Raw genomic sequence first — 56,817 nt, 5'->3', positions numbered from 1 at the left:
GGCCGAGACGCTGCCCCGCGTGCGGCCCGCCGCCGGAAAGTAGGAGGTCCCGTGTACGCCTGGATCTGGCGCCGTCTCCCCGGCGCGTGGCCCGCCAAGACCGCCGCCGCGGCCGGCATCGTGATCGCGGTCGCCGCCGTCCTCTGGTACGCGCTGTTCCCGCAACTCGAAGCCAAGATCCAGTTCGATCACGGCGTCGTCCAGACCCCGGCTCCGTCCGCCACGCCGGGCGGCTGACCCGCACCCCGGCGGCGAGTTCAGAGATTTCGGTTGAAATCCGTAACGTCCTAGGGCCGCGTGACGAAGACCATAACGAGGGCTTCCGCCATTGCCCCCGAGTGGCGGAAGCCCCGTTTCATGCCCGGCCCAGCCCCCTTGGCGCAGCCCCGCCATCGCGCGGGCCGACGGCAAGCGAAGGGCCCCGGTCTCCGCGCTGGAGACCGGGGCCCTGTCGCTCGCGCGGCCCCCGACGTTCACGGGCCGCTCACACGACTCAGCCCTGGCCGTCGCCCGGGAAGCCCGGGACGGTCGGCGTCGGCTGGGTCGGCGTCGGCGGCGGCTTCTCCGCCACGAAGATCGTCACCGTGTCGCCCGGCGCGACCGTCGTGTCCGGACCGGGCTGCTGGTCGTAGACGATGCCCGGCGCGACCTGCTTGTCCGGCGGCGGCGTGCCCTTCTGCACGTTGCACTTGAGCCCGAGGCCCTCCAGCTTGCCGCACGCCGCCCGCTGGCTGTTATTGAACAGATTCGGCACCTTTAGGTTCGTCGGCCCGTTCGAGAACACGACCGTGACCGTCGACCCCTTCGGCGCCTTCGTGCCGCCGGCCGGGTCGGTGCTGATCACGTTGAGCCGCGGGACGGTGTCGCTCGACTCCGCCCTCCGCTCGACCTCGAAGCCCTTCGCCTCCAGCAGCTTCTTGGCCGTCGAGTACGGCTGCCCGGCCACGTTCGGGACCTCGACCTGCGTCGGCGGCTTCTCCCCCTTGGAGATCACCAGCGTCACCGTGGAGCCCTTGGCCGCGTTCGTGCCCGGCTCCGGGTCGGAGCTGATCACGTTGCCCTTGCGGATGTCGTCGCTGAAGTCCGACTTCGGCTCGCCGACCTGGAAACCGAGCTTGGTGAGCTGCGCCGTCGCATCGGCCTGCGACACGTTGATGATGCTCTGCGGGATCGCGACCTGCGCGTTCTTCTCGCCCCCGCCGCCGCTCAGCATCCAGCCGATCAGCGCCGCGCCGCCGATGAACAGCACGGCGAGGCCCACCCACAGCGCCGCCTTCCTGCCGGCGCCGCCCTGCTCGGGGAGATCGTCGTCGTAGTGGGCGGGCGGCAGCCGGTAGTCGTCCGGCGGGCGGCGCACCTGCGTCGCGCCCGGCGGGTAGGCGCCCATCATCTGGGTGCCCTGCGGCGCACCGCCCATCAGCATCGTGGACGCCGCCGTCGACGCCACCGGCTGCCCCTGCAGGACGCGCTGGATCTCCTGCCGGAACTCCGTCGCGTTCTGGTAGCGGTGGTCGGCCTCCTTCGCCATCGCCTTCAGCACGATCGCGTCCGCCCACTGCGGGATCTGCGGGTCCACCTGCGACGGCGGCACCGGCTCCTCGCGGACGTGCTGGTAGGCGATCGCGACCGGGGAGTCGCCGGTGAACGGCGGCTTGCCGGTGAGCAGCTCGTACAGGACGCAACCGGTCGAGTAGATGTCGCTGCGGGCGTCCACCCGCTCGCCGCGCGCCTGCTCGGGGGACAGGTACTGCGCGGTGCCGATCACCTGGGCGGTCTGCGTCATCGTGGCCGCCGAGTCCGCCATCGCGCGGGCGATGCCGAAGTCCATGACCTTGACCTCGTGCTGCCGGGTCAGCATCACGTTGGCCGGCTTGATGTCGCGGTGCACGATCCCGCCGCGGTGGCTGTAGTCCAGCGCGCGCAGGATGCCGTCGGTGATCTCCAACGCCTTGTCGGGCAGCAGCGCGCGGTTCTCCCGCAGCAGGTCGCGCAGCGTGCTGCCGTCCACGTACTCCATCACGATGTACGGGATGGACGTGTCGCCGATCATGTCCTCGCCGGTGTCGTACACGGCGATGACCGAGGGGTGGTTCAACGACGCGGCCGACTGGGCCTCGCGCCGGAACCGCGCCTGGAACGTGGGGTCACGCGCCAGGTCCGACCGCAGCGTCTTGACCGCGACCACGCGATCCAGGCGCCGGTCTCGGGCACGGTAGACCTCGGCCATGCCGCCCCGCCCGATCACCGACTCGAGCTCGTAGCGGCCGCCGAGCAGCCGAGGTTGACTCATATGTGCACTTTCCCTCGTACGTCTACACCTTGTCCTCCGAACCTAGCCCCCCGCTCTGGATCGGCGAGGGCGCCGGGCTCGAAGTTGACGGAGTCGTGGTGCTCCCCGTCGGTGTGGGTGTTGGCTCTGGGACTGTGGGCGTCGCCCGGGGCGAATTCATGGATGGCTTGTGTGAAGGAGACGTTCCGGACGTCATCCGCGTTGACGGACGGATCCTATGCGTCCGGTGGCGTGGGGTGACAGCCGGCCGCCGCGGACTCCGGACCACCCGGCGCTTCGGCGGAGCGCTGGGACGGGCCGCGGGGTCGTCCGCGAAACCGCCGCCGACCGGGCTGGTGACCGGGGTGGCGGGCGGATCCCGCTCGTCCTCGCCGGATCCCGCGAAGGCGAACCCCTTCCACAGGGAGCCGACCACGATCACGCAGACGAGCACGAGCACGGCCGCGGCCGACGCGTACGCCACCATCGTGCGTCGTTGCACTGTCCCGTTGGTGAGGTTATCCGCCGCCGGGTCAGCGTCAAATCCCGACATAGGGGCCGATTGCGTAACGATGGGATCTCTGCCGGGGACACCCGCGGCCGCGTCGACGGCCCGGCGCATGGTCAGCGACGCGCGGACCGCCAGCGCCCGCGCCGCGACCGTCCCGGCGTCGCGCGGACGGGCCAGCGGATCCTTCGCCAGCATCTCCATGACCAGCTCGCGCGCGGCCGGCGGCACCCGCCCCGGCAGCTCCGCCGGCGCCACCCGGACGTGCTGGAGCGCCACCTCCACCGGCGTCGACCCGTCGAACGGCGGCGCGCCCGTCAGGCACTCGTAGGCCACCACGCCCAGCGAGTACAGGTCCGCCTTCGGCGACAGCTCCTTGCCCTGCGCCTGCTCCGGCGAGATGTAGTGCGCCGTCCCCATGACCATCCCGGTCTGGGTCTGCGACGCCGCCGCCAGCCGCCGGGCGATCCCGAAGTCGGTGATCTTCACGGTGCCGTTCGGGGACACCATCAGGTTCGCCGGCTTGATGTCCCGGTGCACGATCCCGGCCTCGTGCGCCACCGTCAGCGCCCGCCCCACCTGCACCACCAGGTCCAGGACGGCCTCCAGCGCCAGCCCGCCGTCGCGTGCCAGGATCTCGTCCAGCGGCTCGCCCGCCACCAGCTCCATCACCAGGTACGTCCGGCCGCTGTGCTCCCCGAAGTCGAACGCCCGCGCGATCCCCGGATGCCGCAGCTCCGCCGCGAACCGCGCCTCCGACTCGAACCGGTCGCGCGCCCGCATGTCCGAGCCGAACTCCAGCCGCAGCAGCTTCACCGCGACCGGCCGGCCCGACCACTCGTCCGACGCCCGCCAGACCTCGCCCATCCCGCCGGTGGCCAGCCGCTCCAGCAGCCGGTACCGATCGCCCAGGACGAGGCCCGTGCTCACTTCTGCAGGACCTTCGCCATGATCGCCCCGGCGATCGGGCCGGCGTTCCCGGCGCCGGAACCCTGCGCCTCGGTCATCACGGCGAACGCGTAGCGCGGGTTGTCCGTCGGGCTGAACCCGACGAACCAGTTGGCGTTCGGGTTGCCCGGGCCCTGCTCGGCGGTGCCGGTCTTGCCGGCGATCCGCATGCCCTGCAGGTTCTTCGCGGTGCCCTCGGTGACCACCGCGCGCATCATGTCCTCGAGCTGCCCGGCCTGGTCGCCGGTCATCACCTTCCCGAACTCCTTCGGGGACGCGCCGTACAGCTCGCTCTGGTCCTTCGCCCGCACCGTCTGCACCACGTACGGGTTCATGATCTTGCCCTCGTTGGCGACCGCGGCGGCGACCATCGCCATCTGCAGCGGCGTCGCGCGCACGTTCTCCTGGCCGATACCGGACCGCGCGGTCCCGTCCTTGCCGGTCGGGGTGGTCTTGCCGGTCGCGTCCGTGTAGGCCACCGGGACGTCGCTCTCCGCCGTGTAGAAGTCCGGCTCCAGCTCGATCCGCTTGCCGAACCCGAACTTCTCGGCCCCGTCGTGCAGGCCCTGGATGCCCATCTCCAGCGCCATCTTCGCGAACGTCGTGTTGCAGGACTCGGCGAACGCGCCGAGCAGCGGCGCCGAACCGCCGCAGTTGCCGCTGTCGTGCGAGTTCGGCAGCGGGCGCCCCGACTCCGGCAGGACCAGCTGGCCCGTGTCGACGGTCGAGGAGCTGTTGATGCCGAGGTTCTGCATCGCCAGCGCCGCCACCAGCGTCTTGAACGAAGAGCCGGGCGGGAACGTCTGGCTCAGCGCGTTGTCGACCAGCGGCTTGATCACGCCGTCGCCCTTGTCGAGCTGCTCCAGCCGCTTGCCGCCCTTCTCACCGGTCTGCGGCGCCACCTCGTTCGGGTCGAACGACGGCCACGACGCCGCCACCTTCACCGCGCCCGTCTTCACGTCGATCACCACGGCGCCGCCGCGGCGGCCCGGCTGCGTCCGCGCCTTCAGCTGCGCGTACGCCGCCCGCTGCGCGGCCGGGTCGAGCGTCAGCTCGATGTTCGCGCCGTCGGCCTTCTTGCCGATGAACACGTCGAACCAGTGCTGCTGCGTGATCCGCTTGTCCTTGCCGCCGAGCAGGGAGTTGTAGGCCCGCTCGACCTGCGTGGCGCTGCCGTTGAAGTACCCGGTGACCGGGGCGAAGACCGGCCCGTCCTTGTAGGAGCGGCCGTACTTCGGGTTGTCCTTCCCGGTCTCCTTGGACGTCACCAGCACCTCGCCGCCCGCGGAGATCTGGCCGCGCGGCGAGTTGAACACGTCCGCGTACTGGCGGCTGTTGTTCGCGTCGGTGCGCAGATCCTCCGCCTGGCTGCCCTGGACGTAGTTGACCTGCGCCATCAGCCCGAAGAACAGCAGCATCGCGAAGATCGCCACCCGCCGAACCGGCTTGTCCATGTTCATAGGGGGGAAGTCACCTCGTGCTCACGATCTGGGTCATGCCCTCGTCCTGGATCGCCTGCGGGGCCGGCTTGCGCGCGTCATGGCTCATCCGCACCAGAATCGCGATCAGGATCCAGTTGGCCATCAGCGACGAACCGCCCTGCGACAGGAACGGCGTCGTGAGACCGGTAAGCGGGATGAGCCGTGTGACGCCCCCGACGATCACGAAGACCTGGAGGGCCAGCACGAACGACACGCCGCCCGCGAACAGCTTCAGGAACGGGTCCCGCGCCGCCACGGCCGTCTTCATCCCGCGCTGCACGATCAACGCGTAGATCAGCAGGATCACCATCAGCCCGGTCAGCCCGAGCTCCTCGCCCAGCGAGTCGAAGATGAAGTCGCTGAACGACAGCGGCGTCCGCCACGGCTCGCCCTGGCCGAGCCCGGTGCCGAGGACGCCGCCCTGGCCGAGCGCGAACAGCCCCTTCATCAGCTGCGCGCTGTCGGAGTACTCGCCGCCCAGGTTCGCGCAGGCGGTGAAGCCCGGCGAGATGACGCCCGGCTTGTCGAACCTCTTGTAGATCTCGGTGTTGGGGTTGACCGGGACGACCTTGCCGCTCTCCAGCAGGCAGCCGCCGTCGAAGTACGGCTTCGGGTTCTGCCAGATGTCGATCCGCTGGTTCACGTGGCCCATGAACGGCAGCAGCGTCGCGATGAACACGCCCACCGCGAGCAGCCCGACACCGATGACCACCCAGGAGATCCGCTGCGTCGCGATGTACAGCATCGACACGAACAGGCCGAAGAACAGCAGCGCGGTACCGAGATCCTTCTGCATGAACAGCACGCCCAGGCAGAAGAACCAGATCACCATGATCGGGCCGAGGTCGCGTCCGCGCGGCAGGCTGACCGGGCCCACCTTCTTGCCGATCAGCGACATCGCCTGCCGCTTGTTCACCAGGTAGCCGGCGAAGAACACGACCAGCAGCAGCTTCGCGAACTCGCCCGGCTGCACCGAGAACGGCCCGAGGTGAATCCACACCCGGGCGCCGTTGATCTCCGCGCCGATGCCCGGGACGATCGGCAGCAGCAGGAGGATCACGGCGGTGAGGCCGATCAGGTACGTGTAGCGCTGCGCCGTCTTCGGGGTGAACGACAGCGGCGCGTCGGTCTTGTCGGTGTCGCGCATGATGACGACGGCGCCGACGAACAGGACGATGCCGACGAACGTCCACATCAGCTGGCTGGGCGCGTCCGCCGCGTCCTCCAGCAGCTTCTTGCCCGCCGCGGCGGACGCCTTGCGGTCGGCGCTGGTGTCCAGGTCGAGCCGGTAGATCATCGTCAGCCCGATGCCGTTCAGCGCGACGGCCAGCGGCAGCAGCAGCGGGTCGGCGTACGGGGTGAACTTCGCCTGCGCGAAGTAGGCGATGAACGCCAGCACCGCGAGACCGCCGCCGTACACGAACAACCCGGCGGGGATGCTGCGGTCGCGGGCCAGCCCGACCTCCGCGAACGCCGACAGCGTCAGCACCATCGCGAAGATCAGCAGCGCCAGCGAGGCGCCGTTGCGCTGCTGGTAGGGCAGCCGCGCCCTGATCTGCTCCCCGAGCGAGTGCACTACGAGCTCCCACCGTTGGAGGGACAGTCCTTGGGCTTGCCCGGCTCGTTGTTCACGCACTGGTCGCGGCGCTTCGCCAGCGCCAGCAGCTCCTGGTCGGCCTTGGCCTTGCCGATCATCGCCGGGGTGCCCTTCGTGATCCTCGTGGCGTCCGACCGGGGCAGCTCGCTGAGCTGGATGTCACTGGTCACGGCCGTGGCCTGCTTGCAGTTCTGCTGCCCCCTGCCCCGTACGACGGCGACCTTGCCGCCCTCCTGGACGAGGGAGTACTTACAGACCGCGTCGGTCAGCTTCTTCCAGTCCTTCGGGCCGTCCACGACGTAGGTGGACTGGACCCGCTGCCGGACGTCCTCGGGAAGGTCGCTGAGCAGGATCTGCGGCTGGGGCTGCTTGTCGGCCTTGCGGGAGAGGTCGAGGCCCACCACGCTCTGCGGCGTCCCCCGGAACAGGACGGCGCTGTCGCCCTCCGCACCGATGTAGTAGCCGTTCCGGACGTTCTGCACGAGCACGAACCCGCCCGCCACCACGCCCACGACGACCACCCCGGCGACGACGACCAGCCACGTCCAGCGGCGGGCCCCGCCGCGCCGCGGCTTCATCGGCGCCTGCTGCATCGGCGCCGGCGGCCCGCCCATCGGATCGGCCATCGGCGCCGGAGGCGGCGGACGCTCGTCCACCGCCACGGGCGGCTGCGGCCGCGTGTCGCGCAGCTGCGCCGCGCGGCCCGCCGGAGTGTCCGCCACCGTCGTGTTCGCGCCCGGACCGCCGCCCGGCGGATCCGGCGGCGCGGCGTTCGCCGCGGCGCCCACCGCGTGGCCCGGCCCGCCCGTCGGCGGCCGCCGCTCCAGATCCACCACGTCGGCGACCACGCAGGTGATGTTGTCGGGCCCGCCGCCCCGGTTCGCCAGGTCGATCAGCTGCCGGACGGCCTGGTCCGGCTCGTCCACGTCGGTCAGCACCTGGAAGATCGTCTCCGCCGTGACGACGCCCGACAGGCCGTCCGAGCACAGCAGGTACCGGTCGCCGACCATCGCCTCGCGCAGCGACAGGTCGGGGTCGACCTCGCCGCGGCCGTCCAGCGCCCGCAGCAGCAGCGAGCGCTGCGGGTGCGACGCAGCCTCGTCCGGGCTGATGCGCCCCTCGTCCACCAGCGACTGGACGAGCGTGTGGTCGTGCGTGATCTGGAACAGGCTGCCGTCGCGCAGCAGATAGGCGCGGGAGTCCCCGATGTGCACCAGCGCGACCTGGTTGCCCGCCCACAGCATCGCCGTCAGCGTCGTCCCCATGCCCTGCAGGGCCGGATCCGACTCGACGATGCGGCTCAGGTTGTCATTGGCCGTCTTGACGGTGTGCTCCAGCGCGGCGAGCAGTTCCGTCGCGGGCAGGTCCTTGTCGAGGGCGCGCAGCGCCTCGATCGCCGCGGCGCTCGCGATCTCGCCGCCGACGTGCCCGCCCATCCCGTCGGCCACCGCGAGCAGATGCGCGCCCGCGTACGCCGAGTCCTCGTTGCCCTCGCGCAGCATGCCGACGTCGGAGCGCGCGGCGTAGCGGATTCCCAGAGTCATTTGCGCAGCTCGATCACGGTCTTGCCGATACGGACCGGTACGCCCGGCGGGACCGGCATCGGCCGGCTCACCTTCGTGCGTCCGAGATACGTCCCATTGGTCGAGCCGAGATCTTCCACGATCCACTGACCGTCCTGCGCGAAAAGTCGGGCATGCCGGCTCGAAGCGTAGTCGTCGGTCACGACCAGAGTGGCGTCATTCGCCCGGCCGATGGTGATGGGCACACCGGTGAGGTCGATGACGGTGCCGGCCCGTTCGCCCTGCACCACCACCAGCTTCGTCGGGGCGCCGTGCTGGGCGCTGCGCTGCTGCCGCTGCGGCTTCGGCTGCCTCGCCGGTTTGGGGGGCCGGGACGGGGACGGGCGCGCCGCCTTCGCGGCCGCCTTCGAGCCGAACAGGTCGGCCCGGATCACGCCGACGGCCGCGATGACGAACAGCCACAGCACCGCGAGGAACGCCAGCTTGATCAGCGTGAGGGTGAATGGGGACATCGGAGTCGGGGTTACTCCCTATCGCGGCGGAACACAAGGGTTGTCCGGCCCATCGTGACCCGGGAGCCGTCCACCAGCGTGACCCGCCGGATCGGCTGCCCGTTCACGAACGAGCCGTTGGTCGACCCTAGATCCACGAGAGCGATTTCGGGACCTTCTACGCGGATCTCGGCATGGTGCCGAGACACGCCCGGATCGACGAGACGGAGGTCGCAGTCGGTGCCGCGACCCAGCAGAGTCACAGGTGTGTTGATCTCATAGGTGCGCTGAGTCGTGTCCGAACCCTCCACCGCCGTCGTCACCAGCAGCCGCGGATGCCCCCCGAAGACACCGCCCCGGCCGCCCTGCGGAACGTCGCTCACCGGCCGGCGGATCTCCCCGCCCTCCACCGTCGAGCCCCGGATCACCCCCGACCGGATCCGGAACATGCCCGTGGCGAGATCCCCCGCGTTCTCGAACCGCACCCGCACCGGCCCCACGAAGGAGTACCCCTGCTCCTTCGCGTACTCGCGCGCGAGGTTCGCCAGCTCCTGGCTCAGGCTGTCGGCGTACACCTGCAGCCGCTGCCCGTCCTGCTGAGAGATCTCCACGACGAAGTCGTTGGGCACGAGCGTCCGGCCCTGCGCCACGATCGCCGCCCTATCGTCCATCTCGCGCTGCACAGCACTGGCCACCTCGACCGGCTGCAGCTCGGACTTGAACGCACGGGCGAAGGCCCCTTCGACCATGCCCTCAAGCCGTCGCTCGAAGCGCTGAATGACGCCCACGGGCACCTCCCTTCCCCACTGGTAGACGATCGTATCGGTGCGAAGGTTCGCGCGGCGTATCTGGATACCTAACCACTGCCCCCTACGTGCTAGCCTTTTCAGGCACCCGGAAACGGGACGGCGCCCATGGGCGGGTGGCGGAACGGCAGACGCGCACGGTTCAGGTCCGTGTGTCCGAAAGGATGTGAGGGTTCAAATCCCTCCTCGCCCACACACACAGGGGTGGTGACGTAAGTCTTCGCCCCATAGTGACGGAAAGAGCCCCCGCGCGACAGCGCGAGGGCTCTTCCGCTTCTCAGGACGTGTCGGCGCGGCTCGGTCGTCAGAGTTCCCTGAGCAGGGTCTCCGCAAAGCCGCGGATGGCGGACTCGTCACGCTTGTAGTACTGCCAGGCGCCGACCTTCTTCCGGGTGACCAGCCCGGCCTGGTGCAGGACCTTCAGGTGCGCCGAGACGGTCGGCTGCGACATGCCGGCCCGCTCCTGGATGACCGACACGCACACGCCCTCGACGTCGAAGTCGCCGACCGCCTGGTGCCCGAAGTTCGCGGCGGGGTCCTTGAGCCAGCGCAGGATGTCCAGTCGCGCCTGGTTGGAGAGCGCGCGCAGCACGTCCACGTCCACTCCCCGCGTTGCAACGCCCATGGGAACCAGCGTAACCGCAGCGACCATGGCGACCGCGGCGCCAAGCGCGGCGCCGGCGCCCCGACCGGGGGAGCGTATAGTCATATTTGAATTTAGCTATATGCCGATGTACGGTGGCCCTCGGCCGGCGGGCCGCCGTGCAGGTCCTGCGCGGCGCCGCCGCCCGCTGACGAACACTGGACACCACCGAAAGGGAAACGGCAGTGAAGATCGGCATCCTTGGCACCGGACGGATGGGCGTGCGGCTCGCGGCGATGTACGCCCGGGCCGGGCACGAGGTCGTGCTCGGCTCCCGCGACACCGAGCGCTCCCACCGGATCGCGACCGGCCTCGCCCTGCCCGGCCTCGTCTCCGGCGACTACGACCGGGCCCTCGACGCGCCCGTCGTCCTGCCCGCCATCTTCCTGCGCGACGGCCTGCTGGACCAGCTCCAGCCGTTGCGCACGGTGCTCGCCGGCAAGATCCTCATCGACATCACCAACCCGTTCAACGCCGACTACAGCGACTTCATCACCCCCTGGGACACCAGCGGCGCCGAGCGGATCGCCGAGACCCTCCCCGGCACCCGCGTGGTGGGCGCGTTCAAGAACGTGTGGTGGGAGGTCTTCGACGCGCCGGACTTCGACGGCGTCCGCAGCGACGTCTACGTGGTCTCCGACGACGAGGACGCCAAGCGCCAGGTCATCGAACTCGGTGCGGGGACCCCGTTCCGCCACGTCGACGCGGGCCGGCTCGCCAATGCCCGCACCGTCGAAAGGATGACGCTCCTGAGCGGCGAGCTCGGGACCCGGCTCGGCTTCTTCCCCCGGATGAACTACACGCTTCTGGGGACGCGGTGGAAGCCCGGTCAGGCCGACGAGGTCGTCGGCGCTCTGATCGCCCGGCCCGGGAGCGCCGCCGGATGAGCGCCGCCGACGCCCTGCGTGCCGCCGGGCTGCGCCTCCCAGAGCCGCCCCGGCCGCTCGGCGGCTACGTCCCCGCCGTGGCGGCGTCCGGCCTGCTGTTCCTCAGCGGCATGCTCCCCCTGCGCGAGGGGAGCCCGGTGGTGACCGGACGCCTCGGGGCGGAACTCGACCCGGCCACCGGCCGGAACGCCGCGCGGGTGGCGGCCCTCAACGCTCTCGCCGTGGTGCACGCGGAGACCGGCCTGGACCAGGTGGCACGGGTGGTGCGGCTGGCGGTCCACATCGCCTGCGATCCCGGTTTCCGCGACCACGCGACCGTGGCCGACGGCGCCTCGGAGGTGTTCGACACCGCCTTCGCCCCGCATCGCCACAGCCGGCTCGTCTTCGGATCGGTCGCGCTCCCGGCCGGGATGCCGCTGGAACTCGACGTCGTGCTGGACGTGGGCGACGCACCGTCCTGATCCCCGCACGTTGGCCGGCGTGCGTCGTCGTCGCGGCCGACGCGGGGTTCCGGGGCGGGGCGGGTTCAGGCGTGGGGCGGGTTCAGGCGTGGGGTGGGAAGGTCGCCTGGACGGTCAGCCCGCCGTTCTGGCGCGGGGACGCGTTGAGCGTTCCGCCGTGGGCGAGGACGATCGCCTGGACGATGGACAGGCCGAGTCCGTGGTGGCCGTCGCCGCGGGCGGAGCGGTCCAGCCGCTGGAACGGTTCCAGGAGACGGGACACCTGCTCGGGCGGGACGGGCGGTCCGGTGTTGCTCACGGTGATCACGGCCTGCCCGTCCCGCACGCCGGTCGCCACGTCGACGCTGCCGCCGGGCACGTTGTAGCGCACGGCGTTGTCGACAAGGTTGGCCACCAGGCGCTCGACCAGGGCGGGGTCGCCCGTCGTCTCGGCGGGCGCGATGCACGGGTACAGGCGCGGGCCGCCGGAGGGCTCCGGCCGGTCCGCCAGCACGCGTGCGGTGAGCGCGGCGAGGTCCACGGGGACGCGGCCGTCCAGCCCCCGCTCGCTGGTGGCGAGGGTGAGCAGGGACTCCAGCAGCCGCGCCTGCTGGTCGCTGATCGTCAGGACGCGCTCGAAGGTCGACTGGAACGTGCCGACGGTGGCCCGGCGGTCGGTGAGCGTCTCCTCCAGCAGCGCGCGTTCGAGGGTGAGCGGGGTGCGAAGTTCGTGGGCGGCGTTGGCGACGAAGCGCTTCTGCGCCTCGAGCGCGGTCTCCAGGCGTCCGAGCAGGCCGTCCACGGTGTCGGCGAGGTCCTTGAGCTCGTCGCGGGGGCCGGGCAGGGCCAGCCGCTCGTGGACGTTGCGCGCCGAGATGTGCCGGACGGTCGTGGTCATCGTCCGCAGCGGCCGCAGCACCCGTCCCGCGACGAACCAGCCGAGCGCCAGGGACACCACCAGCATGATCGCCATCGCTATCCCGGCCTGGGTGAGGAACCCGTGCGTCAGCGCGTGCTGCTGCTCCTCCCGCCACGCGCCCACCGGGATCTCCGTTCCGGCGGGCAGGCCGAACCGCTCCGCACAGTCGCCCTCCCGCATGTCGACGCACGGCACCCGCACCTTGAAGACGGCGTTCCTCCGGAGCAGCAGGAACGTGATCGCCAGCAGGGCCGTGCCGGAGACGGCGAACAGCGCCCCGTACAGCAGCGTGAGGCGCATCCGGACGGTCCTCGGCACCCGGGCCATGAGCGGCCTCATATCCGGTAGCCGCTCTGCGGGACGGTCTCGATCACCGGCGGGGGTCCGAGCTTGGCGCGCAGCCGGTTGATCGTCGCCTTGACCGTGGTGGTGAACGGGTCCGCCGCCTCGTCCCAGACGCGTTCGAGCAGTTCCTCGGCGGAGACGACGCGTCCGTCCGCGGCGAGCAGGTACTCCAGCACGGCCATCTCCTTCGGGCTCAGCGCCAGGCGCAGCCCGGCGCGGGTGGCGACGCGCCGGGCCGGGTCGAGGCGCAGGTCGCCGTGCTCCAGGATCGGCGGCAGCGCCGGCCGCGCCCGCCGGCCGAGGGCGCGGATCCGCGCGACCAGTTCGGCGTACGCGAACGGCTTCGGCAGGTAGTCGTCGGCGCCCAGGCTGAGCCCCTCGACCCGGTCGGCGATCGTGCCGGACGCGGTGAGCATCAGGACGCGGGCGCGGCGGTCCGGGTCGGCCACCAGGGCGCGGCAGACGTCGTCGCCGTGCACTCCGGGGAGGTCGCGGTCCAGCACGACGACGTCGTAGTCGGTCAGCGCGGTGCGGTCGAGCGCGGCGCGGCCGTCGAGGGCCACGTCGACCGCCATGCCCTCGCGGTGCAGGACCCTCGCCACGGAGGCCGCCAGCTCCGCGTGGTCTTCGGCCACCAGGACTCTCATCGCCGGTCAGCCTCCCCGACTCGCGGTCACAGCCGGGTCACAGCCTCGCGCACCGTCATGTGACCGCCCCTTCTCTAGAAATGGCCCCTGAAGCGATACCCGTCGGAAAGGGAAACGATGAACAGGGCCTCAGTGTTGCTGGCGGCCTCGGCCGCGGCACTCGCCGTGACGGTCGCCGGATGCGGGAGCTCCGGCGGCTCCGAGACCGGCTCGTCCGGCTCCGGGTCGCCGGGGGCGGGCGCGTCCGGTGCGAAGGCGAGCGCCACGGCGGACCAGGGGATCAGGCACGCGGAGTGCATGCGCGAGAACGGCCTCCCCAGCTACCCGGACCCCGGCCAGAACCCGGGCGCGAACCTCCCGGACCGCGACTCCCCGGCGTTCAAGAAGGCGCAGCGGGCGTGCCAGTCGCTGGAGCCGCCCCAGAACCGGCCCGGCACGCCGGAGAACGCCGAGCTCCAGGCGAAGATGCTGAAGTGGACGCAGTGCATGCGCGAGAACGGCGTCCCGAACTTCCCCGACCCGCAGAACGGGCGCATCCTGCTGAAGAAGGGCAGCATCGACAACAAGACGCCCCAGTTCCGGAGGGCCGTGGAGGCCTGCCGCCCCCTTGAGGCCGGCGGCGCCAAGGGCACCGGCGGCTGAGGGCGGGACTCGATGAGCATCGAAGCGACCGAATCGGGTCCGGAGACGCGGAAGGCGCCCGCCCGCGCGCCGCGGCGGCGCGGCCGCCGGAGGGTGATCGGCGGCGCTGTCGTGGTCGCGGCGGCGGTCGCGGCCGGCGCCGCGTTCGCCGCGACGGGCTCGTCCGGCGGCGACGGCGAGGCCGGGACGGCGGCCGGCGGCGGGACGTCGCTCGTGGCGGTCCAGCGCGGCCCGCTCTCCTCGCAGGTCAGCCAGAGCGGGACGCTCTCCTACGCGAGCGGCGCCGGCGGGACGCCGTACCCGGTGGTCAACCAGGCGAGGGGGACGTACACGCGGGTTCCGGTGGCGGGCGCCCAGGTCGACTGCGGCGAGACGCTGTACAAGGTCGACCAGAAGCCGGTGATCCTGGTCTGCGGGAGCACGCCCGCCTACCGCGACCTGGCCGTGGGCGACGACGGCAAGGACGTCCGGGCGCTGAACAGGACCCTGGTGGACGGGGGCTACGCCGCCGGGTCCGGGCTCGACGCCGATTCCGGCCACTTCGGCTGGGCGACGGCGGCGGCACTGGAGAAGCTCCAGGACGAGCGCGGCGCCGACGTGACCGGCAGGCTGGACCTCGGCCGGGCGGTTGTCCTGCCCGGCCCGCTGCGGATCACGAAGGTGACGGCGGGGAACGGCACGGGCGCTGTGCCGGGACGTCCGATCATGGAGGCGTCGTCGGACCGACGCGAGGTGGTCGTGCGACTCGACCCGTCCCAGCAGTCGGAGGTCGAGAAGGGCGACAGCGCGCGGATCACGCTGCCGGACAACCGGACCACGCCCGGCGTGGTCAGCCGGATCGGCTCGGTCGCGGCGTCCTCCGGCAAGGACGACGAGGCGCCCGCGACGCTCCCGGTCCACATCACGCTCAAGCATCCGAAGGACGCCGGGACCCTCGACCAGGCGCCGGTCCAGGTGGAGATCACCACGGACGGCGTCAAGGACGCGCTCAGCGTTCCGGTGACCGCGCTCATCGGGCGCGCCGGCGGCGGATACGAGGTCGAGGTCGCGGCGGGCGACGGCGGCCGGACCCGGTTCGTCCCGGTCACGCTGGGATTGTTCGACCATGCCAACGGACGCGTGCAGGTCTCCGGCGGCCTGACGGCCGGCGACCGAGTGGTGGTGCCGTCGACATGAGCGGGACGAACGTCATGAACGTCATCGAACTGGAGCGCGTCACCAAGACGTACGGCTCGGAGCCTCCCGTGCACGCGCTGCGCGGGGTGAGTTTCACCGTGCGCAGCGGGGAGCTGGTCGCGATCGTCGGCCCGTCCGGATCGGGCAAGTCGACGCTGCTGCACATCCTCGGCACGCTCGACCGGCCCACCGAGGGCACCGTGCGGATCGACGGGGAGGACGTCTCGGCGCTCACCGACCGCCGGCTCGCCGCCGTGCGGGCCCGCAGCATCGGGTTCGTCTTCCAGCAGTTCCACCTGTCGGAGCACACGACCGTCCTGGAGAACGTCGCCGACGGCCTGCTGTACGGCGGCGCGGGTCGGGCCGAGCGGCGCGAGCGGGCCGCCGAGGCGCTCGCCCGGGTCGGGCTGGAGGACCGGGCGGGCTTTCGTCCGGGCAAGCTCTCCGGCGGGCAGCGCCAGCGCGTCGCGATCGCCCGCGCCCTGGTCGGACGCCCGGCGATCGTCCTCGCCGACGAGCCGACCGGAAACCTCGACAGCAGTACGGGCGCGGCGATCATCGAGCTGCTGCACGAGCTCAACGCCGCCGGCGCGACCATCCTCATGATCACGCATGACGGCGGGCTGGCCGCCCGGATGCCCCGTCAGCTGCACGTCCTGGACGGGCGGATCGTCGCCGACAGCGCGGTTCGATCGATGGAGGGCGTATGAGGCTGTCCGACCAGATGCGCGTGGCCGGCACCGGGATCCGGGTGCGCCGGCTTCGGGCCGCGCTGTCCGCGCTCGGCATAGCGATCGGCACCGCGGCGATCGTGGCCGTGCTGGGCCTGTCCGCGTCCTCCCAGGCCGGGCTGCTGGCGCAGATCGACCGGCTCGGCACGAACCTGCTGACCGCCAACACCGGCACGTCGGTCACCGGCGGGACCGCGCGGCTCCCGGTCGCCGCGCCGCAGCGGATCTCGCACCTGCCCGGCGTCGAGCGGACGGCGCACGCGGGCGCCATCGACGGCGCGAACGTGTACCGCAGCCCGCTGATCCCGGCGATCAACACCAACGCGCTGAAGGTGGAGGCCGCGAGCCTCAACCTCCCCGAGGTCGTCGGGACGGGCGTCGCGCAGGGGCGCTGGCTGAACCCGGCGACCGAGCGCCGGCCGGTCACGGTGCTCGGCGCGCTCGCGGCGCAGCGCCTCGGGATCGACCGCGTCTATCCGGGGCAGCGGATCTGGCTGAAGAACCAGTGGTTCTACGTCGCGGGCATCCTGGAGCCGGCGACGCTGTCGACGGACATCGACACCAGCGCCCTGATCGGCTACCCGGCCGCCGAGCGCTACCTCGGCTACACGGCCGTCGACCAGGGCAAGGCCGTCCCCGGAGCTCCGACGACGGTGTACGTGCGGGCCCGGACCGGCGAGGTCAACGCCGTGCAGGGCGTGCTCGCGCAGACCGCGAACCCCGAGGCGCCCGGGGACGTCGACGTCAGCCAGCCGTCGGACGCGCTGACCGCGCGGGCCGCCGCCGAGGGCGCGTTCGACAGCCTGTTCCTCGGGCTCGGCATCGTGGCGCTGATCGTGGGCGCGGTCGGGGTCGCCAACATCATGATCATCTCGGTGCTGGAGCGGCGCTCGGAGATCGGGCTGCGCCGGGCGCTCGGCGCGACGCGCGGGCAGATCCGCACCCAGTTCCTGTCCGAGGCGGTCATGCTGGCGCTGCTCGGCGGGGTCGCCGGGGTCGCGGCCGGGGCGCTGACCACCGCGGTCTACGCGAGCGCGAAGGGCTGGGCGGTCGTCATCCCGGCGCAGGCGTGGGCGGGCGGGATCGGCGCCGCGATCGTCATCGGGGCGATCGCCGGGCTCCTGCCCGCCCTGCGGGCCGCCCGCCTCTCTCCCACCGAGGCGCTGCGCACGCTGTGAGCGCCCGGCGGCCCGCCGGCGGGCCGTCCGGGCGGGCGGTCGACCGGGCGGGCGGTCAGCCGACCGGCCGCGCGTCCCCCGCGTGCTCGGCCGGACGGGGCCAAGGACGTCCGCTCAGGCGTTCTATGTCGGTGTTGAACCGCCTCAGGTAGGCGGCGAAGGCGGCGATGTCCTCGTCCGGCCAGTCGGCCATGACCCTGTCGAGGCCGCTGGTGAGGAACTCGCGCTCCTCGTCGAGGAGGCGGGAGCCCTCGCCGGTGATGCGGAACTTGCGGGCGATGCCACCGGCGGGGTCGGGGATGCGTTCCAGGAGCCCGGCGCGCATCGCCGCGGCGGTCTGCCGGTTGAGGGTGGACGCGTCGAGCCCGAATGCGTCGCTCAACTCCCCGATGGACATCGGCCCCTGGAGGCGGATGCGGCTGAGCAGGACGTAGGCGCTGCGTTCCAACTGCCCGGTCCGGTGGCGCATGACCTCGTGCCGGCTGAGCAGCATCTGCTCGTACTCGACCTCGTGCGTGGGCCTGACCATGGCCGATGCGTCTCCTCCCGCCCGAACCGCCCGTCCTCGCGGGGCCGTCCCGCCTCCATCCTCGCAGAGACGTCTCCGCCGCCGCGGAAAGGTATGCATCACACATACCATGTGCCCTTTACATATTACGTGTATCGTGCATGATTGGTTCCGGCCGCCGGCCGGATATGACGAGAAGCCGAGGAGTCGCGTCATGGACGCTCCCGAACCCGCCGCCCGTTCGGGCGGCGTGGTCACCACGCTGGCGCTCGCCGGCGTCACGGCGGCGGTCATGCAGACGCTGGTCACCCCGCTCATCGCGGAACTGCCCAAGATCCTGCACACCTCGCCGTCCAACAGCGCGTGGGTCATCACGGTCACGCTGCTGGTGGGCGCCGTCTGCGTGCCCGTCTTCGGCCGCCTCGGCGACCTGGTGGGCAAGCGCCCGATGCTGCTGGTCTGCGCGGCCCCGCTGATCGCGGGCTCGGTGGTGTGCGCGCTGTCGTCCTCGGTCGTCCCCATGATCATCGGACGCGGGCTGCAGGGCATGGGCATGGGCATGGTGCCGCTCGGCATCGCCCTGCTGCGCGACGTCGTGCCGGCGGAGAAGCTCAGCTCCTCCATCGCGGTGGTCAGCGCGTCCATGGGGATCGGCGGCGGCCTCGGGCTGCCGATCGCCGCGGCCGTCGCCGAGTACACGAGTTGGCGCGTGCTCTTCTGGGGCTCGACCGCGATGGCCGTGATCATCGCGGTGCTGATCTGGCGGCTGATCCCGCGGGTGCCGGCCGGCGCCAAGGGCGAGCGCTTCGACGTGCCCGGCGCGGTCGGGCTGGGCATCGGCCTGATCTGCCTGCTGCTGGCGGTGTCGAAGGGCGCCGACTGGGGCTGGTCCTCGGCCACCACGATCGGCCTGTTCGCCGCCGCGGTCGTCGCGCTCCTGGTCTGGGGCGCCTGGGAGATCCGCACCAAGCAGCCGATCGTCGACCTGCGCACCACGGCCCGTCCCCGGGTGCTGCTGACCAACCTCGCGTCGATCTTCGTCGGGGTCGGCATGTACGCCTCGATGCTGATCGTCCCGCAGCTCCTGCAGTACCCCAGGGCGACCGGCTACGGCCTGGGCCAGTCGATGCTGGCCGCGGGCCTGTGGATGGCGCCCGCCGGCATCGTGATGATGCTCGTCTCCCCGCTCGGCGGGAAGATCACCAACATCCGCGGCCCCAAGTTCACCCTCGTCATCGGCATCCTCGTGGTGGCCGCCGGCTACGGCGCGTCCCTCGGCCTGATGGGCGCGGCCTGGGGCCTCATGGTCGGCCTGATGATCATCAACTGCGGGGTCGGGCTCGCCTACGGCGCGATGCCCGCGCTGATCCTCAGCTCGGTGCCGCTCAGCGAGACCGCCGCCGCCAACGGCTTCAACACCCTCATGCGCTCGCTCGGCACCTCGATCGGCGCGGCGGTCATCGGTGTCGTCCTGGCCGAGATGACGATCGACCTCGGCGGGCACGAGCTGGCGTCCGAGAACGGCTTCCGGGTCGGCCTGCTCATCGGCTGCGGCGTCGCGCTGCTGGCCGCGGCCATCGCCGCCGCCATTCCCGCCGGACGCCGCGCCGCGCACTCCCGGCACGGCGCGCACGCCAAGACCGCCGCCGTGTCCGAACAGGTCGCCAGCGACATCTGATCGGCGGCGTGCTGGGCCCTGTCGTCCGCACGCACCCATCCGCCCGCCGCGACGTCCACGAGGTCGCGGCGGGCCTTCCCTTGCCGGACGCGGTTGACGGCGGAGCCCCATCGCCGGTCGGACGGAACATGTCGGACGCGTCAGGGCGTCCAGCGGTGCTTGTCGTGCGGCACCGTCAGGTCGGCGCCGCGCGGCGGCGGGTAGGGCCGGGTGCCGCGCAGGTCGCTGGCCTGCATCGCACGGCTGATGTCGCTCGGGCTGACCACGCCCACGACCTGGCCGCCGGCGCCCAGCACGACGGCGCGGCCGTCGGTGCAGCCGGCCATGCGGGGCAGCAGGTCGGTCAGGAGGTCGTCCGGGTGGGCCGTCGGAACCTGGTCCGGCGGGCAGGCGATGTCGGCGAGGCGGAGTCGCGCGCGCTCGCCGGGCGGTGCGGACCGGACGCGGTTCAACGTCACCAGCCCCGCCAGGCGGCCGTCCTCCACCAGCGGGTACGTGGAGAAGCGGTGGGCGAGGACGACCTCGTCGATGAGGTCCTGCACCGTGCTCGTGGCGTCGGCCACGGTCGGATCGGGGGTCATGACCTCGCCGACGCGGATGCCGTGCAGGGCCGCGTTCACCCGCGTCTGCTGCTCTTCCGAGCTGGCGGCGCCGACGAGGAAGAGCCCGATCAGGACCAGCCACAGTCCGCCGAACCCGGCGCCGACGACGAACTGGAGGAAACCGAGGGCGATCAGGATGAAGCCGAAGACCCGGCCGGCGCGGGCGGCGGTGACGGCGGCGGAGGTCCGGTCGCCCCGGCGCCACCAGAGGAACGCCCGCAGGACCCGGCCCCCGTCCAGCGGCGCCGCGGGGACGAGGTTGAACACGGCGAGGATCCCGTTGATGCCGGCCAGGTAGGCGAGGGTCTCCACGCCGAGGCCGGGGCCGCTGAGGGCCGACGTCACCACGGCCGCGATCGCGAAGATCCCGCCCACGGCCAGGCTGGCGAGCGGGCCGACGACGGCGATGCGCAGGTCGGCGCCCGCGCTGCGCGGCTCACCGCGCAGCTCGGCGACGCCGCCGAGCAGCCACAGCGTGATGCCGGAGACCTCGATGCCGTTGCGGCGCGCGACGAGCGCGTGCGCCAGTTCGTGGACGAGCAGCGACACCAGCAGCAGAACGGCGCTCACGACGCCCGCGACGATGTAGGCCCAGGTGGACAAGCCGGGATGCACCGACGGGAACCTGCCGAACGACAGCCCGACGACCAGGATCACCACGATCACGAGCACGCTGTAGTGGAAGCCGATTCTGATGCCGGCGATGCTGCCGAGCCGGATCGACTCCCTCATCGGTCTCCCCTGTCCGCGCCGTTTCCTCCGGCGCTTCCCCTTCGCCTGGGCACGGGCTACCCGCTGCCTGTACGTCCATGCGGGCGGGTTCGGCGGGGATGTGCGGGTAGCGCGAAGGCATGGACAGACTGACGCGCGGCCTGGTCGCCGGAGCGGCCGGAACCACCGCACTCAACGTGGTGACGAACCTCGACATGGCCGTTCGGGGACGTCCTCCCAGCAATACGCCCGAGCGGAGCGTGGGGACGCTCGCCGACATGACCGGCGTCGGGCTCGGCGAGGGAGAGAAGGCGGAGAACCGGAAGGCGGGGCTCGGGCCGATGCTCGGCTTCGGCACCGGGCTCGGCGCCGGGCTGGTGTACGGCGCGATCGCCGGTCGCCGCGGCCTCCCGATGCCGGTCGCGACCGTGCTGCTGACCGCGCTCGCGATGGTCGGGACGAGCGCGCCGATGACCGTGCTGGGGCTGACGGATCCGCGCGAGTGGTCCGCCTCGGACTGGGCGGTCGACGCCGTGCCCCATCTCGCCTACGGAGCGGTCGCGGCCGGCGTGTACAGCGCTCTGGGCTAGGACGCTCCGCGCCAGGACACCGGGCCGGGCGCCTCACGTGACGGACGTTACGACGTGCCGTAGTACTACACGCCGTAGTATTTCTGACAGGATGTAGTACTACAGCTTGTAGTAGATAAGCCGGAGAGGCGCCTGGGCATGGACTCGGTCGACATCGCACGGTGGCAGTTCGGGATCACCACCGTCTACCACTTCTTCTTCGTCCCGCTGACGATCGGACTGTCCGCGCTGGTCGCGGGCTTGGAGACGGCCTGGCTGCGGACGGGTAAGACCAGGTACCTGCGCGCCACCAAGTTCTGGGGCAAGCTCTTCCTGATCAACTTCGCGATGGGGATCGTCACCGGCATCGTGCAGGAGTTCCAGTTCGGCATGAACTGGAGTGACTACTCCCGCTTCGTCGGAGACGTCTTCGGGGCGCCGCTCGCCATCGAGGGGCTGCTCGCGTTCTTCGTCGAGTCCACCTTCCTCGGCCTGTGGATCTTCGGCTGGGACCGGCTGAACGGCAAGCTCCACAACGCCTGCATCTGGCTCGTCCACATCGGGACGCTGCTGTCGGCGTACTTCATCCTCGCCGCCAACTCGTGGATGCAGCACCCCGTCGGCTACCGGATCGACCACGAGACCGGACGGGCCGTCCTCACCGACTTCTGGGCCGTCCTCACCAACTCGACGCAGCTCGTCGCGTTCCCGCACACGATCACCGCGGCGTTCGTCACCGGCGGCCTGTTCATGGCCGGCGTCAGCGCCTGGCACCTCGCCCGCCGCAAGAACGTCGAGGTCTTCCGCCCGTCGCTGAAGCTCGCCCTCGCCGTCACCGCGGTCGCGTCCATCGGCGTCGCCGTCACCGGCGACTTCCAGGGCAAGGTCATGACCGAGCAGCAGCCGATGAAGATGGCCGCCGCCGAGGCCCTCTACGAGACCGAGCAGCCCGCGTCGTTCTCGATCTTCACCGTCGGGACGCCGGACGGCCGCGAGGAGGTCTTCGGGATCAAGGTGCCGCGCGTCCTGTCCTTCCTCGCCACCGGCACCTTCGACGGCGAGGTCAAGGGGATCAACGACGTCCAGGCCGCCGAGGAGGCCCGCTACGGGCCCGGCGACTACCGGCCGAACATCCCGATCGCCTACTGGAACTTCCGGCTCATGGTCGGGGTGGGGATGCTCACCGCCCTCGTCTCGCTGGCCGGGCTGTGGCTGCTGCGGCGCGGACGGCTGCCGTCCAGCCCCTGGGTGTACCGCGCCGGCATGCTGTCGCTGACGCTCCCGTTCATCGGCAACTCCGCCGGCTGGATCTTCACCGAGATGGGACGGCAGCCCTGGTCGGTGTTCGGCGTGCTCAAGACGTCCGCGAGCGTCTCACCGGGGGTCTCGCCGACCTCGATGCTCATCTCCGTCGTCTCGCTGACCGCGCTGTACGGCGTCCTCATGGTCATCGAGGCCGGGCTGATGCTCAAGTACGCGAAGGCCGGGCCGCCGACCGAGGACGAGGTGCTGCCGCCACCGCCCTCCGGCTCCGGCGACGACTCCGACGACACGCGCTCGCTCGCGTTCGCCTACTGAGGGGGCCGGTCATGGAACTCACCACCGTCTGGTTCATCATCATCGCCTTCCTGTGGACGAGCTACTTCTTCCTGGAGGGTTTCGACTTCGGCGTCGGGATACTGCTGCCCGTCCTCGGCCGCGACGACGTCGAGCGCCGCGTCGTCATCAACACCATCGGGCCCGTCTGGGACGGCAACGAGGTGTGGTTCATCGTCGCCGGCGCGGCGACGTTCGCCGCGTTCCCCGAGTGGTACGCCACCCTGTTCAGCGGCTTCTACCTGCCACTCCTGGCGATCCTGCTCGCGCTGATCATCCGGGGCGTCGCGTTCGAGTACCGCGGCAAGAAGGACGACCCGCGGTGGCGGTCCCGCTGGGACAGGGCGATCTTCTGGGGCAGCCTGCTGCCCGCGTTCCTGTGGGGCGTCGCGTTCGCGAACATCGTCCGGGGCGTGCCGCTGGACTCCTCGCACGAGTACGCGGGGACGCTCGCCGACCTCCTCAACCCGTACGCGCTGCTCGGCGGGCTCACCACGACGATCCTGTTCGTCCTGCACGGGGCCGTGTTCCTGGCGCTGAAGACGTCCGGCGCCATCCGCCTCCAGGCCCGCCGCGTCGCGACCGTCTCGGTCATCGGCGCCATCGCCTCCGGCGGGGCCTTCCTGCTGATCACGCAGTTGCAGCACGGCAAGCCGGTGACCTGGCTGACCGCCGCCGGCGCCGCCGCCGGACTGCTGCTCGCGGCCGTCGCCAACGGGCGCGGGCGCGAAGGCTGGGCGTTCATCGGCACCGGCGCCGCCATCGTGCTCGCCGTCGCCACCCTGTTCACCGCGCTGTTCCCGGACGTCATGCCGTCCACGCTCGAGTCGGGCGGGCTGACCACGTCGAACGCCGCCTCGTCCGGCTACACCCTGAAGATCATGACCTGGGTCGCGGCGGTGTTCACCCCCATCGTGATGATCTACCAGGGGTGGACGTACTGGGTGTTCCGGAAGCGGATCGGCACGTCCCACATCCCGGCGCCGAAGAAGCCCGAGCCGGTGCCGTGAAGCCCCTCGACCCCCGGCTGCTGACGTACGCCCGGACGACCCGGATCTTCCTGGCGTCGTCCGTGGCGCTCGGCACCGCCACCGCCGGGCTGATCATCGCGCAGGCGACACTGCTCGCCGACATGCTCACGCGGGTCTTCCTCGGCGGCGCGTCCCTCGCCGGGCTGCGCACCCCGCTGCTGCTCCTGCTGGCCGTCGTCCTCGGCCGGACGCTCGTCGCGTGGCTGCAGGAGGTCGCCGCCCACCGCTCGTCCGCGGCGGTGAAGTCGCAGCTGCGCGGCCGGCTGCTCGCCCGCGCGCTGGGCCTCGGGCCGCGCTGGCTGTCCGGCGAGCGCAGCGGCGAACTCGCCACCCTCGCCACCCGCGGCATCGACGCGCTGGACGACTACTTCTCCCGCTACCTGCCGCAACTCGTCCTCGCGGTGATCGTCCCGGCGGCGGTCGGGTTCCGGATCCTGCTCGGCGACTGGCTGTCGGCCGTGACGATCGCGGCGACGCTGCCGCTCATCCCGGTCTTCGCGATCCTGGTCGGTCTCACCACGCAGCGGAAGATGGACCGGCAGTGGCGGACGCTGTCCGGCCTCGCCGCGCACTTCCTGGACGTCGTCGCCGGGCTGCCCACGCTGAAGATCTTCGGCCGGGCGCGGGCGCAGGCGGACCGGATCCGCGAGGTCACCGACCGGCACCGGCGCGCGACCATGTCGACGCTGCGGATCGCGTTCCTGTCGGCCCTCGTGCTGGAACTGCTGTCCACCCTGTCGGTCGCGCTCGTCGCCGTGTCGATCGGACTGCGGCTGGTCGAAGGCGGTCTCGGGCTGGAGACGGCGCTGCTCGTCCTGATCCTGGCGCCGGAGGCGTACCTTCCCCTGCGGCAGGTCGGCGCGCAGTACCACGCGAGCGTCGAAGGTCTCACCGCCGCGTCCCGGATCTTCGAGGTGCTCGAAACGCCGCTGCCCGCGTCCGGGAGCCGCTCGGACATTCCCGACCTTGCACACTCAACGCTCCGCCTGGACGGAGTGACGGTCGCCTACGACCGGGGACCCGCCCTCTCCGACTTCTCCCTGACCGTCCACCCCGGTGAGACGGTCGCCCTGGTGGGGCCGAGCGGCGCCGGGAAGTCCACGGTGCTGTCGGTGCTGCTCGGGTTCGTCCGGCCGGACTCGGGACGCGTCCTGATCGACTGGGACGACCTCGGCGAATTCTCGCCGGACGCCTGGCGCACCCAGCTCGCCTGGGTTCCGCAGCGTCCCCACCTCTTCGCCGGAACGGTCGCCGAGAACATCCGCCTGGGCCGTCCCTCCGCCTCGGCCGCGTCGGTGCGGGCCGCCGCCGAGGCCGCGAACGCGCTCCCGTTCATCGAGGCGCTGCCCGCCGGCTTCGACACACCGCTCGGCGACCGGGGCGCCGGACTGTCGGCCGGCCAGCGGCAGCGCATCGCCCTGGCCCGCGCCTTCCTCCGCGACGCACCGCTCCTCCTGCTGGACGAGCCGACCTCGAACCTGGACGTCGAGAGCGAGGCCGCGGTCATCGACGCCGTCGAACGCCTCAAGACCGGCCGAACCGTCATCCTCGTCGCGCACCGCCCCGCCCTGATGGCACTGGCCGACCGGGTCGTCGAGATCTCTCCCGCGGCGGTGAGGGCATGACCCCCGTCAATGATTCACGTGAAACCTCCGCCCCCACCCGGCACTCCGGCACCAGCCGGACCACCGAGGAGGTGCCCGTCCATGCGACGCCCGGCGGCTCCGCACAGCGTGGCAATTCTCCTTCGGCATCCGAGGGCCGGGTCGCCGGCCGGCGGCAGGTGCTCACCGAACGCCTTGTTTCCGATGGTTCCGGGCAGCGAGGCGACGATCGCACGTCGTCGGGTGGCCGGCGGGCGGCCGGGCGAGGAGGTGCCGGCGTGATCCTGCGGCTCATCAGGTTCGCCCGTCCGGCCAGGGCACGGCTGCTTCTCGCCGTCCTGTTCGGGGTTCTGGCCCTGGGCAGCGGGGTCGGGCTGATGGCGACCTCAGCGTGGCTCATCTCCCGTGCGGCGCAGCATCCACCCGTCCTCATGCTGATGGTCGCGATCGTCGCCGTCCGCGCGTTCGGGCTCGGACGCGGGGTGTTCCGCTACGTCGAACGGCTCGTCGGGCATGACGCGACCTTCCGCATCCTGGCCGACCTCCGGGCGCGTGTGTACGAACGGCTGGAACGCCTCGCACCTGGCGGCCTCCCCGCCTTCCGTGGCGGCGACCTCCTGAACCGCCTCGTCGCGGACGTCGACGCCGTCCAGGACCTGTTCCTCCGCGTCCTCCTGCCGTGCACGGTCGCCGCCGTCGTCGGCGGGGCCTCGGTGGGTCTCGCCTGGTTCCTGCTCCCATCGGCCGGCATCGTCCTCCTGCTCGCCCTGCTGCTGGCCGGTGTCGTCGCCCCCTGGCTCTCCTCCGCCATGGCGCGCCGGGCCGAACGCCGGACGACCGACCTGCGCGGCGAGCTGACCTCCCACGTCGTCGACACCCTTCAGGGCGCGCCGGAACTCATCGCCTACGGCGCGGCCCCCGCGCAGCTCGCCGAGGCCGCCCGCCTGGACCGCGACTTCACCCGAGCCACGTCCCGCTCCGCCGCCACCGCCGGGCTCGGCGCGGCCATCTCCGCCCTCGCCGGCGGGCTGGCCGTATGGGGCAGCCTCGCCGTCGGTGTGCCGGCCGTCCGCTCCGGCGCGCTCGACGGGGTCCTTCTCGCGGTGATCGTCCTGCTGCCGCTGGCCGCGTTCGAGGTCGTCGCCGGGCTGCCCCTGGCCGCCCAGTACCTGGAACGGGTACGGCGCTCGGCCACACGGATCTTCGCCGTCCTGGACGCGCCGCCGCCCGTCCGCGACCCGGCCGACCCGTCCCCGCTGCCCGCCGCGCCGTACGGCCTGAAGGTCCGGAACCTGCGCGCCCGCTGGACGCCCAGCGCCCCCTACGCGCTCGACGGCGTCTCCCTGGACCTGTCCCCGGGGCGCCGTTGCGCGATCGTCGGCCCGTCCGGCTCGGGTAAGACGACCTTGGCGTCCGTCCTACTGCGATTCCTGGAACCCGTGTCCGGCGAGGTGACACTGAACGGGGTGAGGCTGGACTCGCTGACCGGCGACGACGTCCGCACGGTCATCGGCCTCTGCGCCCAGGACGCCCACCTGTTCGACTCGACGATCGGGCAGAACATCCGCTTGGCGCGCCCTACCGCGACCGACGACGAGATCCGGGACGCTCTAGGCCGCGCCCGCATCCTCGACTGGGTCGACTCCCTGCCGCAGGGGCTCGACACCCACGTCGGTGAGCACGGCGCCCAAGTCTCCGGTGGGCAGCGCCAGCGCATCGCCCTGGCCCGCGCCCTCCTCGCCGACTTCCCGATCCTCCTCCTGGACGAGCCCGCCGAACACCTGGACATCGCGACCGCCGACGAACTCACCGCCGACCTCCTGGCCGCCACCGAGGGCCGCACGACCCTCCTCGTCACCCACCGCCTCGCCGGACTGGACGCCGTCGACGAGATCATCGTCCTGGACGAGGGCGGCGTCGCCGATCGCGGAACCCACGCCGGCCTCATCTCCCGGCCGGGCCTCTACCGCTCCCTATGGCAGCGCGAGCGCACCGCCTCCCGGCAGGACGTGAAAGCCTGAAAAGCCACTGGTAAGGCCATGGAGCCCTCCCTACGCTCCGGGGGTCGGGCCGACGGGACAGCGGACGGGAAAGAGCCGGAGTTCTGGGACGCGGTGATTCGCGACCGGGACAACGAGTTGGAACGGACCGGGGTCCGCAGTGCCCTCAAGACCGGTGACGAGACCAGGGTCGGCGATCGGGCACGTAACGGGCACGGAAACGAAAGAAGAGATCGTGAGACACGAGAGCCCAGGTCGGAACATAGCTTCTGACCTGGGCTTTTCGGTGGGTGGAGCCTAGGGGATTCGAACCCCTGACACCCGGCTTGCAAAGCCGGTGCTCTACCAACTGAGCTAAGGCCCCGTGTGGGCGGCTCAAAGCTTACCCGTGGTCCGGGGCGGGCGTGGCATCGGCGGGGGTGCGGAGGAGCAGGGGCGGGAGGTCGGCGATGCTCGGGAGGACGTGGGTGGCGCCGGCGGTGCGGAGGCGGTCGCGGGAGTGGGGGCCGGTGAGGACGCCGGCGGTGATGGACGCGCCGGCGCGGCGGCCGGAGAGGATGGCGGGGGCGGTGGCGCCGCAGACGGCGATGTGGCGGACGTCGTCCACGCCGAGGCGGAGAGCGGCGGTGAGGACGATGTCCGGGCGGGGGCGGTCGCGGCGGACGTCGTCGGGGCTGAGCGTCAGGTCGGCGCGGTCCCACCAGCCGAGGGTGTCGATGACGCGGGCCTGGGTGCTGCGGCCGAAGCCGGTGAGCAGGCAGACGCGCACGCCGGAGGCGCGGAGGTGCTTCAGGGCGTCGTCGGCTCCGGGCACGGGAAACAGGCCGCGCCGATCGACGAGCTGGTCATAGGACCGCTCGAACGCGAGATGCGCGGCCTGGGCGCGGGGCTCGTCGAAGAGCGAGCGGAAGATGCCGATCTTCGATTCGCCGCGCGCGTCGCTGAAGCGTGCGGTGGCGCGCCCGAACGCCGCCGTGCCGGAGACGATCCCCAGCAGGGTGGCGATCGCCTCGGCGAAGGCGGTTTCGACGGTGTCGCCGTCCGCGACGGTGGTCCCGGCGAGATCGATGCAGGCGACGGTGATCGGTGCTGCGTCGGTCACGCCGGGGCCTGTCGCCGGCGTGTCAGCTGTCGGACGACGTGGCCTCGGTCCACAGGTCCAGCTCGGCGCGGTCCTGCTGCATCCGGCGCCAGACGGCGAAGCCGCCGAGAGCGACAACGGCAAGAATGAGCAGCTTCTTCACGGTGGGACCCCTTCACCTCGACTATGAAGTCAAAACCCGGGGATGTGCCGATCAGTATCTGCTTCCCCCAGGCTCTCCGAAGCCTAGCAACCGTTGCCGGTCGGTCCGCACCCGCTCACCGTTATCGGACGGCGCGTCTGATGGGGACGGGCCTCGCCGGGACGTCCGGACGGCCGCATAATCCGAGGGGACGACCTCCGGGAGCGCCTATGGCAGAGGACGACTTCCACCGCTGGGAGCGTGAGTTCGAGCCGGGCGAGGCGGGCGAGGCGGGTGAGGGCAGGTCCGGAAGCCGGGGGCTGGTGCTGGTCTGCGTGATCATCACCACGGGATGCGCCGCGTTGATCGTGCTGGGCGACGTGCCGCTGGGCGCGGCCGGGCTGGTGCTGTCGTCGATCGTCCTGCTGCTGTGGCGGATCGGGATGTGATCGGCCATCATCTCGGCATGGAACTGCGCGGAGCGAACGTCCTGGTGACCGGGGCGACCGGCGGAATCGGGCAGGCACTGGCGAAGGCGCTGGCCGATCGCGGGGGCCGGGTCGTGCTGACGGGCCGGCGGGCGGACGTCCTGGAACCGCTGGCGGACCGGCTCGGCGGCCGGGCCATCGTCGCGGACCTGGCCGATCCCGAGGCCGCCGAGAAACTCCTGGACGAGGCCGGACGGGTCGACGTGCTGGTCGCGAACGCGGCGCTGCCGGCGTCCGGGCTGCTGGACGAGTACTCGATCACCGAGATCGACCGGACGCTGGACGTCAACCTGCGGGCGCCGATCGTGATGGCGAAGCTCGCCGCCGCGCAGATGGCCGATCGTGGCCGCGGGCATCTGGTGTTCGTGTCGTCGCTGTCCGGGAAGGCGGCGTCCGGCCATGCGTCGCTGTACAACGCGACGAAGTTCGGTATGCGCGGGTTCGCCCTGGCTCTGCGGGAGGACCTGCGTCCGCACGGCATCGGCGTGTCGACCGTTTTCCCGGGGTTCATCCGGGACGCGGGGATGTTCGCGGACGCCGGCGTCGCGCTGCCGAAGGGCGTCGGGACGCGGTCGCCCGGTGACGTGGCGCGCGCGACGGTGCGTGCCATCGAGCGGAACACCGCGGAGGTCGACGTCGCGCCGCTCGGGCTGCGCCTCGGTGCCCGGCTCGGCGGCATCGCGCCGGTCCTGTCCGCGGCCGTGCAGCGCCGCGCGGGCGGGCAGCGCATCGCGGAGGGCCTCGCGGACGGGCAGCGCGACAAGCGATAGCGCCCGGCGGTAGCGACAAATCCGGATACTGCGGCGATAATCCGGGCGTGTCCCGCTTGATCAGCGGGACGGCCAGGCGCAGCGTCCGGCCGCACCCCGCCTACCGCGTGCGCCACCTCGCGAGGAGGTCTGCGCATGTGGACGGGCAGCAAGGTCGTGATCGGGGCGGCGTTGGCGACCGTCCTGCCGCTCATGGCGGCCCCCGCGCGGGCGGCGGAGCCTGCGGACGCGACGGTGGTGCCGATCCAGGTCACCGGTGATCCCGCCAAGCGCTTCAACCTGGTGGTGCTGGGGGACGGCTACACGGCGGCGGACATGCCGAAGTTCCGCACGCATCTCGCCAAGCACCTGAACGACCTATGGACGATCGAGCCGTTCAAGTCGTACCGCAGTTACATCAACGTGTACGCCGTGGAGATCCCGTCCGGTGAGTCTGGGGTGAGCTGTGACCCGGCGCTGTCGTCCCCACGTCGCACGACTCCGTTGCACATGGCGTTCTGGAGCGGGTGCCGCGAGGACGGCATTCAGCGTCTTCTCGTCATGGACTCGGCGGCGGCCAAGACATACGCGGATCTCGTCCAAGGGGCGACACCCGGAAACCGGCAGATCCTGGCGCTCGCCAACAGCGACACCTACGGCGGTGCAGGCGGGACGTATGCGACGGCCTCCGGCGGCAACGCGATGTCCGCTCTCATTGCTCCCCACGAACTCGGGCATTCGCTTGGTGGGTTGCACGACGAGTACGACTACTACCAGCGGGGTGTTCCTGGCGGCACGTACGCCGGTCCTGAGCCCGACTCCATCCACCACACGCTGCTGACCGAGAACGAGATGAAGACGCAGAAGAAGAAGTGGTGGCGGTGGCTCGGTGAACGAAGCGAGTCCGGAGGCGCCATTGGCCGTTACGAGGGCGGCCTCTACTTCAGCCAGGGCGTGTGGAGGCCGAGCCGGCACTCGATGATGAAAACGCTCGGCTACTACTACGACCAGGTCGCGCGGGAGCGGATGACCGAGCGGATCTCGGGCAAGGTCAGCCTCGTCCAGGCGCACACGCCCGCGGACGCTCCGGTGGGCGACGACCGTGTCCTGTGGGTGGAGACGATGCATCCGACTGGGCACCGATTGTCGGTCACATGGACGGTCGACGGGAAGCCCGTGCGGAAGGGCTCCAACCTCGACCTCTCCGAGCTGCACCTCAAGAAGGGCACGCACACCGCCAAGGTGACGGTCACCGACCCCACGGATTTCGTCCGAGATCCAGCCATACGGTCGTCGGCCGCGCTGACACAGACCCGCACGTGGACAGTGGACAGCAGCCTGAAAACACCATCGGCTCCGACCCCGATCGACTTCAACTACTCCACACCGACCGACAAGCCCGTGGGCGCCGAATCGGTCGTGTACGTAGAGACGACCCATCCCACACGCCTCGCACCCAAGGTGCAGTGGGAGATCGACGGCCGGCGTGTACGCGGCGGTGACCAGGACATCGATCTGGGACGGTTCCGCATGTCCGCAGGCACGCACACGCTGGCCGCGCGCGTCGGCTCCAACAGTCGCGTGTGGACGATCGACGCGGCACGTCCGACCGTGGCCTACGCGCTCTCCACGGCTGCGCGGAGCCTGATTCGTGCCGGGCGCACGTCCGAGTACACCTTCGATGGCCCGTTCACCATGCGGCTGACCGGCACTGACGATCGTCCGGGCGTGGTCGTCTCCGAGTTCCGCGTGGACGGCGACGGCTGGTTCAACTACTTCGGCTGGCCCACCGACTCGTCCGCCCCTTGGCTCTTCACCGAGAACGGCACGGTCATCGACAGCCTGACCTACGGCAAGCTCGGGAAGGGGCGCCACACCATCGAATACCGCGCGACCGACCCGTCCGGTAACACCGGCCAGCCGCAACGCTTCGTCGTGACCCTCACCTGACCTCCACCATCCTCATCCGGAGGCTGGTTCGGGTGCGGGCTTCGCGCCTTCCACCTGCTCGCCGGTCGTGGACGCGGGGGCTGGGGATCGGTGCGCCGTCGCGAGGACGGATCCACCCAGAATGAGAGCGAACGAGGCGACGATCGTCGCCGTGAGGGGCTCGTCGAGGAAGAGGACTCCGGCGACGACCGCCACGGCCGGGTTGACGTAGGTGAACACCATCCCGCGGGACGTGCCGACCTCACGGATCAGCTCGAAGAACACGATGAACGCCAGTGCCGTGCAGATCAGGCCGAGCCCGATGAGCGCGGCCAGCACGCGTCCGCTCGGCATCGCGTCCGGCCAGGTCGCGATCGCGGGACCGGTGTAGACGAGCGCGGCGATGGCCAGCGCGAAAGCCGCCATCTGGATGCTCGGCAGGTCCTGGAGGCGCCGGGTGGCGATCACCGGGGCGATCGAGTACCCGAGCGCGACCAGCATGACCTCGCCGATCGCCCACGTGCTGCCGCCGCCGAGGTGCGGGCCGGCGAGCACGCCGACCCCGGCCAGGCCGACCAGAAGACCCGCCCAGCGGACCGGGCCGAGCCGCTCCGCATCGCCGGTGAGCCTCGCCAGCACCACCCCGACGATGGGGACGGCGGCGATCAGCAGCCCGGTCATGGAGCTGGTCAGCCGGTTCTCGGCGTCCGACAGGAGCGCCCACGGGCCAAGGATCTCCACGGCGGTGAACAGCAGCAGCGGACGCCAGTGCCGCCGGACCACGTCCAACTGCCCGGACCGGATCGCCAGCGGCAACAGGATGAGCGCGCCGAGCGCGGTCCGCGTGAACACCACCATGGGCACCGAGACGCTCTCGACCGCCACCTTGATCATCAGGTAGGGGGTGCCCCACAGCACGCTCATCAGCGTGAACAGAAACCACCCACGACGACTCATCACGGCCTCCCCGTTCTCGTCCATTTCCCTGGCCGACCACCGGCCCGCCCGCCTCCCGGCCAAGCACCTCCACGCCGTCAACCACCGCCCGCCCGTCGATCAACACCGGCCCGTCCTGCCAACGGCGACGACCAGCCCGCCGGGCGCGGATCGCCTATACGCGCCTGGCGCTCGCACACCAGCCACCCGTGCCGCCGGACGCCGACGGCCCGTACCTCAGCCGCCTGCGCCGCATCCGCTCACCCCAGACCGAAAGCCCCGGCTGGGGCCCCGACCGAAGCGCCCAGACCGGACGCCCTGGGCGGTGGCGGCCCCTGGCCGGACTCCTGCACTGGATGCCTCCTCACCATGGGTTCTGGCCGCAGGGGCGGGCTGGGACGGGTGTCGTTGCAGGGCGGCCGCCCTGGGCGGGGTGGAGTTTCGAGTCCGGCCATGATCGGCGCCGGGAGGTTCTCGGCCCCTCGAGAGCGGACGTTCTCAGGATGCGGGACGGCGGGTCGTGACGTCTTGAACGCTGTTGCGGTACGCGCCCGGCGTGACGCCGAGGACGCGCCGGAACCAGCGGGTGAGGTGGGCCTGGTCGGCGAACCCGACGAGCATCGCCGCCTCGGCTGGCCGGTGGCCCGCGTCCAGCAGCGCGCGGGCGCGCGTCACCCGATGCTGGGCGAGCCACGCGTACGGCGGCATGCCCACGGCATCGCGGAAGGCCCGCAGCAACTGGTAGCGCGAGAGCTCCAGGTCGGCGGCCATCTCGGCGAGCGTCGGCGGGGCCGTCAGCTCGTCGGAGAGGCGGGCGGCGACCTGGCGTGCGATCCGGGCGGCATCGGGCCGGCCGCGCTGCGGCGCCGCCTTCGGCCTGTGGACCGCGTGCCGCTCGACGAGCGCGCCGAGCACTCCGAGCAGCTGTGTTTCGCCTTCAAGGGGATCTTCGCCGAGCCGGAGGGCCCGGTGGGCCAGCCGCAGGGCTTCGCCGAGTCGGACGTCGTCGATGATCGGGTGGCGGAAGTGAGGCTCCGCCGGCACCGGCCCGGGCTCCGCGGCCGTCGCGGCGCCCAGCAGGTCGGCGCCCGGGTAGAGGCACAGGTAGGCGAACCCCTCCGGACGCGCCGGACCGCCGGTGTGCGCCTCCCCGGGTTCGACGACGACGACGCTCCCGGCCGCCGAGTAGATCTTCTCGCCCCGGTAGCGCATCGTCTCCAGGCCGTCGACCGTCACCCCGATGGCGTACTCGTCATGGGTATGCGGTGCGTAGTGCCGGCGGCCGATCCTGGCTGTCAACAGGTCGAGCGGGGCCCCCTGGATCCCGCTGACCCTCGTCCACAGGGTCTGGTCGCCGGGGCGGGGCCCGCCCTGCCCCGTTCGCGGGTCAGGCGGAGAAGATGTGCCGGAGCCGCCAGCGATCCTCGTCACGGCCGAGCTCCGCGACGGCCACGCCCTCGGCGCCGGTGACCCGTACCCGGTAGACCCTGCCCTCGCGGGGCGTCCCGTAGGTCTTCAGCACCTCGTCCACCGCGTAGCGCGCCCCCCGCCACTCGTACGCGGTGAGCCGTCCCGCCGGGTCGTGCTCCGTTCGGACCGGCTCGTTCAGCAAGTGCCCCATGCCGGGAGCGTAGCACGCATTCGAACTGGTGTTCGCAGGTCGGAGCCGGTTTCACGGTGCGCCCCGCGACTCCCGCGGACCGCTCGGCACCGGCCGCAGACCACCGTATGCTCCCGCACCCGCGTCCCGCCGGGTGCGACGCGCCGCCGGCCTGGACGGCGCGAAGCCGAATCACGCGAGTCATGTACGAATCAACGGAGAACGCCTCCAACCTCATCCCCCGCATGCGGGTAGGGACGGGGAAGCGAAGGGAGCGTTCATGATCAACGGTGCACACGTGATCCTCTACAGCCGGGATGCCGAGGCAGACCGCGCGTTCATCCGGGACGTGCTGGGCCTGCCGGACGTCGACGCCGGTCACGGATGGCTGATCTTCAAGCTGCCTCCGGCGGAACTGGCGGCGCATCCCACCGAGGGGCAGCCGCGCCACGAGTTCTACCTGATGTGCGATGACATCCACGCCACCCTGGACGACCTCGTCCGCAAGGGCGTCCACGTCGACGTGCCGATCAGCGAGCAGAGCTGGGGGCTGCTCGCGGCGATCAGGCTGCCGAGCGGCGCGGAGCTGCCGATCTACCAGCCGCGGCACCCGCTGGCCAAGGACCTCTAGACACCGTCATCCACAGGTTGTGGACAACCATGACGCACACCTCCCTCATCGCTGGAGCAGGCGATCCGGAGGTCGCGTCCACAGGCGGATCCCCAGAACAGCCGGGCTTTCCACGGTCTGGACGGCGCCCCGCGCGCCGTCCTTTCCAGCATCACCGCGATCGCCGCGCCGCGCACAGAATCCACAACCTGTGGATAACTGTCGTGCACAGCCTGGGCACGAACGCCCGGTGCCGCGTCCACCATTCTTCCCCAGCTTGCCCCCAGCCCGCCCGCCCGGTTGTCCACGTCGTGGAAAAGCCGCTGACCAGCGGCAAGACGCCTTCGCAGGCATCATTGCCCACAGCCCGTTCACAGCCTGTGGGCAGCGGCCCTCCACATGCGGCCCGTGCCGGTGGACAGCGTTACCCACAGCAATCCCCAGCGGTGTCCCCAACCCGCCGCCGGCGGCGCGCCCTCCTCAGGCGGGAAGCGATTCCTCCAGGTCGGCGAGTCGCTGGAGGTCGTCACCCGTCCCGGACGAGTCCGGGACGGGGACGGCGCGGGCTTGATCGACGAGGGTGCGAGCGCGCCCCCATTCCTCCAGGTGGACGGCGGCATCGGCCCGCAGGACCAGTGCCCTGAGGCGTTCGGACGAGGTCAGGGGCTCCCCCGAGGCCAGCAGGTGATCGAGGATTCGCGCGGCGGCCCGGTGGTCGCCCTTCGAGTCGCCGCCCAGAAGCGCGGCCATGTGGAGGGCCTTGGCCACCGTCCCGGTCGGGATCGGCGCATGCTCCAGGTCGTCCGAGATGGGCTGGCCGATGCGGAGTTGGAGGCCGTCCGGATCGCTGAGGAGGAACTGCCGCATCCCGTACGACATGTCGCGCAACGCGCTGATCCTCGGAAGCCCGCGCGCGGGGATCCGGCCGAGCGCCTCCTTGAGCCCGCCGCGGAACGACTCGTACAGGTCGTCCACAGCCGAGGTGGTGACGTAACACATGTTCATGGACGCGGCCGGGTCGTGCTTCTTCCACCCGAAGAAGTGCAACTCGACATCGCCCCGACGGACGGAGAGGTAGGGGTTGGGACGCGTCTGCCAGGACGCCTGCTCGAAGCCGAGCGCCCGATAGAACTCCCAGGTCGTCTCGATTGAACGGCACGGATAGATCGGTATCGCCTTCTCGCCCATTCCCGGAGCGTAGGTCGGTCGAGGGCTGTAGTCAAACTTAACTAGCGAGCCGGGGGCCGGGTTCGTGCAAGGCACGCGTCACGCCGTCCACGCGCACGAAGCCGCAGAGGTGGAGGATGATGATCGCGACGCGAATGACGGCCGGCCCTGCGGCCGATTCGCCCGCAGATGTGGAGACGAAGATCAGCGCCTGTTCCGGCTAGGCCCGTGTTAACCAACCGCAGAGTTTTCCACAGACTGTGGACAATGAGGCCGGGAGGCATCGTGGACTTCAACGAGGACAGCGCCACAGAGGCCGTCCAGCATAGTTTCAGCGAGACCCCGGACGCTCGCCTCCGGGAACTGCTGGGCGCGCTCACCCGTCACTTGCACGCGTTCGTCCGCGAGACCAGACCGTCCGTCCAGGAGTGGGAACAGGCCATCGAGTTCCTTACCGCAGTGGGCCAGAACTGCACCGACACCCGGCAGGAGTTCGTACTGCTGTCGGACGTTCTGGGCGTCTCAATGCTCGTGGAAACGCTCAACGAACAGGAGGGCGGGACGGAGAGCACCGTCCTGGGCCCCTTCCACATGGTCGAGTCGCCGCCGCGTGCGCTCGGCGACAGCATCGACCTTGTCGGCGAAGCCGAACCATGCGTGGTGTCCGGACGCGTGCTCAACGCCGATGGAGCAGCGCTGCCCAACGCAGAGGTCGACGTGTGGCAGTGCGACGAAAGGGGCTTCTACGACGTCCAGCAGCCCGGTTCGCAACCGCCCGGCAACGGCCGCGGGCTCTTTCGGACCGACGCCGAGGGACGGTTCCGTTTCCGCACCGTCCTCCCGAGCCATTACCCGATCCCCACGGACGGCCCGGTCGGACGGCTTCTCAACGCCACCAGGCGGCATCCCTACCGTCCCGCGCACATTCACTTCATCGTCCAGGCCGACGGGTACGTCCCGCTGACCACCCACATCTTCGTGGCGGGCAGCCCCTATCTGGACTCGGACGCCGTCTTCGCGGTCAAGCAAAGCCTCATCGTCGACTTCACGGAGTCGCACGACGAGGAGTCCGCCGCGCGCAATGGCGTCCAGGCCCCCTTCCGACACGCCGAGTTCGACCTGGTCCTGAGCCGGGAGCCAGAGCCGGCGCGCTGATGCCCAGCCTCAGCCCCAGCGCCGGATCGATCTCGCCGTTCCGGCACGGCTGACATTCGTGCTCGCCATCCGAGATCGCCCGAGACCGGCACGTCCCCGACCCGCCCCCCACGCCGCGTGCAAGATTGAGACGGACGCGCCAACGTCAGATCGCCTCCCGGCCGGCGATCCCACGGACCTCGGAGCCATCCCCGACTTCCACACAGGGATTGTCGCCGCAGCCGGTTATCCACAACCTGTGGAGAAATACCCTCCTCCTATGGATAAGCCTCGGGCCACAACTCAACCCCTCGTCACCCCGTGGCCCCTCACCTGGTCGTCCCACCAGTGACGCTCGCGCTCTCCACCGCACACCACGCAATTACGAGTCGCACTGGCTGGACGGAGTTGTCAGCCTCGACATCGTCAGTTCATCCCCGCTCCATGAGTGGGGCGAGCTCGCACAGGTGTCGCTGCCGTCAGTCGGAAAGCTCGCGGCGGCATAGAGCGGCGAACTCCGCCACCTCGCGTCTCAGCTCCCGATGAGCCGCGGTCCCGGCTTCCAACTCCGTCGGCTGCCCTGAGAGGTAGGAGTTGCTCAGGCGCAAGCCGACCTGCGCCGCAGCCTCAGACACCTGCTTGGCCTTGTCCGGTGCCTCTTCTGATCCCACGATCTCCACTCTGGCAAGCGCTTCGTTGAAGGCGACGACGATCTCACCGGCCTCGTCGATCATCCTGCGCGCCTCCGCATCGTCGGGCACACCGTGAGCAAAGCGGAAGAGGGCTATGCGCAGGATACGGACGTCCGCCTGGGCGAGGCCGAGAAAGCCGGCGTAGGCATCGGTGCGTTCACTCCGGCGGTTCATCCACCGTCACCTGCCCTCAGTCGAGCATTCTCCACAGCACCGCCCGCCACATAGAGACGGGAGGCCGGTAACCGAAGCCGGGAGGGGATACGGGGGCCAGAGCCGGCCGCTGCTATCACGGGGCCTTCTATAGCGCGTGGGGGCCGAAGCGTCCCCACGCGATGACCGCCGCTGCGATCAGCAGTACCGCGTTGAGCACGATCGCCGTGGACTCCTTGCGTCGCGAGTGGGTGAGCGCGGCCAGCACCATCAGCAGAGCCAGGCCAGTGGCCGCCAGTGGGGTGAGGATCGGGACGAGGCCGGTGGAGGCGGGAAGGATGAGTCCGAGCGCGCCGGCCAGTTCGGCGAGACCGATGAAGCGGACGGTGTGGGTGGAGAAATCGGCCGTCCAGGGCAGCTTGGGTTCGAGCTTGTCCTTGGGCTGGGCCGAGGTCATCACGCCCGCGGCGCCGAACAGCGCTGCGAGTGCCGCTTGCAGGATCCACAGCAGCAGGTTCATGTCTGGGTGTCCTCATCGTTCAGGGGGCCGGGGGCTCAGGGAGGCGGGGACCCCGGATGGTGGCGTTCGGGCGTGCTGCCGGCCGGTGTCGCCCGCTACTACGGCGGCTCGTGGCCTCGGGAGAACACCGGCTGGCTGATGCCTCCTAGGCGTTGCGGCGCAGCGTGAACCAGAAGGTCGGCACCGGGTTGGTGCCCGGTGTGACGTCGAGTAGTTCCCAGCCGGGGAACCTGGCGCGGAGCTCGTCGGCTGTGACGCCCGCCGCCCACGACGTGATCTTGGGGATCGGATTGCCGAGCGGCTCGGGGCCGTACCCGAACATCAGCAACCGTGCTCCGGGATCGGCGCGGTGGGTGAGCCCGGCGGCGTAGGCGTCGCGGCGGTGCAGCGGGATCCCGCAGTAGCAGCTCAGGTCGAAGAACAGGTCGAAGGGGCCCGGCACGTCCAGCTCGTCGAGGCGGGTGGCGTCTCCGTGCAGGAACCGTACCGCTGCTCCTGCCGCCGCGGCCTTCTTGCCGGCCTGGTCGACGGCTCGGCCGATCAGGTCGACGGCCGTCACCTCCCAGCCGTGCCGGGCGAGGTAGACGGCGTTGGTCCCCGTACCGCAGCCGAGTTCCAGGGCGCGGCCGGGCGGCAGCGCGCCGCGCCCTTCTACCAGGGCGACCAGCTCAGGCGGCGTCACGCCGGTGTCCCACGGTGGCTTGCCGGTGCGGTAGAAGCCCTCCAGCGCGCGGTGGACGGACTCCTCCTCAGGGTCTCGCTTCGTTGAGGCCAGATCCGGTTCCGGCTTCCGGGCGGCGTTGGACTGGTCCATCGTCCCCTCCAGGAAAATAGAGTTGAACTCTAGTGACGTACTCTAGAGCTATACTCGTGCAATATGGACAAAGTCAAGCGGCCGGACAAGCGAGCCGAGCGCTCCCGCCGCACCCGTGAAAAGGTCATCGAGGCGGCTCGCGAGCTGTTCGTCGCGCAGGGTTACGGAGCGACGAGCCTTCAGGAGGTGGCTGACCGGGCCGGCGTGGCCGTCCAGACCGTCTACTTCGTCTTCCGCAACAAGCGCACGCTGTTCAAGGACGTCGTCGACACATCCATCGCCGGGGACACCGAACCGGTCGCCACCATGGATCGTGAGTGGTTTCGCGCCGCGTGCGCCGAGCCCACCGCAGCCGGGCAATTGCGCGCGCACGTCCACGGCACCCGCGAGATCCTGGGCCGGGTCGCCCCGATCATGCCGCTGATCGCGGCCGCCGCGGCCACCGATCCGCAGATCGCCGCACGGTGGCCCGACGGCCCCGATCCCCGCTACACCGTGCAGTACGCCGCGGCCCAGACACTGGCCGGCAAGCCCGATGCCCGTTCAGACGTCTCCGTCGCGATGGCCGCCGACCTGCTGTTCGGGCTGCTCAGCCCGCAGCTGTACCTGCTCTTCGTCCAGGATCGCGGCTGGTCGCCGGACGAGTGGGAGGAGTGGGCCTACACCACTTTGACCGCCCAACTCTGCACCGCCCCCGCGGCAAGCCCGGATCGCCGGACCAGCCGTGGCCAGGATGACCACCTTCCAGAACCCCGTGATTCCTCGCCCAGCTCTGCTGCCGCCAGGCACCCGGCACAGTGACCCACATGCCGGGCCGAGCCCCACCCGCTCGGTCCGGGGAGCAGCCGCTGCCCTCGCTGCGAGCGCATGCAGGACGGCCATGGCCGTCGCCGCTCCGACGACCTCGCCCTGTCTGATGAGCCGCTGTGCCGCGTCCAGCGTCGTCCACCGGATCTCTTCGGCCTCGTCGACGTGTGGTTCGCCCACCAGATCGGCTCTGTGGGCGGCATACAGGTCCTGCGGGGCGTCCGCCGGCCCGGCATCGGCTGGGCCAGGCACAGGAACTCCCTGCTGCGGGGCCGACAACCGAAGCTAGGAGGGGGCGTAGGGGCGGAGCCCCTACGGCAGGGGCGCCCCGGTCGCCCGAACAGGACCCCGCGCAAAGAGACGGGAAGCCGCCAACCGAAGCCAGGACCCCGCGCAAAGAGACGGGAGGCCGACAACCCAAGCCGGGAGGGGCGTGGGGGCGGAGCCCCCACATCGGGGGTCCGGGGGTCGCCCCCCGGGCAAACATGACGAAGGAGTGGCGGCCTGCGCTCTCCGCAGGCACACCACTCCCAACTCCGAGTGGGCCTAGGTGGACTTGAACCACCGGCCTCATCCTTATCAGCGCTCATCGTTATGCATTCAAATGGTTACCCAGAGTCAATAATTTCCGCTAAGCTACTGGTCAGAGCGTTGATCGAGTGTCAGACGATCCCTCCTCATGGCACTCGATATCGCAAGATCCAGTGCCATGAGAGTGCCAAACGATCAACTGCGGAGTGATCGACTTGGGTCAGGTGCAGGTCCGGTTCACCAAGTCCGGCGTCCCTCGCTACCGCGCGATGTACGACGATGCGCGCGGCAGGCGCCAGACGGCCGGAACGTTCACCACCGAGAAGGAGGCCATCGCCGCATGGCACGCCGCCGAGGCGGAGATCGCCAAAGGCGGGCTGGGCGACCGGCGCCGCGGGCGGCAGACCTTCCAGACGTACGTCGAGAAGAAGTGGCTGCCGCACCAGGTCCTTGAGGCGACCACCCGGCAGGACTACACCTACAAGATCAACAAACACCTCATGGGCTTCTTCGGCCCCATGCGCATGTGCGACATCCTCCCCGAGCACGTCCGCGAGTGGATCACCGAGATGCAGCGCAAGGGGGCATCCGCGGCCACGATCCAGAAGTGCAAGCGGGGGATCCTCAACTCGATCTTCACCACGGCCCTCAACGACCAGGTGATCAGCCAGCATCCCAGCCGCGGGGTGCGGATCCCGCCAGTCCCCAAGAGGCCGAAGAAGGTCATCACGGCCAAGCAATTCGACAGCCTCTACCGGGCGCTGCCCGACGCCGACAGCCGCCTGCTCGTCGAGACGGTCATCGAGAGCGGGCTGCGCTGGGGCGAAACGGCCGAACTCCGTGTGAAAGACCTGGACTTCACCACGCGCGTCCTCACAGTCAGCAGGACGGTCGTCGAACTCAACCCGAAGTTCCATCCGACCCAAGGCCGCTTCCTCGTCAAGCCCTATCCCAAGGGCAAGGAGTACCGCCGCTTCAAACTCAGCCCCCAGATCGTCCGCAAGCTCCAGGCACACGTTGGGGACCGAGGCCTCGGGGAGGACGACCTCTTCTTCCAGTACCTACCCGTTGATCAGCCGAAGCCCAGGAAGCTACGTCCCGTTCCGGTGCCTGGTGCCCGCGGCAAGACAGCCCCCAACGAACAGGGGAAGAGCTACGACCACGGCTCGCTCACCGCCTACACCACTGGAAAGTGCCGCTGCGAGTACTGCAGGGAGGCCTACCGCCTCTACCGCGCCCAGCGTCGGGCCACAGGCAAGGACAGCCCGCGCTCGCCGCGCGTACGGCAGTCCGACGGTCACATCCCCGCCGACTGGTTCCGCAAGCAGATCTGGAACCCGGCCTGCAAGACCGCCGGGCTGGACCATGTCACCCCGCACCACCTGCGCCACGCTCATGCTTCCTGGCTCCTGGCCGGCGGCGCAGACCTCCAGGTCGTCAAGGAACGCCTGGGCCATGCCTCGATCGCCACGACCGAGCAGTACCTCCACACCCTGCCCAACGCCGATGAGACCGCGCTCGCCGCCCTCGGCAAGATCCGCGGACCCCAGGTCAACGAAGCCCCGGACACTTCCGAGCTGGACACTCTCAAAGCCGAGAACGAACGTTTCCGAGCCGCCATCGCCGACGTGGCTCTGGCTCTCCGCCCCGACTCCCGCCCCCACCTGAGCACGGCCTGACGGCAGGTCCCGCCTCGGGGGCGTATTCGCCCCACAAAAAAATGCGGCCCCTGAACGGGGCCGCCCTGTCGGCCGTAACCGACTTCGTCTGCCACCCAGGATAGTTACTACTTCCGGCACGCGCCACCTCCACCGACGTCTAACGTTCTGTCACGTGCCGGATGCGATCGCGTACGTCGACGGGTTCAACCTCTACCACGGGTTGAAGTCCAAGTACGGCCGTGCCTACCTGTGGCTCGACATCGTCCAGTTGGTGCAACGGATGCGGCGCGATGACACGGTGCGAGCTGTGAAGTACTTCACCGCCATCGTCAAAGGCGAGCCGGACGCCGCGCGTCGCCAGGAGACGTACCTGGCCGCGCTGACGGCGCACCGGCCGCAGGTGCAGGTCATCCGAGGCCACTTCAAGGTGAAGAACATGCGGATCAGCTGCCGGGCCTGCGGCGCGCAGTGGCAGTGCCGGTGCCAGCCGCCTCAGCAGCGTTACCGTACCTACGAGGAAAAGCTGACTGACGTCGCACTGGCCACCGAGATGGTCCGGGACGCCGCACTGGGCAACGGCGAACTGTCGTTGCTGGTCTCAACGGACACCGACTTCCTACCCGCGATCCAGGCCTCGCTGGAGTTGGCACCCACTCGCCCGATACTGGTCGCCTGCCCTCCAGGCAGAGGCAGCCCCAGCCGGTTCGACGGCATGGTGACCTCCTTCCCGATCAGGGAGGAGCATCTGAAGGCCTCGCTACTACCCGACTCCGTCCCGGACAAGGGGCTGGTTCGCCAACGTCCCGACAAGTGGGCGTGACCGTCCTCACCGGACACACGACCACCTGAGTTCGGCGTCAGGGCAGGTGGCGGCGGATCTCTTCGGCGAGGTCATCGAGATGCCGCACGGTACGCGCCGCCGTATCCATGTACCAGCGCAGCTCAGGCGGCAGTTCCCCCGAGTGCACGGCGGCGACCGCCTGATTGAGGTTCACGCCGATACGCCTGGCCTGCCCGGCCGCATGCATCACCGTCTTCAAGGCCTCCCGCAGCAGCGCGTATTGCGGCTGGGCGCTGCCGCGCGCGGCGGCAAGCACCGCCTGTGCCGCGTACGCGCCGAGCGCAAGTCGCTCTTCCGCTGCCGCCGAGGCCACCAGCGCGTGCTCTTCGTCCGAAAGCGAGAACCTCACCGATCGCTCTCGCCGCGGAGACCGATGCGCTCGCCGGTTCACGCTCGGTGCGCTCGTCCGCTGTGCTTCACCATGTCCGGCTACCGCCGCCACCTCCCGGATCGCGCTCGATCCTCGTCCACTGCCTGGACCGCGCTCGGTCCGGGCGCCTTATGTGCACGATTTCCCCCCTGCGCCAGCAGAGGCCCTTGGAACGGTGCCTGGCCGAGGCCGCTACATCGGCTCTGAGGATCTGGGGCGAGCCTTCGAGCCTCGGCTTGGAGCCTTCCTGGCTAGAAGGCTTCGCACGCATCTCGACGGGGGGCTGACAGACCGGCACGCCGGACGCGAACTGTCGGCTGGTGCGTCCTCGTGGTGCGAGGTCCGAGTGCCATCGGAGTGCCAAAAGATCTTGAGGCCGGGTCCGCTGGACGCGGAACCGGCCTCTGAGCTGGGATTACTGGGTGGGCCTAGGTGGACTTGAACCACCGGCCTCATCCTTATCAGGGATGCGCTCTAACCGACTGAGCTATAGGCCCGGAGTGTGCCGCCGCCCCTGGCGGCGCAACGAGAGGTTACCCCATCTGGGCGGACAACCGGAAATCGATTGCCGGACGGCGGCGGGGTGGGGCTACTCGGCCTCCTTGAGGGTGACCTCGACGCCGCCGACGAGGTCGGCGGAGAGGTTGTAGATGACGGAGCCGACCGTGGAGAGGGCGGTGATGAGCATGACGTTCAGGGCGCCCACGAGGACGGTGTAGCCGAAGACGCGGATGAAGGAGAACCAGTTGCCGGCGTCGACGCTGCCGGTGGTCTCGCCCTGTTCCCTGGTGAGGCTGTTGACCGTGTCGCTGATGGCGTCGAACACGCCGAGGGCGGACAGGATCACGTACAGGACGATCACGGCGACGAGGAGGACGACGAAGCAGACCAGCGACATGACGAAGCTGAACTTCATCACCGACCACGGTTCGAGCCGGGCCAGCTGGAGCTGGGCCTTGCGGGCGGGCTTGCCGTTCGCGGGCTTGGCCGAGTTCGCCGGTGCCACGGACGTCGAGGGGCGGTCTTTGAGGACGGTGCCGGCGAAGCCGCGGCCGCCGGACGACGAGCCGCCGGACGACGAGCCGCCGCTCGACGAGGAGCCGCCGGACGGGCCGGGGCCGGACGACGCGTTCGCCGGTCTGAACGGCTTCGCGGCGCTCTCCGTACGTCCTGCCGAGACCGAACCGGACGGCTCGGCGGGCCTGGCCCAGCCCGCCGGGCCGGGGGAGGACGACGACGAGCTCTCGGTGGTGTCCTTGACGGGGGCGATCTCGGGGGTGTCGGCGGGCTTCGCCGGCTTGTCCTCGATCTTCGCCAGGTCAAGCCTGGTGGTCTCCGACCCCGCGGGGGGCTTCTCGGCGCCGGGGGCGCCGGAGTCGGCGGGCTTGGCCGGCTCGAGGTCGACGGTCGTCTCGTCCCGCCCGGACTTGCCGGACGCGGCGGCGACGGTCTTCGCCGAGGGCTTCGACCCCGGCTTGGACGGCTCGGCCTTCGGCGAGGACGGATTGGGCGAGGACGGATCCGGCTTGGGCGATTCGGACTTGGCCGACCCGGGCTTGGCGGCGGAATTCCTGCCTGCGCCGCCCGCCCCCGAGGCGGCCGCGCCGGGCGGCCCGCCCTTGTTCTTGCCGGGCTCGGTGCTCACGTGTCCTCCTGGCCTAGCGGCTCGGTGACGATGCAGGATACGTCACTCACCGTCGCCCCCTTCGCCGTCGTCCGAGTCCTCGACGGACTCCGAGTCCTCCATGGACTCTACGTTCCTCGCGATCGCCACCACGCTGTCGCCGTCCGCGAGGTTCATCAGGCGGACACCCATGGTCTGCCTGCCGGACTGCTTGATCTCCGCGGCGGTGGTGCGGATCACGCCGCCGTTGGACGTCATCGCGAAGACCTCGTCGTCGGGGCCGACCATCAGGGCCCCTACCAACATCCCGCGCGATTCAACGATCTTAGCGGTGAGCACGCCCTTGCCCCCACGTCCCTGAAGCGGGTACTGGTCCACCGGAGTCCGCTTGGCGTAGCCACCCTGGGTGGCTACGAGGACGTCGTCCGAGCCGTTCTGCACGACGAGCATGTTGAGGACTTCCTGGTCCTCTTCGAAACGCATGCCGATGACGCCGGACGTGGCGCGTCCCATGGGCCGCAGCGACTCGTCGTCGGCGCGGAACCGGATCGCCTGGGCGCCCGTGGAGACCATCAGCAGGTTGTCGTCGGACGACACGAGCCGCGCGGCGATGACCTCGTCGCCGTCGACGAGGTTGATGGCGATGATGCCGCCGGTGCGGGGCGAGTCGAAGTCGCTCAGCGCGGTCTTCTTGACGCGGCCCTTCTTCGTGCCGAGCACCAGGTAGGGGGCGACGTCGTAGTCGCGCAGGGTCATGACCTGGGCGATGTGCTCGTCCGGCTGGAAGGCCAGCAGGTTCGCGACGTGCTGGCCGCGCGAGTCGCGACCGGCGTCGGGCAGCTCGTACGCCTTGGCCCGGTAGACGCGGCCCTTGTTGGTGAAGAACAGGATCCAGTTGTGCGTCGAGGTGACGAAGAACTGGTCGACGATGTCGTCCTGCTTCAGCTGCGCGCCGCGGACGCCCTTGCCGCCGCGCCGCTGCGCCCGGTACAGGTCGGTCTTGGTGCGCTTGGCGTAGCCGCCGCGGGTGATGGTGACGACGACGCCCTCTTCGGCGATGAGGTCCTCGTAGGAGACGTCCCCGTCGAACGGGATGATCTCGGTGCGCCGGTCGTCGCCGAACTTCTCGACGATGGGGGCGAGCTCCTCGCCGACGATCTGGCGCTGCCGCTCGGGCGAGGCCAGGATCTCGTTGTAGTCGGCGATCTCCGCCATGAGCTTGTCGTACTCGTCGGTGATCTGCTGGCGTTCCAGGGCGGCGAGCTTGCGCAGCTGCATGTCGAGGATGGCCTGCGCCTGGATCTCGTCGATCTCCAGCAGGCTCATCAGGCCCTGCTGCGCCTCCGAGGCGGACGGCGAGCGCCGGATCAGGGCGATGACCTCGTCGATCCGGTCGAGGGCCTTGAGCAGGGCGCGCAGGATGTGGGCGCGCTCCTCGGCCTTGCGGAGCAGGAACCGGGTGCGGCGGACGATGACGTCGATCTGGTGCGCGACCCAGTGCCGGACGAACTGGTCGATGCGCAGGGTGCGCGGCACGCCGTCCACCAGCGCGAGCATGTTCGCGCCGAACGTCTCCTGCAGCTGCGTGTGCTTGTACAGGTTGTTGAGGACGACCTTGGCGACGGCGTCCCGCTTGAGGACGATGACGAGGCGCTGCCCCGTCCGGCCGGACGTCTCGTCGCGGACGTCGGCGATGCCGTCGAGCTTGCCGTCCTTGACCCCGTCGGCGATCTTGAGGGCGAGGTTGTCCGGGTTGACCTGGTAGGGGAGCTCGGTGACGACGAGGCAGGTGCGGCCCTGGATCTCCTCGACCTCGACGACGGCCCGCATGGTGATGGAGCCGCGGCCGGTGCGGTAGGCCTCCTCGATGCCCTTGCGGCCGACGATGAGCCCGGCGGTGGGGAAGTCGGGGCCCTTGACCCGCTCGATCAGCGCCTCGAGCAGCTCCTCGTCGGACGCGCCGTAGTTGTCCAGGTACCAGCGGACGCCGTCGGCGACCTCGCGCAGGTTGTGGGGCGGGATGTTCGTCGCCATCCCGACCGCGATGCCGGCGGACCCGTTGACCAGCAGGTTCGGGTACCGCGACGGCAGGACGTCCGGCTCCTGCGAGCGGCCGTCGTAGTTGGGGGAGAAGTCGACGGTCTCCTTGTCGATGTCGCGCAGGAGCTCCATCGCCAGGGGCGCCATGCGGCACTCGGTGTACCGCATGGCCGCGGCCGGGTCGTTGCCGCGCGAGCCGAAGTTGCCGTTCCCGTCGACCAGCGGGTACCGCATCGACCAGGGCTGTGCGAGGCGGACGAGCGCGTCGTAGATGGCGGAGTCGCCGTGCGGGTGGTAGTTCCCCATGACGTCGCCGACGACGCGGGCGCACTTGAAGTAGCCGCGGTCGGGGCGGTAGCCGCCGTCGTACATCGCGTACAGGACGCGGCGGTGGACGGGTTTGAGGCCGTCGCGTACCTCGGGCAGCGCGCGCGCGACGATGACCGACATCGCGTAGTCGAGATAGCTCTTCTGCATCTCGACCTGGATGTCGACCGGTTCGATCCGCTCGCCCGGGTGTCCGCCCTCTGTGGTCACGTCCGTCACTCTCAAGACCTCTTCTGCTCGGTGGGAAGCTCAGCGGGAAGGAAGTGCGCCTGCCTGCGCGTGCCGGGCTGGGCGGGAGCCGTGGGAGCGAAGCCGCTGGGAGCCCGGCGCGCGGCGCGCATCTCAGATGTCGAGGAAGCGCACGTCCTTGGCGTTGCGCTGGATGAACTCCCGGCGGGGCTCGACCTCCTCGCCCATGAGCACGCTGAACAGCTCGTCCGCCTGGGCGGCGTCGTCCAGCTGGACCTGCAGCAGGACCCGGTTGTCGGGGTCCATGGTGGTGTCCCACAGCTCGTTGGCGTTCATCTCGCCGAGGCCCTTGAAGCGCTGCACCTGGTCGCGGGGACGGGGGTCGCGCTTGCCGGCGGCGATCCCGGCCTCGATGATCGCGTCCCGTTCGGCGTCGGAGAAGGCGTAGTCGGCCTCGTTGCCCCGCGCGTCCCACTTGATCTTGTAGAGCGGGGGCTGCGACAGGTACACGTGGCCGGCCTCGATCAGCGGCTTCATGAACCGGAACAGCAGCGTCATCAGCAGCGTGTTGATGTGGTGGCCGTCGACGTCCGCGTCCGACATCAGGATGATCTTGTGGTAGCGGAGCTTGGCGATGTCGAACTCGTCGTGCACGCCGGTGCCCAGCGCCGTGATGATCGCCTGGACCTCGTTGTTCTTCAGGATCCGGTCGATCCGGGCCTTCTCCACGTTCAGGATCTTGCCGCGGATCGGGAGGATCGCCTGGAAGTGCGGGTTGCGGCCGCCCTTCGCGGAGCCGCCCGCGGAGTCGCCCTCGACGATGTACAGCTCGGACTTCGCCGGGTCGGTGGACTGGCAGTCCGACAGCTTGCCGGGCAGCGACGTCGACTCCAGCAGGCTCTTGCGCCGGGTCAGGTCGCGCGCCTGCCGCGCCGCGACCCGTGCCCGCGCGGCCTGCGAGGCCTTGTTGATGATCTCCTTGGCCTCGCCCGGGTTCTCCTCGAACCAGTCGCGCAGGTGCTCGTTGCACGCCTTCTGGACGAACGACTTGGCCTCGGTGTTGCCGAGCTTGGTCTTCGTCTGGCCCTCGAACTGCGGATCGGCCAGCTTGATGGAGATGATCGCGGTGAGGCCCTCGCGGACGTCCTCGCCGGTCAGGTTGTCGTCCTTGTCGCGCAGCAGGCCCTTGTCGCGGGCGTACCGGTTGACGATCGTGGTGAGCGCCGCGCGGAAGCCCTCCTCGTGGGTGCCGCCCTCCGCCGTGTTGATGGTGTTCGCGAAGGTGTGCACGGACTCGGCGTAGGACGAGTTCCACTGCATCGCGATCTCCAACGACATGCCCTGCGTGTCGTCGTCGAAGTAGACCACCGACTCGTGTACGGCGTCCTTGCGCGCGTTGATGTAGCGGACGAAGTCCTCGATGCCGCCCTCGTAGTGGTACCGGACGACGTGCGGCTCACCGTTGGAGTGGTCGGGCCGCTCGTCCCGCAGCGTGATGGACAGGCCGCGGTTGAGGAACGCCATCTCCTGCATGCGGCGGGAGAGGGTCTCGAAGTTCCACTCGGTCGTCTCGAAGATGTCGGGGTCCGGCCAGAACCTGATGATCGTGCCGGTCTTGTCGGCCGGCTCGCCCTTGCGGAGCTCGGTCTCGGGCCCCTGCCACGTATAGGACTGGCGCCATACGTGGCCGTCGGTGCGGACCTCGGCCTCCAACCGGGTGGACAGCGCGTTCACCACGGCCGAGCCCACACCGTGCAGGCCGCCCGAGACGGCGTAGGACTTGCCGTCGAACTTGCCGCCCGCGTGCAGCGTGGTCAGCACCAACTCGATGGCCGGGCGTTTCTCGACCGGATGCTCGCCGACGGGGATGCCGCGGCCGTTGTCGTCCACGCTGACGCCGCCGTCGGCCAGCAGCGTCACCAGGATGTCGTCGGCATAGCCGGCGAGGGCCTCGTCGACCGCGTTGTCCACGATCTCGTAGACGAGGTGGTGCAAACCGCGCTCACCGGTCGAGCCGATGTACATGCCCGGGCGCTTGCGAACCGCCTCAAGCCCTTCAAGGACAGTGATCGAACTAGCGTCGTACGCCAAAGGAGATCCTCCTGCCGGGGATGTCCGCCGCTCCGCGCCCGAGGGAGGCGCGGTGTGCCCCGTAACACACATGGGGGCACCCGGTTGTGCTCTGTTCGCGTTGGTCAGAGCCCCGGGCACCCCATGGCGGCGCAGCATCCTGAACCCACATGCATTCTACCGGGTGGGCCGACAAAAAGTGGCACTCACGAGCGCTGTGTGCGCGTGTGGCGGCCGGGAGGGCCTGGAGCTACATCCCCCTATAGGGCCCGGGGGGTTCTCTGGCCTACGTGGCGCTGGCCGCTGAACTCGGCCCGCCGTGCCCCGAACAGATGTTCCCACCCGCCGGAGCCGGATTCAGCGCACGCGCCAGGCGCCGGTCCGGCGCGGGCCGGACGACGGGCCCACCACCTTCACCCGGCGGACGGTGCCGTGCCCGAGCTCCTCGTTCAACCGCCGGACGAGGGTGGACGACAGCAGGCGCAGCTGCGTCGCCCACGTCGTCGAGTCGGCGGCGACGGTGAGCACGCCGTCCTCGAAGTGCTCCGGACGGGTGTGCTCGGCCAGATCGGCGCCGACGATCCCCGCCCAGTTGCCGAACACGCCGCCGACGGCCGCCCGCTGCTCCCAGCCGCGGGACGCCAGCAGGTCGCGGATCGCGGAACCGAACGGCTTCGGGTCGCCGCCGCGGCTGGGGTCCCGCACCCGGACGACACGTCCGTGGCCCTTGCGCTTGCCGTTCTGGCCGGGGAGCGTGCCGCGCTTCAGGGCGTCCGCCTTCGCCTGGGCGAGCGCCTCGCGCGCCAGCTCGATGCCCGACTTGGGCGGCGGCGCCGGTGATGCCGGTGATGCCGGTGATGCCGGTGATGCCGGTGATGCCGGTGATGCCGGTGGCGCCGGTGGCGCCTCGTCCGCGGCGGAGTCGTGCACATCCTGTGGATCGTCGCTCACGCGCTCACCCCTTCCGGACGACCTCGCCGTCGGCGACGGTATACGAGCCCCCCGTCAATTCGGCCGGGACATCGGCGGGCACGGCGGCCGTGATCAGGACCTGCTCGGCCGGCGCCACCATGGCCGCCAGCCGGCTGCGGCGCCCCGTGTCCAGCTCGGCGAACACATCGTCCAGGATGAGGACGGGATCGTCGCCGTCCTCGCGCAGCAGCTCGAACGCGCCGAGCCGCAGGCCGAGCGCGAACGACCACGACTCGCCGTGACTCGCGTAACCGCGCGCCGGGAGCTCCCCCAGGCGCAGGACGAGCTCGTCCCTATGCGGGCCGACGAGACTCACCCCCCGCTCCAGTTCCTGCTTGCGCGACTCGCCGACGGCCGCCATCAGCTGCTCGGCGAGTTGTCCACGGTCTGTGGACAACTCCACGTCCCCCAGCGAACTCCTGTAGATGAGGTCCGCCGCACCGCTGTGCGGAGCAAGGGCCGCATAGGCGCGCGCGACGAGCGGACGCAGCGCCTCGACCAAGCTCAGCCGTGCCGCCAGCAGGTCCGCCCCCGTACGCGCCAGGTGCGAATCCCACACGTCGAGGGTCGCGAGCACCTCGGGACCAGGGGAACGCCTGTGCGCGGCCGCCGATTTCAACAGGGCGTTGCGCTGCTTGAGGACGCGGTCGTAGTCGGAACGCACACCGGCGAAACGCGGAGCGCGCGCGGTGAGCAACTCGTCCATGAACCGGCGCCGCTCCCCCGGATCGCCCTTCACCAGCGCGAGGTCCTCCGGGGCGAACAGCACCGTCCGGAGCATCCCCAGGATCTCCCTCGGCCTGGGGACGGGGGACCGGTTGAGCCGCGCCCGGTTCGCCTTGCCCGGGTTGATCTCAAGCTCGATCAGCGCCTTGCGGTCGTCCTTCACCACCCCGGCCCGGACGATCGCGCGCGGCGATCCGTGCCGGACGAGCGGCGCGTCCGTCGAGGCCCGGTGGCTGCTGTGGGAGGCGACGTATCCGATGGCCTCGACGAGGTTCGTCTTGCCCTGCCCGTTGGGCCCCACGAACGCGGTGACTCCCGGCTCCAGCGCGACCTCGGCGGCCGGATACGAGCGGAAGTCCTGCAACGAAAGGTGGGCGACGTGCACCCGCACGAGCGTAGAGCCTCACCGGCGCCGATCGGGCCGCGGGCCCGTGGGCGGCGGCCCGTGGGCGGCGGGGTCAGACCTTGGGAGGGGTGACGTCGGCGCCGGGGGAGTCGCCGTCGTCGCCGGCGGCCGCCACCGCGTGGCCGCCGAACTGCTGGCGGAGGGCGGCGACGACGCGCATCGCGGGGGAGTCGCTCTGGCGGGAGGCGAAGCGGGCGAACAGGGAGGCGCTGATGGCGGGCAGCGGGACGGCGTGCTCGACCGCCGCCTGCACCGTCCAGCGGCCCTCGCCCGAGTCGTGGGCGTAGCCGCGCAGATCGTCCAGCTCGGGATCGCCGGCGAGCGCGCGGTTCAGCAGGTCCAGCAGCCAGGACCGGATGACCGTGCCCTCCTGCCAGCTCAGGAACGTCTCCGGCACCCTGGTGACGAGGGGACTGGCCTCGATCAGCTCGTAGCCTTCGCCGAACGCCTGCATCATCGCGTACTCGATGCCGTTGTGGACCATCTTCACGTAATGGCCCGCGCCGACCTTGCCGGAGTGGACGAACCCGAAGTCCCCCTCCGGCTTCAGCGTCTCGAAGATGGGCATCAGCCGCTTCACGTTGTCGTCGTCGCCGCCGACCATGAGCGCGTAGCCGTTCTCCAGGCCCCACACGCCGCCGCTCACCCCGCAGTCGACGAACCCGATGCCCTTCGCCGCGAGCTCCTCGCCGTGCTTCTGGTCGTCCACATAGTGTGAATTACCACCGTCGACGACGAGGTCGCCGGGCTGCAGGATCTCCCCCAGGCTGTGGATGGTGTCCGCGGTGGGCTTGCCCGCGGGCACCATCACCCACACCGCGCGCGGCGGGGAGAGCCGCTCGACCAGCTCCTCGACCGACCCGACGTCGCTGACCTGGGGGTCGTGGTCATAGCCGATGACGGTGTGGCCGCCGCGGCGGAGCCGCTCGGCCATGTTGCCGCCCATCTTGCCCAGGCCGATGATCCCAAGCTCCATGAAAAGCTCACTCTCCCCTGTGCGTGACTGCCATGCGTGACCGTCCGTGCGTCACTGCCCGCTCGTGACTGCCTGAGTGCGTGCGTCTTACGTCCCGTCCTAGTCCCCCGCGCGTCCGGGGGCATGCCCCGGGGCCCGTCCCTATCCGGACAGCCGGACGGGCATGATCAGGTAACGGTAGTTGGGGTTCTCCCCGTCCTGCGGGGGCTTCCCGGTGAGGACGGCCGGCTTCGTCGGCGTCGTGAACGACAGCCGCGCCACGTCCGATCCGATCGCTGAGAGCCCGTCGAGGAGGAACGCGGGGTTGAAGGCGATGTCGATGTCCTCGCCCTCCAGGGACGCCTCAAGGGCCTCCACGGCCTGAGCCTCGTCCCCGGTGCCCGCCTCCAGGACGACCTCGCCCTGGCTGAACGACAGCCGGACGGGCGTGTTCCGCTCGGCGACCAGCGAGACGCGCTTGACCGCCTCGATGAACGGCGCGGTCTGGATCTCGGCGAGGCCCGCGTACTCGCTCGGCAGCAGCGACCGGTACTTGACGAAGTCGCCGTCCAGCAGCCGGGACGTGGTGCGGCGGCCACCGCCCTCGAAACCGATCATGCCGTCGCCGGTGCCGCCCGCCCCGCCGAGCGCGATCGACACCTCGGCGCCGGCGGTCAGCGACTTGGCGGTGTCGGCGAGCGTCCGCGCCGGGACGAGCGCGACCGCGGAGAAGTCGGGCCGCTCCGGCTTCCAGTGCAGTTCGCGGACGGCCAGCCGGTAGCGGTCGGTCGACGCCAGCGTGACCGTCTCGCCCTCGATCTCCACCCGGACGCCGGTCAGCATCGGGATCGTGTCGTCCTTGCCGGCGGCGATCGCGACCTGGGAGACGGCGGCGGCGAACTCGTCACTGCCCACCGAGCCCGCGGCGGGCGGCATCTCCGGGAGCGTCGGGTAGTCCTCCACAGGCATGGTGAGGAGTGTGAACTTCGCGCTGCCGCAGCGGAGCATCACCTTCGCGCCGTCCGTCGTGACCTCCACAGGGTGGGGAGGAAGGCTGCGCGAGATCTCGGCGAGCAGGCGGCCCGACACCAGGGCCGTCCCCGCCTCCTCGACGTCGATCTCCGTGGACACCTGGGCGGAGACCTCGTAGTCGAACGCGGACAGCTTCAGCCGGTCGTCGTTGCCCTCGCCACCGGCGACGAGGTGCATGCCCGCGAGGACGGGCACCGGCGGCCGGACGGGCAGTGTGCGCGCGGTCCAGGCGACGGCGTCGGCGAGGGCATCTCTGTCGATGCGGAACTTCAACGGGACCAGCCTCCTGCGGGTGTCGGACAAGGGTGCGGTGATCTCGGCCGGACCGGGGAGCTCGGGGCAGGTTGTCCCCAGGCCCTGACTTGAGATGGATCTTTCCTTGGATAGAGAAGTAGAGCAGTACTAGTAATAGGGGCCGTGGATAGTGTGGACAGAGCCCGTTTCCGCAGGTCATCCCGCGTTTCTCTGTCCACCGGGCCTGTGCATGGCCGGTGGACGGCGCGGGACGGCCTGGGGACGGCGAAACTGTCCCCACACGTCATCCTCAAGTCATCCCCCGGTTTTCCACGAGTTCTCCACGGGTATGTCATCGGGTTCGGCGGCCTGTGTACAGCGGGCGGCTGATGGCGGGCTTTGCGCACAGGCTCGTCCCCAGGCCGTCCCCAGCCCGTCCACGGGTTGTCCACCGGTTCTCCCCAGGGCGGCGACGCGGGCCCACAGCCGGTCCACATCCGTCCACCCTTCATCCTCAGCTTTTCCAGCGGTTGCCCACCGGGTTATCCACGAAAATCCCCAGGGTTTTCCACAACCTGTGAGTAGCCGCTTCGGTTCTCTGGGGAAGCGCGCATTTTGTCGGTTCTTTGCCTTCGGCAGGGTGTGGACGATCCGGCGGGGGCCTGTCCACAGGGGTGACGCGGGTCTGTCCACAGTGTGTACGACGGGGTGCGTCAGCGCTTGCGGGCCTGGTGCTTGATGCGCCCGGTCAGCTCCGTGACCTGGTTGTAGATGGCGCGGCGCTCGGCCATCAGGGAGCGGATCTTGCGTTCGGCGTGCATGACCGTGGTGTGGTCGCGTCCGCCGAACTGCTGCCCGATCTTGGGGAGGGACAGCTCGGTCAGCTCCCGGCACAGGTACATCGCGATCTGCCGGGCGGTGACGAGCATCCGGGAGCGGGACGGCCCGCACAGGTCCTCGATCGTCGTGCCGAAGTACTCGACCGTCTGCGCCATGATCATCGCAGCGGTGATCTCGGGGCCGGAGTCGTTGGGGATCAGGTCCTTGAGGACGATCTCGGCGAGCTTCATGTCCACCGACTGCCGGTTCAGGCTCGCGAACGCCGTCACCCTGATCAGCGCGCCCTCCAGCTCGCGGATGTTCGTCGCGATCTGCGAGGCGATGAACTCCAGCACGTCCGGCGGCGCGGCGAGGCCCTCCTGGCGAGCCTTCTTCTGCAGGATCGCGATCCGCGTCTCCAGCTCGGGCGGCTGGACGTCGGTCGTCAGGCCCCACTCGAACCGGTTGCGGAGCCGGTCCTCCAGCGTGACCAGCTCCTTGGGCGGGCGGTCGCTGGAGATCACGATCTGCTTGCTGGCGTTGTGCAGGGTGTTGAAGGTGTGGAAGAACTCCTCCTGCGTCTGCTCCTTGCCCTCAAGGAACTGGATGTCGTCGACGAGGAGGATGTCCACATCCCGGTACCTGCGGCGGAAACCGTCGGCCTTTCCGTCGCGGATCGAGTTGATGAAGTCGTTCGTGAACTCCTCGGAGCTCACATAGCGCACACGCGCCCCATTGAAGAGGCTCTGCGCGTAATGCCCGATCGCGTGGAGCAGGTGGGTCTTGCCCAGGCCGGAGTCGCCGTAGACGAACAGCGGGTTGTACGCCTTGGCCGGCTGCTCGGCGACCGCGACCGCCGCGGCGTGCGCGAACCGGTTGGACGAGCCGATGACGAACGTCTCGAACGTGTACTTGGGGTTCAGGCGTGCGTGTTCGGACGCGCCCGCTCCCTGCGCAGGGGCGGGCGCAGGCGCAGGGGCCCGCGGGTCGGCGGCCCTGGGGTCGGCGGCTTCCTCGTCGCGGAACGCGCCCTCGCCCCGGTAGGGCTCCTCACCGGGGCGGTACTGCTGTTCGCCGCCGGAGAACGACGACTCCCCGCCCTGGAACTCGTCCCCGTGGCCGAGCTGTGGCTCGCTCTGGGACTCGGGGCCCTGCTGCTCTGGGCGCCGCTGGTCCGATCCTCCCCGTAGCGGGCCGAGCGTGCGGTCGTTCAGGTGGGAGTGCGGCGGTCGCCCTGGAGGCTCGCCGCCGAAACCTTCCTGCTGCCCGCCGTAGCCGGGGAAGGGGCGACCCTCGTACGGGCCCCTTCCCCCCGGCCCTGTCCCATAGGAGGGCGGACGCGGGGCAGGTGGATAACCGCCGCGCTCGTCATCCGCAGCCTGTGGATAACCTCCGGGCGGACCCGGGTTGTGGGTAACTCCCGACCGCGACCGGTACCCCTGCTCGCCGTACGGCGCGTCACCGTACGGCTGCTCCGGATAAGGACGGTCGGACCGCTCCCCATAGGAGTCATAGGAGTCGGACCGTTCTCTGTCGCTGCCGTAGGGACGATCCCGGTCACGGTCGTCGTGCGGCCGCTCACCGTAGGGCTCGCCATAAGAAGAAGGAGGCTCGTGCATGCCCAGCCCGGCGCCCGGCCCGGGAATCGGTGCGGAGAGAGGCTCTCCC

At 70.5% G+C, this 56,817-nt stretch carries 52 protein-coding genes and 3 tRNA genes (2 of these 55 only partly in view); 23 read left to right on the top strand and 32 right to left on the bottom strand.

The annotated features are described in order from the left end of the window. On the top strand, positions 1-43 hold the end of the coding sequence (locus SM611_RS15315; RefSeq protein ID WP_371950198.1) for a class E sortase. It extends 593 nt beyond the left edge of the window; 43 of the gene's 636 nt are visible here — the last part of the coding sequence; its start codon lies beyond the left edge, outside the window; its stop codon occupies positions 41-43. Between the two features lie 8 nt (positions 44-51). Continuing rightward, a complete protein-coding gene (locus SM611_RS15310; protein ID WP_371950197.1) occupies positions 52-237 on the top strand; it encodes a hypothetical protein in 186 nt (61 codons plus the stop codon). Between the two features lie 256 nt (positions 238-493). Here SM611_RS15310 and pknB read toward each other — a convergent pair whose 3' ends face one another. From pknB to SM611_RS15275, 7 genes are read right to left on the bottom strand one after another with little or no spacing between them, the layout of a single operon-like run. Continuing rightward, complete coding sequence (gene pknB / locus SM611_RS15305) at positions 494-2,290, bottom strand: Stk1 family PASTA domain-containing Ser/Thr kinase (protein WP_371950196.1); 1,797 nt, start codon at positions 2,288-2,290, stop codon at positions 494-496. 22 nt (positions 2,291-2,312) lie between these two features. Then, positions 2,313-3,707, bottom strand: coding sequence for a serine/threonine-protein kinase (locus SM611_RS15300; RefSeq protein WP_371950195.1), 1,395 nt, complete (start codon positions 3,705-3,707; stop codon positions 2,313-2,315). Next, positions 3,704-5,179 carry a penicillin-binding transpeptidase domain-containing protein gene (locus tag SM611_RS15295; RefSeq protein WP_371950194.1) on the bottom strand — a complete coding sequence of 492 codons (1,476 nt, stop codon included), beginning with the start codon at positions 5,177-5,179 and terminating at the stop codon, positions 3,704-3,706. The genes SM611_RS15300 and SM611_RS15295 overlap by 4 nt, the downstream gene beginning before the upstream one ends. A 16-nt stretch (positions 5,180-5,195) precedes the next feature. After that, a complete protein-coding gene (locus SM611_RS15290; protein WP_371950193.1) occupies positions 5,196-6,782 on the bottom strand; it encodes an FtsW/RodA/SpoVE family cell cycle protein in 1,587 nt (528 codons plus the stop codon). Beyond that, entirely contained in the window at positions 6,782-8,347 is a 1,566-nt protein-coding gene (locus tag SM611_RS15285; RefSeq protein ID WP_371950192.1) for a PP2C family protein-serine/threonine phosphatase, read from the bottom strand. Before SM611_RS15285 ends, SM611_RS15290 begins: the two co-directional genes overlap by 1 nt. After that, complete coding sequence (locus tag SM611_RS15280; RefSeq protein WP_371950191.1) at positions 8,344-8,838, bottom strand: FHA domain-containing protein FhaB/FipA; 495 nt, start codon at positions 8,836-8,838, stop codon at positions 8,344-8,346. The genes SM611_RS15285 and SM611_RS15280 overlap by 4 nt, the downstream gene beginning before the upstream one ends. Positions 8,839-8,849: 11 nt before the next feature. After that, a complete protein-coding gene (locus tag SM611_RS15275) occupies positions 8,850-9,605 on the bottom strand; it encodes an FHA domain-containing protein (RefSeq protein WP_067627928.1) in 756 nt (251 codons plus the stop codon). 128 nt (positions 9,606-9,733) lie between these two features. Between SM611_RS15275 and SM611_RS15270 the strand changes: the two genes are divergently transcribed. Further along, a tRNA-Leu gene (locus SM611_RS15270) sits at positions 9,734-9,816 on the top strand. A 111-nt stretch (positions 9,817-9,927) separates the two neighbouring features. Here the strand turns inward: SM611_RS15270 and SM611_RS15265 are convergent. Beyond that, the gene (locus tag SM611_RS15265) at positions 9,928-10,248 is read right to left on the bottom strand and encodes an ArsR/SmtB family transcription factor (protein ID WP_371950190.1); all 321 of its coding nucleotides are present in this window, start codon (positions 10,246-10,248) and stop codon (positions 9,928-9,930) included. Positions 10,249-10,451: 203 nt separating this feature from the next. Between SM611_RS15265 and SM611_RS15260 the strand changes: the two genes are divergently transcribed. Continuing rightward, on the top strand, positions 10,452-11,153 hold the full coding sequence (locus SM611_RS15260; RefSeq protein ID WP_371950189.1) for an NADPH-dependent F420 reductase: 702 nt from the start codon (positions 10,452-10,454) through the stop codon (positions 11,151-11,153). Continuing rightward, positions 11,150-11,614, top strand: coding sequence for a RidA family protein (locus SM611_RS15255; RefSeq protein ID WP_371950188.1), 465 nt, complete (start codon positions 11,150-11,152; stop codon positions 11,612-11,614). The genes SM611_RS15260 and SM611_RS15255 overlap by 4 nt, the downstream gene beginning before the upstream one ends. An 82-nt stretch (positions 11,615-11,696) precedes the next feature. Here the strand turns inward: SM611_RS15255 and SM611_RS15250 are convergent, their stop codons facing one another. Both SM611_RS15250 and SM611_RS15245 read right to left on the bottom strand, forming a co-directional pair. Beyond that, a complete protein-coding gene (locus SM611_RS15250; protein ID WP_371950187.1) occupies positions 11,697-12,839 on the bottom strand; it encodes a sensor histidine kinase in 1,143 nt (380 codons plus the stop codon). A gap of 8 nt (positions 12,840-12,847) precedes the next feature. Beyond that, the gene (locus tag SM611_RS15245; protein WP_371950186.1) at positions 12,848-13,504 is read right to left on the bottom strand and encodes a response regulator transcription factor; all 657 of its coding nucleotides are present in this window, start codon (positions 13,502-13,504) and stop codon (positions 12,848-12,850) included. Between the two features lie 117 nt (positions 13,505-13,621). Here SM611_RS15245 and SM611_RS15240 point away from each other — a divergent pair, with 117 nt between their 5' ends. The 4 genes from SM611_RS15240 to SM611_RS15225 are packed head-to-tail and all read left to right on the top strand — an operon-like array spanning position 13,622 to position 17,231. After that, entirely contained in the window at positions 13,622-14,146 is a 525-nt protein-coding gene (locus SM611_RS15240) for a hypothetical protein (RefSeq protein ID WP_371950185.1), read from the top strand. A gap of 12 nt (positions 14,147-14,158) precedes the next feature. Further along, the gene (locus SM611_RS15235; RefSeq protein WP_371950184.1) at positions 14,159-15,322 is read left to right on the top strand and encodes an efflux RND transporter periplasmic adaptor subunit; all 1,164 of its coding nucleotides are present in this window, start codon (positions 14,159-14,161) and stop codon (positions 15,320-15,322) included. Further along, positions 15,319-16,032 carry an ABC transporter ATP-binding protein gene (locus SM611_RS15230; RefSeq protein WP_371950183.1) on the top strand — a complete coding sequence of 238 codons (714 nt, stop codon included), beginning with the start codon at positions 15,319-15,321 and terminating at the stop codon, positions 16,030-16,032. The genes SM611_RS15235 and SM611_RS15230 overlap by 4 nt, the downstream gene beginning before the upstream one ends. Next, positions 16,029-17,231, top strand: coding sequence for an ABC transporter permease (locus SM611_RS15225; RefSeq protein ID WP_371950182.1), 1,203 nt, complete (start codon positions 16,029-16,031; stop codon positions 17,229-17,231). The genes SM611_RS15230 and SM611_RS15225 overlap by 4 nt, the downstream gene beginning before the upstream one ends. Positions 17,232-17,286: 55 nt before the next feature. Here SM611_RS15225 and SM611_RS15220 read toward each other — a convergent pair whose 3' ends face one another. Then, the gene (locus SM611_RS15220) at positions 17,287-17,760 is read right to left on the bottom strand and encodes a MarR family winged helix-turn-helix transcriptional regulator (protein ID WP_371950181.1); all 474 of its coding nucleotides are present in this window, start codon (positions 17,758-17,760) and stop codon (positions 17,287-17,289) included. 193 nt (positions 17,761-17,953) lie between these two features. On the opposite strand from SM611_RS15220, the gene SM611_RS15215 reads away from it, so the two are divergent. Then, entirely contained in the window at positions 17,954-19,417 is a 1,464-nt protein-coding gene (locus tag SM611_RS15215) for an MFS transporter (RefSeq protein WP_371950180.1), read from the top strand. 140 nt (positions 19,418-19,557) lie between these two features. On the opposite strand, the gene SM611_RS15210 is transcribed toward SM611_RS15215, so the two are convergent. Then, a complete protein-coding gene (locus SM611_RS15210) occupies positions 19,558-20,751 on the bottom strand; it encodes a site-2 protease family protein (RefSeq protein WP_371950179.1) in 1,194 nt (397 codons plus the stop codon). A gap of 119 nt (positions 20,752-20,870) precedes the next feature. Here SM611_RS15210 and SM611_RS15205 point away from each other — a divergent pair, with 119 nt between their 5' ends. The 5 genes from SM611_RS15205 (at position 20,871) to cydC (ending at position 27,551) form a co-directional block, all read left to right on the top strand. Beyond that, positions 20,871-21,320 carry a hypothetical protein gene (locus SM611_RS15205; RefSeq protein WP_371950178.1) on the top strand — a complete coding sequence of 150 codons (450 nt, stop codon included), beginning with the start codon at positions 20,871-20,873 and terminating at the stop codon, positions 21,318-21,320. Between the two features lie 138 nt (positions 21,321-21,458). Beyond that, positions 21,459-22,877: a cytochrome ubiquinol oxidase subunit I gene (locus SM611_RS15200; protein ID WP_371950177.1), complete on the top strand. Its 1,419-nt coding sequence runs from the start codon at positions 21,459-21,461 to the stop codon at positions 22,875-22,877. 11 nt (positions 22,878-22,888) lie between these two features. Then, on the top strand, positions 22,889-23,905 hold the full coding sequence (gene cydB / locus SM611_RS15195) for a cytochrome d ubiquinol oxidase subunit II (protein ID WP_371950176.1): 1,017 nt from the start codon (positions 22,889-22,891) through the stop codon (positions 23,903-23,905). After that, positions 23,902-25,551: a thiol reductant ABC exporter subunit CydD gene (gene cydD, locus SM611_RS15190; protein WP_371950175.1), complete on the top strand. Its 1,650-nt coding sequence runs from the start codon at positions 23,902-23,904 to the stop codon at positions 25,549-25,551. The genes cydB and cydD overlap by 4 nt, the downstream gene beginning before the upstream one ends. A 257-nt stretch (positions 25,552-25,808) precedes the next feature. Next, positions 25,809-27,551, top strand: a complete 1,743-nt coding sequence (gene cydC / locus SM611_RS15185; protein ID WP_371950174.1) for a thiol reductant ABC exporter subunit CydC — start codon at positions 25,809-25,811, stop codon at positions 27,549-27,551. 270 nt (positions 27,552-27,821) lie between these two features. Here cydC and SM611_RS15180 read toward each other — a convergent pair. From SM611_RS15180 to SM611_RS15170, 3 genes are all read right to left on the bottom strand, one after another. Continuing rightward, positions 27,822-27,894, bottom strand: a tRNA-Ala gene (locus tag SM611_RS15180). An 18-nt stretch (positions 27,895-27,912) separates the two neighbouring features. Beyond that, a complete protein-coding gene (locus SM611_RS15175; RefSeq protein WP_371950173.1) occupies positions 27,913-28,632 on the bottom strand; it encodes an HAD family hydrolase in 720 nt (239 codons plus the stop codon). A 22-nt stretch (positions 28,633-28,654) separates the two neighbouring features. Next, a complete protein-coding gene (locus SM611_RS15170) occupies positions 28,655-28,774 on the bottom strand; it encodes a DLW-39 family protein (RefSeq protein WP_217711122.1) in 120 nt (39 codons plus the stop codon). 209 nt (positions 28,775-28,983) lie between these two features. Here SM611_RS15170 and SM611_RS15165 point away from each other — a divergent pair, with 209 nt between their 5' ends. The 3 genes from SM611_RS15165 (at position 28,984) to SM611_RS15155 (ending at position 31,940) form a co-directional block, all read left to right on the top strand. Further along, positions 28,984-29,202: a hypothetical protein gene (locus tag SM611_RS15165; RefSeq protein WP_371950172.1), complete on the top strand. Its 219-nt coding sequence runs from the start codon at positions 28,984-28,986 to the stop codon at positions 29,200-29,202. Between the two features lie 17 nt (positions 29,203-29,219). Next, positions 29,220-30,011 carry an SDR family NAD(P)-dependent oxidoreductase gene (locus SM611_RS15160; RefSeq protein WP_371950171.1) on the top strand — a complete coding sequence of 264 codons (792 nt, stop codon included), beginning with the start codon at positions 29,220-29,222 and terminating at the stop codon, positions 30,009-30,011. A gap of 156 nt (positions 30,012-30,167) precedes the next feature. Further along, positions 30,168-31,940 carry a M64 family metallopeptidase gene (locus tag SM611_RS15155; protein ID WP_371950170.1) on the top strand — a complete coding sequence of 591 codons (1,773 nt, stop codon included), beginning with the start codon at positions 30,168-30,170 and terminating at the stop codon, positions 31,938-31,940. 12 nt (positions 31,941-31,952) lie between these two features. Here SM611_RS15155 and SM611_RS15150 read toward each other — a convergent pair whose 3' ends face one another. The 3 genes from SM611_RS15150 to SM611_RS15140 all read right to left on the bottom strand — a co-directional run bounded on the left by SM611_RS15150 (position 31,953) and on the right by SM611_RS15140 (position 34,476). Beyond that, positions 31,953-32,876 carry a DMT family transporter gene (locus SM611_RS15150; RefSeq protein ID WP_371950169.1) on the bottom strand — a complete coding sequence of 308 codons (924 nt, stop codon included), beginning with the start codon at positions 32,874-32,876 and terminating at the stop codon, positions 31,953-31,955. 477 nt (positions 32,877-33,353) lie between these two features. Then, entirely contained in the window at positions 33,354-34,154 is an 801-nt protein-coding gene (locus tag SM611_RS15145; RefSeq protein ID WP_371950168.1) for a helix-turn-helix transcriptional regulator, read from the bottom strand. 88 nt (positions 34,155-34,242) lie between these two features. After that, complete coding sequence (locus SM611_RS15140) at positions 34,243-34,476, bottom strand: hypothetical protein (RefSeq protein ID WP_371950167.1); 234 nt, start codon at positions 34,474-34,476, stop codon at positions 34,243-34,245. A gap of 259 nt (positions 34,477-34,735) precedes the next feature. Between SM611_RS15140 and SM611_RS15135 the strand changes: the two genes are divergently transcribed. Beyond that, complete coding sequence (locus SM611_RS15135) at positions 34,736-35,086, top strand: VOC family protein (protein WP_371950166.1); 351 nt, start codon at positions 34,736-34,738, stop codon at positions 35,084-35,086. Between the two features lie 459 nt (positions 35,087-35,545). Here SM611_RS15135 and SM611_RS15130 read toward each other — a convergent pair whose 3' ends face one another. Further along, on the bottom strand, positions 35,546-36,253 hold the full coding sequence (locus tag SM611_RS15130; protein WP_371950165.1) for a bleomycin resistance protein: 708 nt from the start codon (positions 36,251-36,253) through the stop codon (positions 35,546-35,548). A gap of 246 nt (positions 36,254-36,499) precedes the next feature. On the opposite strand from SM611_RS15130, the gene SM611_RS15125 reads away from it, so the two are divergent. Continuing rightward, the gene (locus SM611_RS15125; protein ID WP_371950164.1) at positions 36,500-37,387 is read left to right on the top strand and encodes a dioxygenase family protein; all 888 of its coding nucleotides are present in this window, start codon (positions 36,500-36,502) and stop codon (positions 37,385-37,387) included. A 458-nt stretch (positions 37,388-37,845) separates the two neighbouring features. Here SM611_RS15125 and SM611_RS15120 read toward each other — a convergent pair whose 3' ends face one another. From SM611_RS15120 to SM611_RS15110, 3 genes are all read right to left on the bottom strand, one after another. Next, positions 37,846-38,232 (bottom strand): hypothetical protein, encoded by a 387-nt coding sequence (locus tag SM611_RS15120; RefSeq protein ID WP_371950163.1) that lies wholly within the window; start codon positions 38,230-38,232, stop codon positions 37,846-37,848. Positions 38,233-38,359: 127 nt separating this feature from the next. Further along, positions 38,360-38,731, bottom strand: coding sequence for a DoxX family protein (locus tag SM611_RS15115; RefSeq protein WP_371950162.1), 372 nt, complete (start codon positions 38,729-38,731; stop codon positions 38,360-38,362). Positions 38,732-38,876: 145 nt separating this feature from the next. Then, positions 38,877-39,545: a class I SAM-dependent methyltransferase gene (locus SM611_RS15110; RefSeq protein ID WP_371950161.1), complete on the bottom strand. Its 669-nt coding sequence runs from the start codon at positions 39,543-39,545 to the stop codon at positions 38,877-38,879. Positions 39,546-39,608: 63 nt separating this feature from the next. Between SM611_RS15110 and SM611_RS15105 the strand changes: the two genes are divergently transcribed. The 3 genes from SM611_RS15105 (at position 39,609) to SM611_RS15095 (ending at position 43,364) form a co-directional block, all read left to right on the top strand. Then, positions 39,609-40,346: a TetR/AcrR family transcriptional regulator gene (locus tag SM611_RS15105; protein ID WP_371950160.1), complete on the top strand. Its 738-nt coding sequence runs from the start codon at positions 39,609-39,611 to the stop codon at positions 40,344-40,346. A 761-nt stretch (positions 40,347-41,107) separates the two neighbouring features. Then, positions 41,108-42,562 carry a tyrosine-type recombinase/integrase gene (locus tag SM611_RS15100; protein ID WP_371950159.1) on the top strand — a complete coding sequence of 485 codons (1,455 nt, stop codon included), beginning with the start codon at positions 41,108-41,110 and terminating at the stop codon, positions 42,560-42,562. 154 nt (positions 42,563-42,716) lie between these two features. After that, positions 42,717-43,364: an NYN domain-containing protein gene (locus SM611_RS15095; RefSeq protein ID WP_371950158.1), complete on the top strand. Its 648-nt coding sequence runs from the start codon at positions 42,717-42,719 to the stop codon at positions 43,362-43,364. A gap of 37 nt (positions 43,365-43,401) precedes the next feature. Here the strand turns inward: SM611_RS15095 and SM611_RS15090 are convergent, their stop codons facing one another. The 10 genes from SM611_RS15090 to dnaA all read right to left on the bottom strand — a co-directional run. Then, on the bottom strand, positions 43,402-43,734 hold the full coding sequence (locus SM611_RS15090) for a hypothetical protein (protein WP_371950157.1): 333 nt from the start codon (positions 43,732-43,734) through the stop codon (positions 43,402-43,404). A 444-nt stretch (positions 43,735-44,178) separates the two neighbouring features. Next, positions 44,179-44,252, bottom strand: a tRNA-Ile gene (locus SM611_RS15085). Between the two features lie 92 nt (positions 44,253-44,344). After that, positions 44,345-45,400 (bottom strand): DUF3566 domain-containing protein, encoded by a 1,056-nt coding sequence (locus tag SM611_RS15080; RefSeq protein ID WP_371950156.1) that lies wholly within the window; start codon positions 45,398-45,400, stop codon positions 44,345-44,347. Between the two features lie 42 nt (positions 45,401-45,442). Next, positions 45,443-47,965 carry a DNA gyrase subunit A gene (gyrA, locus tag SM611_RS15075; RefSeq protein ID WP_371950155.1) on the bottom strand — a complete coding sequence of 841 codons (2,523 nt, stop codon included), beginning with the start codon at positions 47,963-47,965 and terminating at the stop codon, positions 45,443-45,445. A 123-nt stretch (positions 47,966-48,088) separates the two neighbouring features. Next, positions 48,089-50,026 (bottom strand): DNA topoisomerase (ATP-hydrolyzing) subunit B, encoded by a 1,938-nt coding sequence (gene gyrB / locus SM611_RS15070; protein ID WP_443112134.1) that lies wholly within the window; start codon positions 50,024-50,026, stop codon positions 48,089-48,091. A 336-nt stretch (positions 50,027-50,362) separates the two neighbouring features. After that, on the bottom strand, positions 50,363-50,956 hold the full coding sequence (locus SM611_RS15065; RefSeq protein ID WP_371950153.1) for a DciA family protein: 594 nt from the start codon (positions 50,954-50,956) through the stop codon (positions 50,363-50,365). A gap of 4 nt (positions 50,957-50,960) precedes the next feature. Continuing rightward, positions 50,961-52,088 (bottom strand): DNA replication/repair protein RecF, encoded by a 1,128-nt coding sequence (gene recF / locus SM611_RS15060; protein WP_371950152.1) that lies wholly within the window; start codon positions 52,086-52,088, stop codon positions 50,961-50,963. Between the two features lie 73 nt (positions 52,089-52,161). Beyond that, entirely contained in the window at positions 52,162-53,085 is a 924-nt protein-coding gene (gnd, locus tag SM611_RS15055; protein WP_371950151.1) for a phosphogluconate dehydrogenase (NAD(+)-dependent, decarboxylating), read from the bottom strand. A gap of 141 nt (positions 53,086-53,226) precedes the next feature. Continuing rightward, on the bottom strand, positions 53,227-54,369 hold the full coding sequence (gene dnaN, locus SM611_RS15050; protein WP_371950150.1) for a DNA polymerase III subunit beta: 1,143 nt from the start codon (positions 54,367-54,369) through the stop codon (positions 53,227-53,229). Positions 54,370-55,043: 674 nt separating this feature from the next. Beyond that, a protein-coding gene (gene dnaA / locus SM611_RS15045; RefSeq protein ID WP_371950149.1) for a chromosomal replication initiator protein DnaA crosses the window boundary here: on the bottom strand, positions 55,044-56,817 show its 3' portion. It continues 302 nt past the right edge of the window; 1,774 of the gene's 2,076 nt are visible here — the last part of the coding sequence; its start codon lies off the right edge, out of view; the stop codon is at positions 55,044-55,046.

Origin of the sequence: Actinomadura monticuli, from assembly GCF_041463655.1 — a bacterium.
In the GTDB taxonomy this organism is placed as follows: Bacteria; Actinomycetota; Actinomycetes; order Streptosporangiales; family Streptosporangiaceae; genus Spirillospora; species Spirillospora monticuli.
This window is presented reverse-complemented; position numbering and strand designations above follow the sequence as displayed.

Excerpts from the sequence above, each read along its gene's own strand:
- SM611_RS15245 (WP_371950186.1), bottom strand. The coding sequence starts at position 13,504 with ATGAGAGTCCTGGTGGCCGAAGACCACGCGGAGCTGGCGGCCTCCGTG.
- SM611_RS15165 (WP_371950172.1), top strand. The coding sequence starts at position 28,984 with ATGGCAGAGGACGACTTCCACCGCTGGGAGCGTGAGTTCGAGCCGGGC.
- SM611_RS15205 (WP_371950178.1), top strand. The coding sequence starts at position 20,871 with ATGGACAGACTGACGCGCGGCCTGGTCGCCGGAGCGGCCGGAACCACC.
- cydB (WP_371950176.1), top strand. The coding sequence starts at position 22,889 with ATGGAACTCACCACCGTCTGGTTCATCATCATCGCCTTCCTGTGGACG.
- SM611_RS15240 (WP_371950185.1), top strand. The coding sequence starts at position 13,622 with ATGAACAGGGCCTCAGTGTTGCTGGCGGCCTCGGCCGCGGCACTCGCC.
- SM611_RS15110 (WP_371950161.1), bottom strand. The coding sequence starts at position 39,545 with ATGGACCAGTCCAACGCCGCCCGGAAGCCGGAACCGGATCTGGCCTCA.
- SM611_RS15225 (WP_371950182.1), top strand. The coding sequence starts at position 16,029 with ATGAGGCTGTCCGACCAGATGCGCGTGGCCGGCACCGGGATCCGGGTG.
- SM611_RS15265 (WP_371950190.1), bottom strand. The coding sequence starts at position 10,248 with ATGGGCGTTGCAACGCGGGGAGTGGACGTGGACGTGCTGCGCGCGCTC.
- SM611_RS15280 (WP_371950191.1), bottom strand. The coding sequence starts at position 8,838 with ATGTCCCCATTCACCCTCACGCTGATCAAGCTGGCGTTCCTCGCGGTG.
- SM611_RS15210 (WP_371950179.1), bottom strand. The coding sequence starts at position 20,751 with ATGAGGGAGTCGATCCGGCTCGGCAGCATCGCCGGCATCAGAATCGGC.
- SM611_RS15295 (WP_371950194.1), bottom strand. The coding sequence starts at position 5,179 with ATGGACAAGCCGGTTCGGCGGGTGGCGATCTTCGCGATGCTGCTGTTC.
- SM611_RS15285 (WP_371950192.1), bottom strand. The coding sequence starts at position 8,347 with ATGACTCTGGGAATCCGCTACGCCGCGCGCTCCGACGTCGGCATGCTG.
- SM611_RS15105 (WP_371950160.1), top strand. The coding sequence starts at position 39,609 with ATGGACAAAGTCAAGCGGCCGGACAAGCGAGCCGAGCGCTCCCGCCGC.
- gnd (WP_371950151.1), bottom strand. The coding sequence starts at position 53,085 with ATGGAGCTTGGGATCATCGGCCTGGGCAAGATGGGCGGCAACATGGCC.
- SM611_RS15200 (WP_371950177.1), top strand. The coding sequence starts at position 21,459 with ATGGACTCGGTCGACATCGCACGGTGGCAGTTCGGGATCACCACCGTC.
- SM611_RS15235 (WP_371950184.1), top strand. The coding sequence starts at position 14,159 with ATGAGCATCGAAGCGACCGAATCGGGTCCGGAGACGCGGAAGGCGCCC.
- pknB (WP_371950196.1), bottom strand. The coding sequence starts at position 2,290 with ATGAGTCAACCTCGGCTGCTCGGCGGCCGCTACGAGCTCGAGTCGGTG.
- SM611_RS15140 (WP_371950167.1), bottom strand. The coding sequence starts at position 34,476 with ATGGGGCACTTGCTGAACGAGCCGGTCCGAACGGAGCACGACCCGGCG.
- SM611_RS15115 (WP_371950162.1), bottom strand. The coding sequence starts at position 38,731 with ATGAACCTGCTGCTGTGGATCCTGCAAGCGGCACTCGCAGCGCTGTTC.
- SM611_RS15135 (WP_371950166.1), top strand. The coding sequence starts at position 34,736 with ATGATCAACGGTGCACACGTGATCCTCTACAGCCGGGATGCCGAGGCA.
- SM611_RS15160 (WP_371950171.1), top strand. The coding sequence starts at position 29,220 with ATGGAACTGCGCGGAGCGAACGTCCTGGTGACCGGGGCGACCGGCGGA.
- SM611_RS15250 (WP_371950187.1), bottom strand. The coding sequence starts at position 12,839 with ATGGCCCGGGTGCCGAGGACCGTCCGGATGCGCCTCACGCTGCTGTAC.
- SM611_RS15120 (WP_371950163.1), bottom strand. The coding sequence starts at position 38,232 with ATGAACCGCCGGAGTGAACGCACCGATGCCTACGCCGGCTTTCTCGGC.
- SM611_RS15220 (WP_371950181.1), bottom strand. The coding sequence starts at position 17,760 with ATGGTCAGGCCCACGCACGAGGTCGAGTACGAGCAGATGCTGCTCAGC.
- SM611_RS15125 (WP_371950164.1), top strand. The coding sequence starts at position 36,500 with ATGAGGCCGGGAGGCATCGTGGACTTCAACGAGGACAGCGCCACAGAG.
- SM611_RS15130 (WP_371950165.1), bottom strand. The coding sequence starts at position 36,253 with ATGGGCGAGAAGGCGATACCGATCTATCCGTGCCGTTCAATCGAGACG.
- SM611_RS15230 (WP_371950183.1), top strand. The coding sequence starts at position 15,319 with ATGAGCGGGACGAACGTCATGAACGTCATCGAACTGGAGCGCGTCACC.
- SM611_RS15150 (WP_371950169.1), bottom strand. The coding sequence starts at position 32,876 with ATGAGTCGTCGTGGGTGGTTTCTGTTCACGCTGATGAGCGTGCTGTGG.
- SM611_RS15215 (WP_371950180.1), top strand. The coding sequence starts at position 17,954 with ATGGACGCTCCCGAACCCGCCGCCCGTTCGGGCGGCGTGGTCACCACG.
- SM611_RS15255 (WP_371950188.1), top strand. The coding sequence starts at position 11,150 with ATGAGCGCCGCCGACGCCCTGCGTGCCGCCGGGCTGCGCCTCCCAGAG.